This is a genomic window from Yeosuana aromativorans, from assembly GCF_014646655.1.
In the GTDB taxonomy this organism is placed as follows: Bacteria; Bacteroidota; Bacteroidia; order Flavobacteriales; family Flavobacteriaceae; genus Yeosuana; species Yeosuana aromativorans.
The window spans coordinates 62390-120060 of sequence record NZ_BMNR01000008.1; the positions used below are offsets into that span (position 1 = coordinate 62390).

Sequence of the window (57671 nt, forward strand, 5' to 3'; positions counted from 1 at the left end):
ATTTATTGAAGATTAAAGTTGTTATCTTTGCAAACTATGGAAGGGCAATTAAAACGAATCAATAAATATTTAAGCGAAATAGGCTATTGTTCGCGCAGGGAAGCTGACAAGCTGATTGAAGCTGGTCGCGTAACCATTAATGGTGTTGTGCCAGAAATGGGCACAAAAATAACGCAAGACGATGTGGTTGCCGTTGACGGGAGACCTGTTATTGACAACAAAGAAGCCTTTGTTTACCTAGCTTTTAATAAACCCATTGGCATTGTTTGTACCACCGATACATCTGTTGAAAAAGACAATATCATCGATTTTATAAACTATCCAAAACGTATTTTCCCTATTGGAAGATTAGACAAACCCAGTGAAGGCTTGATTCTTTTAACGGATGATGGCGATATTGTGAACAAAATTTTGAGAGCCAGCAACAACCACGAAAAAGAATATATAGTAACAGTTGATAAACCCATTTCCCAAACCTTTATAGAGCGAATGTCTGGTGGTATTCCCTTGGCCGATTTAAACCGAACGACCAAAAAATGCAAGGTCGAAAAGTTAAGCACGTACGAGTTCAAAATCATCTTAACACAAGGTTTAAACAGGCAAATACGTCGTATGTGCGAATATTTGAATTATGAGGTTCAGACTTTAAAACGGGTAAGGATCATGAACATAAAACTTGATGTGCCTGCTGGAGAGTACCGTGAGTTAACCAAAGAGGAATTAAAGGAACTGCATGTTTTGATAGAAGATTCTACTAAAACATATAGCAAATCCATTACAAAACAAAGAAATAACAGAAACTTATAAAATATGGCAACCATTTCTCCTTTTCATTTAGCCATCCCAGTTCATAATCTAAAAGAATGCAGAACGTTTTATCGTGATGTTTTAGGTTGTGAAGAAGGGCGAAGCAGTGATCATTGGGTTGATTTTAATTTCTTTGGTCATCAATTGGTCATTCATTATAAGCCCAAATCAAACGACACATTGCATACAAATCCAGTGGATGGTAAAGATGTTCCTGTACCGCATTTTGGGATTGTATTACCTTGGAATGATTTTCAAACTTTTGCAGAGCATTTAAAAGAAAAAAAGATTCAATTTGTCATTGAACCTTATATTCGGTTTGCCGGTCAAGTTGGTGAGCAAGCCACCATGTTTTTTTATGATCCCGCAGGAAATGCTTTAGAGTTTAAAGCCTTTAAAGATTTGTCTCAATTATTCGCAAAATAGTATTAAAAAAAGATTATAACATTCAATGGGAATTGTGGTGTTATCATATATAATCCTATAACATAAATTCTTGGGAGAGCTTTATCTTAGCCTCATAATTCAAAAAATCATGATACGAGTATTAGCAATAATTTTAACTGTTGGTGGGATGGTGGCCTTAATTTTAGGTGTTCTAGGCATTTTTGGCAATAATATGGTAGTCCTAAGCCCTTGGGCATTAACCATTTTAGGAGGTGTTTTTTTTATTTCTGGGGTATCAATGCTAAAATACAGAAAAGATGTTCCTCCTTCAGCAGAATAAAATCATAAAAACCTGAAAAACTTATTAAAGCAAGTGCTGTTTTCTGGCCAATAAGGTATTTTTTAGCAGCATAGCCCTGGTCATAGGCCCCACGCCACCAGGAACAGGCGTAATATAACTCGCTTTTTTACTAACACTTTCAAAATCAACATCTCCAGCCAATCTATATCCTCGTTTTTTAGTTTCATCTGGAACACGGGTAATACCAACATCGATAATAACAACGCCATCTTTTACCATATCTCCGGTCAAAAACTCTGAAATACCAATAGCGGCTACAATAATATCAGCGGTTTTTGTTATGTCGGCTAGATTTTTTGTGCGGCTGTGCACCACTGTCACAGTTGCATCCCCAGCTTTGCGTTTCTGGCTCATTAAGATACTCATGGGGCGACCAACAATATGGCTTCTTCCCATTACAACCACATGCTTTCCAGAAGTTTCAACATGATAACGCTCAAGTAACTCTATAATTCCAAAAGGGGTTGCCGATATAAATGTTGGTAACCCTAAAGTCATTTTACCAACATTGGTTGGATGAAACCCATCCACATCCTTGTCTGGATTGATAGCCATTAAAATCTTTTGTTCATCAATATGTTTGGGCAACGGCAATTGCACAATAAAACCGTCAATATCATCATTGGTATTAAGGTCGTGAATGATATCCATTAATTTTTCTTCAGATGTATCTTCGGGTAAATCAATTAATGTGGAACCAAAGCCAACCATTTCACAATCTTTTACTTTTGAATTTACATAGGTCATACTGGCACCATCAGTCCCTACCAAAACAGCTGCTAAATGAGGAACTTTCTCGCCATTGTCCTTCATTTTTTGAACCTCAATAGCAATTTCACTCTTGATATCCTTACTTACTTGTAAACCATCTAATAGAATCATAGTTGAATTTTATTTAAAATAAAAAACATGAGGTATTATCTCATGTTCTTCATCATTTGCATCATTTTTTTACCGCCTCCACCTTGCATCATTTTCATCATTTTGCTCATTTGGTTAAATTGTTTGAGCAACTGATTGACTTGTTGCACGGACGTTCCAGCGCCTTTTCCTATACGTTTTTTTCTACTGGCATCAATAATGGATGGATTGGTTCGCTCTTTTGGGGTCATTGAGTGTATGATGGCTTCAATACTTTTAAAGGCGTCGTCATCAATATCAACATCTTTCAGCATTTTCCCGGCACCAGGAATCATACCCATCAAGTCTTTCATGTTCCCCATTTTCTTGATTTGCTGAATCTGTTTTAAGAAATCATCAAACCCAAACTGGTTCTTGGCTATTTTCTTTTGAAGTTTTCTGGCCTCAACCTCATCAAACTGCTCTTGGGCACGCTCCACCAAGGACACCACATCACCCATTCCCAAAATACGGTCGGCCATACGAGAGGGATGAAACACATCAATAGCTTCCATCTTTTCACCCGTACCAATAAACTTGATTGGCTTATCAACCACCGATTTAATTGAAATAGCGGCTCCACCTCGTGTATCACCATCCAACTTGGTAAGGATAACCCCGTCAAAATTCAATACATCATTAAAAGCTTTAGCCGTATTAACGGCATCCTGACCGGTCATGGAATCGACCACAAACAAGGTTTCTTGTGGTTGAATGGCTTTATGGATATTTGATATTTCGGTCATCATGACTTCATCAACTGCCAAACGACCTGCAGTATCAATAATCACCACATTAAACCCGTTGGCTTTGGCATGGGCTATACCCGCTTTTGCAATAGCTACAGGATCTGTATTTCCTTTATCACTAAAAACCTCAACATTTATTTGCTCACCTACAACATGTAACTGATCAATTGCAGCAGGACGATAGACATCACAGGCTACCAATAGCGGTTTTTTTGTTTTTTTGTTTTTTAGATAATTGGCCAGTTTACCGGAAAATGTTGTTTTACCAGAACCTTGCAAACCAGACATTAAAATCACACTTGGCGTGCCAGACAGATTGATTCCCTCGGCATCTCCACCCATAAGCTGAGTCAATTCGTCCTTAACTATTTTAACCATTAACTGACCTGGTTGTAAGGTTGTCAACACATTTTGACCCAAAGCCTTTTCCTTGACTTTATTTGTAAACTCCTTGGCTATTTTAAAATTAACATCGGCATCCAACAAAGCACGTCTCACTTCCTTTAAAGTTTCAGCAACATTGACCTCTGTAATGCTTCCATGCCCCTTTAGAACGTGTAACGCCTTATCTAACTTCTCGCTTAAATTATTAAACATAATTCCTTTTCAAATTTTAAGATGGGCAAATTTAAGGATTTGATGTGTATTATTGAAGCCTCAATCTATAAAAAAACAGGAATAATAAAAGGCTGTCAAAACATATTGTTTGACAGCCTTTATAAAGGAAACTTAAATAACTAACCTAACCAACCGAATATAAAAAAGCTTCCCTTTTTCTTTATTTAACTTCTAAGACCAACACGCGCTCTACAGTGCCTGTTGAACTAAAATCTTTCAATTCAATTCTGGTTTGTGAGATTGAGGTGATTTTCCATCTATGGTTTATCACTTGAAACGGTGGTTCTATTCCAAAATTCAATCCTAAAAACAAACCTTCGTTTCTGTAGGCTAGCCAAGATCCATCAATTAAACCATTATTGGGATCTGTTACAGCAACAGCACCACTTTCAAGGAAATTTATGGAGTACATGAAATAGTTGTCGGTTTTGTCAACATCACCTTCAGTATACAAAGCCACTTGCCAATTTGATGAAATCATGACATCATTAATATAATTTATATCATTATCACCATCTGGGCAGAATCGCTTTAAGACCATAGCGTTATTTATATTCACAAGTTTTATCAAGTCTGCCTCTAAGAATGTAACCAGCCATTCTAATTGTAAATCTGGTCTGCCGTCTATATGAATTTGCAATACAAAACCTATATTGGCTTCAAGAACTTCCCATGTACCGGTTACTAGTTGACCTTTCACTCGTAATTTTACAACGCCATCATTTTCAAATTTCAAAGGTGTTCCAATGTAGTCACTTTCCTTATCGGTTCCCAGAATGTTCAAACGTTCTACTCGCCAGAAACATTCTTTTAAATAGTTCTCAATTCGTGTCTTGGTTTGATCAAAAACGATATCGCAGTTTTTAGCCAAGATGATTTTATTGCCGCCTTCGGCCCACAATTTTATTCTTCCATGTTCAATATCATATACATACCATTCCAGTGAAAAGTCCACCAAACTGTCAAATTCCAATTTTATTAAAGCGCCATTATCAGTAAGTCTGGTTGTCCATTTTCCTGTTAGCACATCGCCACTTCTAGCACGCACTTTAACCACTCCATCTTCTTTGAATGACATCACAAATTCACGGTACTGATCTGTTAAATTCACGGCGTTTCTATCAAAATCATGGACTACCCACGGACAGGTTACCAACAAAGAATTTAATCGGTCTAAGGTAAAATCATGGTCATGGAAATTATTGTTATCATCTTCATTACAACTATCTTTAGCATCATTAATGGTGTTCTGTAATTCCAGATTATTATGCACTACGACAGTAGAACCGTCGGCCAATTCCATGGTCACAGGGAAATCCAGACTAGCAAACACTTCGCCTTGTTTAACTCGGTGAATAAATCTAAATAACTGCCTGTCGTTTTCAATGGTTACATTGTTAATAACCTGGAAATCGGTATTGTAAACAGAAAACGATATTGGATATTGAAAATCAATACATTCTATATCATCATCAGGTTGATTTTCTCCTTGGCATTCGGCAGCAAGGTTTTGTAGAGCATCTCGGTTCTCAACAACAATTTCAGTATGGTCTGCCAATACAATTGTAATAGGAAAGATAATCTGTAGACTGTCTTGATCGTCTTCAAATTCATCAAAAATGGCCTTAATAACTTGATAATCTTCTTCAGAATCAATCGTGATCTCAAGGCCATTGGCAATGACGGTTACGGGTAATTCAACTGACATACAGCTGGCCCTGTCAATGATGTTGTCTTTTGAACCATCCATTTTAGAGGTTGAACTTATCAATGTTGTCAATTCAGAATTGGCAACCAATGCTTCAGCCTCATTAGGATTTGTAACTTCAACAACTTCTTTTTGACAAGACGTAAACATGATAAGGGCAAAAAGAGGTAGTAATAGAAACGTAAGTTTAGTTTTCATAATTAGTAATTTTGGGTTAAACATAGCATTTTTATTATAAAACATCTTAAAACCAAAAATTCCTACCCTATGTTTCCTTTTTTTATATTTTAGTGCAAACAATCACCTGTTATAATGGGGAAACAATTACATGACCATATTTGTGAAGAGCATATTTTTTCTTCCATATTTAAAAAACACTCCAAAGATTTACATAACTTTTTATACTATAAGTTTGGAGACTTGTTAAACCCTAAAGACAAAGTACAAGAGGCCTTTATTAAACTATGGGAAAACTGCTCAAAAATAACACCAGATAAAGCCAAGAGTTTTTTGTTTACCGCGGCCAACAATTTAATGCTAAATGAAGTAGCCCATCAAAAAGTGGTTTTAAAACACCAACAGACCAAACCCAAAACATATACCAATGAAAGTCCTGAGTTTTTAATGCAAGAAGATGAGTATATGCAAAAACTGCAAACAGCGCTTTCAAATTTAACCGAAGCGCAACGTGTTGCTTTTATGATGAACCGGGTTGAAGGCAAACGCTTTAAGGAAATTGCTGAAATTTTAAATATTTCAACTAAAGCCGTAGAAAAACGGATTTATGGTGCCTTGGAAAAATTGCGTCAAGATATTAAAGAACTTTAACGATTGACGATTTAAAATTATATTCAAAAACCTGAAACTTGAAACCAGGAACTTGAAATTTTAAATTTTTATTTCTGAAGGGTAGGAAAAAATAAGTATTAACTGTTATATAGTTGTATAAGATATCATGGAAAAAGAATTGTTAATATCAAAATGGTTAAATAACGATCTAAACGATCAAGAACTTGAAGCGTTTAAAGCGATTGAAGATTACGATGATTTAGTCAAGTTGTCCAATGGCGTTCAAGCCTTTAAAGCAGAGGACTATAATACATCTGAAGAACTGGAACGCGCTTTAAAAACTATTCAAAAAACCAAGAAAAAACCAACACATTGGTTTAAACCAGCTATGCAAGTAGCTGCCATTCTTGCCATTTGTTTTAGCTTATACTACTACACCACAACATTAGATACCACAATCACAACCGACGTGGCCCAAAAAACAACTATAGAACTACCTGATGCATCAACGGTTTCGCTCAATGCCAAAAGCTATTTGGCATACAACGAAAAATCGTGGAGCCATGAGCGCGATGTAGAACTGGATGGCGAAGCCTTTTTTAAGGTTGCGAAAGGCTCTACATTTAAGGTAAAAACCAAAACTGGCACCGTAACCGTATTTGGCACCCAGTTTAATGTAAAACAAAGAAATCATTATTTTGAAGTTATTTGCTACGAAGGCATCGTTGGCGTTACCTATAACTCCCAACTTACAACATTAAAGGCTGGCGACAGCTTTTTGATTATTGATGGGAAATTAATTGCTAAGGAAAAAGAAAATCGCACAACGCCTTCGTGGTTAAATAACGTAAGTCAGTTTGAAAGCCTGCCATACAAAGAGGTTTTAGCTGAGTTTGAAAGACAATATGATGTCACTTTTAACGTTCAAAATATTGACACCAATCAATTGTTCACTGGTAGTTTTGCCCATAATAATTTTAATTTGGCCTTAAAAGCAATTACTTTACCTTTACATGTGACCTATAGTAAAACCAATCATACTATAACACTCAAGCGTGACTAGAAAAGGGTTTCTTTCTCTTATTATTTTATTGTTTTTTTTGAATATGTTGTGCTTAAACGCTCAAACTGTTCAAAAAGACAAGCTACCGCTTACTGATGTTTTAAAAGCCATTGAAGCAACATACAACATCAGTTTTTCTTATGCCGATGCTACCGTGAAAAACAAAAGCGTGACTGTACCAAAAGATAACCTGACTTTAAAAGAGACCTTAAATTATCTGAAAGCAGAAACCGGTTTGGATTTTCAAATGTTAGACGACCATTTTGTGGTCATTAGAGAGTTTGAGCACACGGATGAGTTTATAATACCACAACGTCTTGAAGAAGTTGTTGTGACCAATTATCTGACAAAAGGTATCACACAACTCAATGACGGGACCACAACCATAAAACCAGAGACCTTTGGAATTTTACCAGGACTTATAGAGCCTGATGTGTTGCAAACCATCCAAGCGCTTCCCGGAATTTACAGTGTTGATGAAACCGTGTCCAATATCAATGTGAGAGGTGGCACCCATGACCAAAACCTGTTTTTGTGGGACGGTATTAAAATGTATCAATCCGGACATTTTTTTGGGTTGATTTCGGCCTTTAATCCGTACACCACAAAACAAGTCAATATTTCAAAAAACGGAACACGGGCCAAATATGGCGACGGCATTTCCAGCGTGATTGATATGCAACTCTCAAACACTGTTGACAATGAATTTAAAGCCGGAGCCGGATTTAATTTGATTAATGCGGATGTGTATGCAAAAATACCGCTTTCAAAAAAGACAGAACTGCAAGTGTCCACCAGACGTTCCATTACCGATCTGGTTGTTACGCCAACCTATGACCAATATTTCAAACGCATTTTTCAGGATTCAGATTTAACCAATAACCAAAATGGTTCCTATTCCATTTCTAAAAATGAAGATTTTTATTTTTATGATATCACGGCCAAATTTTTATACGATATCACACCAACAGATAGAATTCGGGTTCATTTTTTAAACGTCAACAACGACCTAAACTATGATGAGCAATCTACTGTGAATGATAACAATGAAGCACTGAACAGCAAACTCTCACAACAAAATTTAGCCACGGGAATCACCTACACCAAAGATTGGAATACCCGTCTGTCAACCACAGCGCAAATATATGTGACCAATTATAATTTAGATGCCACTAACTTTGATGTTATCAACAATCAGCGATTGATTCAAGAAAACAAAGTCACTGATAATTCTGCTAAAATTGATGTGAATTTCAAAGCCAATCACAATATAAAATTTAATGGTGGCTATCAATTTTCTGAAGTTGGCGTGAGCAATCTTGAAGACGTCAATAATCCTGTTTTTAGAAGTTATATCAAAGAAGTCATTCGCAGTCATGCCGTATATGCCGAAACATCTTTACTGTCAAACAACGCCAAAACCAATTTAAAATTTGGCACACGCATTAATTACCACCAAAAATTCAATCTGTTTTTAGTTGAACCTAGACTAAGTTTCAGCCAACGCTTTTTAAACGATTTCAGATTTGAGGTCTTGGGCGAATTTAAAAGCCAAACCACTTCTCAAATCATAGACTTACAGAACGATTTTCTGGGGATAGAAAAACGCCGATGGATTTTGTCCAACAATGATGATATTCCCATCATCAAAAGCAAGCAAATTTCTACGGGCATCCATTATAACAAAAACCAACTCTTAATCAGTGCCGAAGCCTATATTAAAAAAGTGGATGGCATAACTACCAGAAGTCAAGGATTTCAAAACCAATACCAGTTTGTAAATGCCATTGGCAGCTACCAAATACAAGGTGTTGATTTTTTGGTAAACAAGCAATTCAATGATTTGATAAGCACCTGGTTAAGTTATTCCTATAGCAAAAACAATTACACCTTTCAAGATTTAAATAACGGAGAGCCATTCCCCAATAACACCGATATCAGACATGCACTTACTGTAGCCGGCACTTATACATACAACCAATTTAAAATCGCTTTGGGATTAAACTGGCACACCGGAAAACCCACTACGCAACCTATTGCTGGCAATGAATCTACTGACGGCGAAATTAATTATGAGGCTCCAAACAGCAGCAACTTAAAAGATTATTTACGGGCCGACTGTTCAGCGACCTATGATTTTGATTTCTCTGCAAAAACGCACGCTACTGTTGGTGCTTCCGTTTGGAATGTCACCAACAAAAAAAATGTCATCAATTCGTATTACACCATAGACGACGATAATATGGTATCTAAGGTTGAAAACCAATCGCTTGGTATTACCCCTAATGTAAGTTTTAGGTTGCAGTTTTGAGCTAATATCCTTATATTTATGGTATTAGCAAAAATTATTAACCAACCATTAGTAATATGAAAACGTATTTTACTACTTACAAACCCATTAAACATGTAGCTTTTTTTATTGTTATTTTGATGATTTCAACGGTATTTCAATCCTGTAAATCTGATAAAAAGAAAAAAACTACTGAAGATGCTGAAACGAAAAAGGAACAAGTCATTGATGTCCTTACGGAAAACATGGAATTTCAAATGCCTGATACCATTCCATCAGGATGGGTGACATTTCGTTATAAAAATGCGTCACCACAAACCCATTTCATGCTAATTGACGACTACCCAGACGGCAAAACTTTAGATACTATAAAAGCTCGTGTATTGCCTCCTTTTGATGCTGGCATGAAACTGATCACTGAAGGCAATCCCGAAGAAGGGTTTGCTGAGTTTGGAAACCTACCAAAATGGTTTAACGACGTTAAATTTGTAGGAGGTACTGGCTTAATCTCTCCAAACCATGTTGCTGTGACCACCATGAAAATAAAACCCGGCTATTACCCCGTTGAATGTTATGTAAAAATGAGCAATGGTGTGTTCCACGGTTCTATGGGTATGGTAAAAGAACTTATTGTTTCAGATACCGACTCTGGAAACAAAGAACCTAAAGCCGATATTGCCATTACCATTTCAAGTACGGATGGTATTGTTTTTAACGATTCCATTCAATCTGGAGCACATACTTTTTCAGTGTTTTACAAAGACCAAATTGTTCACGAAAACTTTGTTGGGCATGATGTCAACCTTGCCAAACTGGATGATACAGCCAATTTGGACGATCTTAATAATTGGATGGATTGGTCCAATCCAAAGGGTCTGATTGACCCTGCACCACAAGGCGTTACTTTTTTAGGTGGTGTTAACAATATGCTGGCAGGTGATACGGGTTATTTTACTGCAACTCTAACACCAGGCAAATATGTTTTAATATCTGAAGTACCAAACCCGGCCAGCAAAAATATGATGAAAACATTTGTGGTTTCTGAATGATGCAGGGAAATTTTAACTAACTTCGTTTACTAGTACTGAACTTGTTTTAGTAACGTTTGGTATAAAAACATTAAAACGATTTTATATTATGATGGTTACCTGCAAATTAAAAAAAGCCAATCTTAAAAAGATTAGCTTTTAAAAAAATAAAAAAAAATTATTGTTAATTATTGACTTTATCGAAAATACTTTCTGACTCATTATAGAATGCAGCGCCTTTCCCTATTTTTTGAGGATCAAAGTTTACCATTCTAATTAATTCGACATATTGAGTTAAATCCAAGGTTCCCAAATCAAGATTTTTAGGATTTACCTTCCAATAAACTTCATTATTTCTTTCATCATATTCCATTAAACTTGTAACACCTGAAATAAGCGGATAGAAAAATCCATAAGAATATTTGTAATCAGACAACTCATTAGTAGTATAATATGGCACCTTGCTTTTCTTTTTGTTATCAACAGCAGAAATTCTACCAAATTTACCTGGAGCAGCTTTGTGATAGAGTGTTGGAAATTCCAAATACATTCTATCAAAAAAATGTAAAATCCCTTTTGTCAAATTAAGTGCACTTTTTACAGCTTCATTTTTCAATATATATTTCCCTTTAACTTCTTCAGAAATCTCACTATGGGACATCACCTCGTTAAAGAAATCTACACATTTACTTTTCTGTGAATAAACACTAATTTTATTTAAAGATTTTATATCATCAGGTAAAAGTCCTTTTTCTTTAAGAAATATAAATGAAAGAGATGCTAAACTAATCACATCTTCCGACTTGATCTGACCAGAACCACCAGTTTTCCAAATAATATCAAATTCTTCATCTAATATTTCTTTTAAATAATCATAGTAACCAACTTGATTTCCTTTTGCAGTTTCTTTTAATTGGACATTATTATTACGCGCGGAACAAATTTCAGATATAAAATCATAAAACTCTAATAAGGCCCCCTCTTCTGCTGTTGGAGTAATAATTTCTACAGGAATTGAAAACTTAAAGTCCTCAACGTTTTCATTGAATCTCTTTTCGATTTCATCATAGTTTTCTTCCCAGAATTGCTTACACTCATCCCATTTTTTTAACCTTACATCAAATAACTTCTCGATTATATATATTGCAATGGCAAATGTATTATGTCCACCATCCATTATACCTTCATAATCCAAATTATCTAATGAAATTCTTAATCTATTTCTTTCAAGTACTTCACAATTTTCAGTAGCAATTAATATTCCTTTAGATTTAAACCAAAAAAGTTCAGGACTTGTTTCGAGTGTTTCGTGAATACTTTTTGTAATTTTATTTACAGTAGCTATTCTTGGATTTACTTTGTTATCAGCAAATTTTAATAATTTAATAAAATTACTTGGAGAAATACTTGAAACAAATTTTTGAATTTTGACTTCTTCATTAGAAGTCTGAATACTGTTAGAGTGATCTAACTTTAAAATTAAATTTTTCATTTAAACTTATTTTAATTCTGGAATGAGAAATAATCAATTAAAATAAGTACTACGAAGAAAAGCAATCCTGCTCATTCCATTAACCAAATGACTTTTCAACCATAATACCTCGCATCTATCCAGACACTTGACTGATTTTCCAATCAGTTATCCATTATCCAATGGATTTTGCAATATTACGAAAAAAAACTGAAATAAAAAAGTAGGTAAAAATGTATGATTCATAGCAGTTGAATTCCTTACTTGGAATTCATTGCAATTAGCTATCTTCGTTGTACGGCAGAAAATCCTTGCATATTTTCTGCTTGGTGCGTGTTTAAAATGTTAAGCACCAATCAAAGTCACTAAATTAACTTTTTAACAGCCTCAAAATCCAGTCCGCCATAATTACCAGAACTCATAAGTAACAATGCTTTGTTGTTAAAATCTTGAGAGAACAAAAACTGTTTAAAATCGTCTGGATTGGTGTAAATAATCAAATCATCCCGTTCAAACGCTTGGGCAATTTGCTCATGGGTTACTTGTTCCAATTTTTTAATTTCAACCGCATGTGGTGAGTAAAACACCACGGCTACATCGGCGGCATCCAAAGCACCTTTATATTCCTTTAAAAAATCGGCATTTAAACTGCTATACGTATGCAGTTCTAAACACGCCACTAAAGTTCTATTTTGGTATTGTTCTTTTACGGCCTTAGTTGTAGCGGCCACTTTACTGGGCGAATGGGCAAAATCCTTATAAGCTATGCTGGTTTTACTTTCAGCTATTTTTTCAAGGCGTTTGCTGGCACCTTTAAAGGTGGCAATGGCTTCGTAAAAATCATCTTCATCAATGCCCATGTGTTGGCAAATCCACTTGGCGCCTGCCAGATTGTTTAAATTATGCGCTCCAAAAACTTCTATTGGCAAAGGCCCTTCTGGCGTTTCTAAAAGAGTTTGTCCATTTTCAACAGTGTATTCTGGTGTATGGTAAGGTAATTTTCTAATGGCATTTTCAGAAGCTTCCACAACCCGTTTTACTTCTGGGTCTTCAGCATTGTAGGTAATGCTTCCTCCCTTTACAATAGAATCTACAAATATCCTGAACTGCTCAACATAATTTTCATAAGTTGGAAATACATTGATATGATCCCAGGCAATGCCACTTAACAAAGCAATATTGGGTGTGTACAAATGGAATTTTGGTCGTCTATCAATTGGCGAGCTTAGATATTCATCCCCTTCCAGTACAATAAAATCATTGTCCTCTGTCAGTTTTACCATGACATCAAAACCTTCCAATTGGGCGCCTACCATATAATCTACGTCCCTATCATGATAATGCATGACGTGTAAAATCATGGATGTAATGGTTGTTTTGCCATGGCTACCGCCAATAACCACACGGGTTTTGTATTTGGATTGTTCGTACAAAAATTCTGGATAGCTGTAAATTTTCAAACCTAGTTCCTGGGCTTTTAACAACTCCGGATTATCGGCTTTGGCATGCATGCCCAATACCACCGCATCTAGTTGGTTGTTTATTTTTTCTGGATACCAACCATATGTTTCTGGCAATAATCCTTTGTTTGCTAATCTGGATTTTGAGGGTTCAAAAATCTCATCATCACTTCCGGTTACGTGATATCCTTTATTGTGCAAAGCTATGGCCAAGTTGTGCATGGCACTACCGCCAATGGCTATAAAATGTACATTCATAAACTTATTTTGAACGGTAAAGATACGGATTGCTTTACTATTTTTTATACGGAATCGTGATTTCTGCGTTAGCGATTGAACGATTTGTTTGAGCTCTTTTTTGGGTTTGAAAAAACAAAAAAAGCGAGTAGTGAAAGCGCGACCTGAAAGGTAACGCCCCAATTATTACATGCTTAAAATTTTTTCTTTTTCCTGCACAAATGGCTTTATCTCAGGAAGTTCGGCCAGGGCCAAATCAATGTGTTTTAACGCTTGGTCCTTATTGTTTTTATGCAGGTAAATCTGTGCCAATCGGTAATGCGCCCATGCCTTGGGGACACCATCCCGAGATGAGTAATTTTTGAGATAGGTTTGCAAACAGGCTTCTCCTTTTTGGAGTTCAATATTGTATTCTGCGGCTACCTTGCCTATTTGATAATGTAACGCATTGCGCTGATGTATTTTTTGTGCTTCCTCAATGTTTTGAATGGCTTTTTCTGGTTGGTTTTTGGTTTCGTACAACTTGGTAAGTTTATCAAAACAGGTTAAGGAACCGCCTTCTTTTATGGCTTTTTTATAATAGGTCTCGGCCAAATCTGGCTGGTCATTGTATTCATAAATATAGCCTTTAGATAAATAGCCATCTACTTTTGATAAGTGTTCCAGTTCATTGGCATATTGTAAAGCTTTATCTGTGCTTCCGCCCAAAATACCAGGCAATTGCATGTACAGTTCTACCAAGGCCCAACGGGTTTCAATGTGATTAGGATCTAATTCTGCGGCTGTTAAAAAGGCCTTTTTTACATCGCCAATAATGGATAAGGCTCTAACTTTGTTAACCGTCAATGCTTTCATACCCAAGGCACCACCGTATTTGTAATAATAATTGGCATTGGTTTGATTGGCTTGAACCAACATTTTATATTTTGAAATAGCGGCATCCCATTGTTCTTGATAACCGTAAGCATCGCCCAATAACTCAATGGCTTTTAAATCTTGTGGGTGTTCTTTAAGATAATTGGTTAACAATCTTTCTGCATTTGCATAGTCCTTGTTGTGTAAAAGCTGGTCAACATCGTCCAATTTGGACTGACCCAAACCAATTAATGGAACTATAAGCAGGAATAAGAATTTGTGCATCATTTGGTAACGAAAATACAAAATTAAAAATTCAGCATTACTTTAAAAAATCATTAACTTACCCTAACAAACGAAAACAATTTATCAATTATTACATTTTTGGAACAGCTTTTGAAAGTAACTTTCTACAATTAAATTTCTATGAAGCACAATATATCTCTTTTTATTATATTACTATTTTCGTTCATTGCCCAAGCACAAACCCAAGACTATAATAAGCTTTGGAAAACCGTTGAACAATTTGAAATGGATGGGCTACCAAAATCTGCCTTGAAAATTGTTGACGACATTTCAAAACAGGCTGACAAAGACCATAACACCACGCAACAGATTAAGGCATTGATTTACAAAAGCAAATTCACCTTGATTTTAGAAGAAGATGCTCAGTTAGCCATTATCAACAGATTTAAAACAGCGATTTCCAAAAGCGATTTCCCAAAAAAAAACATTCTTGAAAACATGTTGGCCAACCTATATTGGCAATACTTTCAGCAAAACCGATATACCTTTTATAATCGCACAAAAACCACCGAAAAAGTCGACGCAACGGACTTTAGGACTTGGGACTTGCAAACCTTGTTTTCAGAAATAAATAAACAGTATGAAAACTCGCTACAAAATGAGGTTAAGCTTCAACAAGAGCCTTTGAGTAATTATGATGATATATTGACACTTCAAAAAGATTCCAAATTATACAGACCTACCTTGTTTGATTTTTTAAACCATAATGCTTTAGATTTTTACAAAACCAACGAAACCAGCATTACCAAGCCTGCATACAAATTTGAGATTGATAATCCAGAATTTTTATGTGATGCGTTTACGTTTTCAAAACTGGAATTACAGTCAAAAGATTCCACCTCTTTACAGTTACAAGCTTTAAAAATTTATCAGGATTTAATCCGGTTTCACCTAAAAGATAAAGACCCCATTGCTTTGGCTGATGTTGATATTGAACGTTTAAAGTTTGTTAATCAACATGCTGTTTTCAGCAATAAAGACTCGCTTTTGTTGGAAACATTAAAAGAAGAATCTGAAAAACTAAAACCCCATGACGTTTCAGGATTATATGATTTTGAAATTGCCTCCATCTATTACCAACAAGGCAATCAATACCAGCCAAAGACCAATGAAGCCCATCGTTGGAAAACCAAAGATGCTTATGAGCTTTGTAATCGGGTTATCTCAAAATTCCCAAACAGCAAAGCTGCTGAGAAATGCTCAGTCTTAAAACAGCAGATAGAACAAACGTCTTTACAAATTACCACGGAAGATTTTCTACCCATTCAGCAACACTCACGATTACTTGTGCGCTACAAAAATTTAGATTCGCTTCAATTTAAACTATACAAGCTTAGCAGAAAACAACTGGAAAAACTCAATACTACCTACAAAAAAGAAGATCAATGGAATTTCGTCAAAACCTTGAATATTGACAAAGAATGGAACAGCCCATTACGCAATGAACAGGATTATCAAACGCATACAACTGAAATTTTAGTTCCAAAACTAAATAATGGCACCTACCTAATTTTTGCTTCGCCTAAAAAGGATGACGACACATTTGCGTTTAGCACCATTCAAGTCACCAATTTGGCATTGGTTGAAACAGAGACTACAAATCAAAAAATTCTTCAGGTTATTGACAGAAACAACGGAAACCCTATTGCGAATGCAGAGGTTGAATTAAGCTATAACGAAAACAACAGCAAAAGTCCACAAAGTGACACTTTTTCTACCAATAGCTTAGGCGAAATTACCATAGAGAAAACCAAGGATCGATATCGAAACCTTTCAGTACAAGTTACATACGGCAATGACACCGCTAACTTCGGTAACTATTATGTGAATCGATATTATAAAACGGAACAAGAAGAAACGCAATACAAAGCCTTTTTGTTTACTGACAGAAGTATATACCGGCCGGGCCAAACTGTTTATTTTAAAGCCATCGCCATGAAAACCAAAAATGGCAAGTCGGAAGTCATGGCCAATGAGCCTGTTTACGCTACCCTATATGATGTGAATGAACAAGAAATCAAGGAACTGGAGTTTAAAACCAATGCTTTTGGGTCTATTTCTGGTGAGTTTATTTTGCCAAACAGTGGCTTAAATGGCAATTATCACATTGAATTTGATGGTGATGAAAATGATTTTTTTGTAGACCATTATTTCTCGGTTGAAGAATACAAACGGCCAAAATTTGAGACCAAATTTACTCCAGTTACCGAAACCTACAGGGTAAATGATTCCGTAACCGTTACAGGAACTGCTTTAGCGTATGCTGGTAGTAACATTACCGATGCCAAAGTGGTATATCGTGTACACAGAAAGGTAATCTATCCCGATTGGTATTATTGGTATCGTCCATATTTTAGCAGTGAACCCCAAGAAATCATACATGGCGAAACCACAACCAATGAAAAAGGTGAATTTGAAATCACGTTTAAAGCCATTCCAGACACAAGTGTTGACAAAAGCAGTTTACCCATTTTCAATTACGAAATCACCGCTGATGTCACCGATTTAAATGGCGAAACCCGCAGTGCTACAACCATTGTAAAGGTTGGATATCATGCGCTGATAGCGACTATGAGCATTGACAACAAACTCGATAAATCCCAAAAAGACCACAAAATAAATATTGACACCAAAAACCTCAATGGTGAATTTGTACCTGCAAGCGGTGTTGTTAAAATATTTAAACTAAAAGCACCCAATCAAGTGCTACGAACACGACCTTGGGCTGCACCAGATTATCAAGAATTTTCGGAAGAAGCCTTTAAAAACCTGTTCCCTCATGATGCTTACACCAATGAAGACAATGCAACCAATTGGGAAAAAGGCGATTTGGTTTTTGAAAAACCGTTTGACACCAAAACCTCAAAAGAACTAATTTTAGGGAAGCTGAAAAATTGGCAATCAGGACTGTATCTCATCACATTGGAAAGCAAGGATAAATTTGGTCAATTGGTCAAAGATGAAATCAAAACCACACTTTATAGTGATGATGATAAAACCATAGCAGACCATCAACTATTCAGCATCACGACCGATAAACCAACATACAAAGCTGGTGATGTAGCACTTGTAACATTGGCTTCGGCTGCGAACAACTTGAAAGTGACCCTAAGGGTTGAAAAAGACCATAAGGTTGTAAAAACACAAATCATTCAATTAAACAACAACAAGCAAACCATCTCAATTCCTGTGACGGCCGAAGATGTTGGCGGATTTGTAATTAATTACAGTTTTGCCGCCTTTAATGGTTTTGAATCGGGCTCTGAATCCATTGTTGTTCCGTATCCAAAAACAGAACTGGAAATTGAGACCACAACGTTTAGAGATAAATTACAACCTGGCACCGATGAAACCTGGAGTTTTAAAATTAAAGGACCCCAAGGCGATAAGGTATCGGCCGAATTGTTGGCCAGTATGTACGATGCCTCATTAGACCAGTTTAAACCTCACAACTGGGAGTTTAACCCAATAAACAAACCCGTTTATTACAGTTACAATCAAAGTAATGCCAACAGAAGTTTTGGCACTAAAAATTTTAGGGTTTATAATGAACCTTACCCAAATTTAAGCTATCCAAAACAAAATTATGATGAATTAAATTGGTTTGGTTTTCGTTTCAATTTTAACAAATGGCAATATGATAATTATCTAAAATCCCTAAGATTAGGAACTGAATCTAAATATGATACTTCAATAAAAAAAGGATATATTTCTGGAACAGTATATGACGAAAACGGAGATCCTTTACCTGGGGCAAATGTCATTGTTAAAGGAACAAAAATAGGGGCTACAACAGACTTTGATGGAAATTTTACAATTAAAGCTAATAAAAATGAAAAATTAGTTATCACATTTATTGGTTATATTTCTTTAGAAATCGACTTGAATGGCAAAAATAAAATAAGCGCTTTTTTAATTGAAGATAGTGCTCATTTAGATGAAGTTGTTGTCATGGGGTATGGTGCATCACAAGAAAAAAGATCTTTAAACGCTTCTGTAGCATCTATTCAATATGACTCTGTCGGTGAAGAAATGGAATTAGATAAAGAAGTTTTAGAAAACACTAAAAATGTTGAAAAACCAACCTTCGACAACGTTCAAATCCGAAAAAACCTGCAAGAAACAGCCTTTTTCTTTCCACAATTACAAACCGATACAGATGGTAACGTCAGTTTCAGTTTTACCACACCAGAAGCCTTGACCCAATGGAAATTACAGTTGTTGGCACATACCAAAACCTTGGAAAGCGCTACCAAAACTCTAACAACCGTTACCCAAAAAGAATTGATGGTCATCCCTAATGCGCCTCGCTTTTTACGTCAGGGTGACCAAATTACTATCAGTTCAAAAATTGCCAATCTAACAGATAAACAGTTATCAGGTCAAGCTGTGTTATTGTTAACGGATGCTATTTCAGGAAAAGAAATTGATGCAAAACTTGACAATACAAACAACACAAAACCCTTTACTGTTGATACAAAAGGCAACACGCAAGTCTCTTGGCAATTAACTATTCCTGATGATGTGGATGCTGTTCAATATAAAATCATAGCGAAATCTGACACCTTTAGTGATGGTGAGCAAAATGCTTTGCCTGTTTTAAGCAACCGCATGTTAGTGACCGAAACCTTGCCCATGTGGGTTCGATCCAACGAAACCAGAACATTCACTCTGGACAAACTAAAAACAAATACCTCATCTACACTTAAAAATCATAAGTTAACACTCGAAATAACGTCCAATCCGGCGTGGTATGCCGTACAGGCTCTGCCCTATTTAATGGAATACCCGTACGAATGTAACGAGCAAACGTTTAGCAGATATTACGCGAATGCCTTGGCGAGCCATATTGTCAATTCAAATCCTAGAATTCAGGACGTTTTTAATCAGTGGAAAAGCTCTGGAGATCTTATTTCAAACCTTGAAAAGAATGAGGAATTAAAATCCATTCTCATTCAAGAAACACCTTGGTTACGCGATGCACAAAGTGAAACGGAACAAAAAAAACGTATAGCGCTGTTGTTCGATTTAAACAAAATGAACAATGAATTGCAATCGGCAATACGTAAACTGGAGACTAACCAAATGAGCAATGGCGCTTGGGCATGGTTTAATGGTGGTCGTGAAAACCGATATATCACACAACACATCATTGCCGGTTTTGGGCACTTAAATAAGCTTGGTGTTGACACTTCTGAAAATTCAAAAATGATTGAAAAAGCCATCAATCATTTAGATTCTGAATTTGTAAAGGAATATAAAGACCTTAAAAAACACGATTCTAAAGTTGATTTAACCAAAGACCATTTAAGCTACACGCAATTACATTATTTGTACATGCGAAGCTTCTTTCCTGAGTTTAAAAAATCTAAAGAGGTTGAGGACATCACTAAATATTACCAAACACAAATCCAACACTATTGGTTGAGTCGTTCGCTTTATGCCAAAGGTTTAATGGCCTTGATTTCTGAACGATTTGGTGATAAAAACACTTCAAACAAAATTATAAAATCACTAAAAGAAAATAGCATCACGTCTGATGAAATGGGCATGTACTGGAAAGAAAACACCCGCTCTTGGTATTGGTACCAAGCGCCTATTGAAACCCAAGCCTTGCTGATTGAAGTCTTTTCAGAAATTGAAAATGACACCAAAACCATTGATAATTTAAAAATCTGGTTACTTAAAAACAAGCAAACCAATCAATGGAAAACCACCAAAGCTACTACCGAAGCGGTATATGCCTTATTGCTTCAAGGTAGCGATTGGTTATCAGTAACCGATGCCGTTAATATTGTGGTTGGCAGTAAAAAAATAGACCCTTCTCAATTAGAAAACGTTAAAGTAGAAGCTGGAACAGGATACTTTAAAACCTCATGGAACACTTCATACATAAAACCTGAAATGGCAAATGTTACCCTAACCAAAAAAGGCGATGGTATTGCCTGGGGCGGTTTGTATTGGCAATATTTTGAGGATTTAGATAAGATTACGTCGGCTGAAACACCTTTAAAATTAAAGAAAAAACTGTTCCTTAAAACCAACACCAATATGGGTGAAGAACTTTCAGAAATCACTCCTGGAACCAATTTAAAAGTAGGCGATTTGGTTTGTGTTCGTATTGAATTGCGTAGTGACAGAGCAATGGAATTTATTCACATGAAAGACATGCGAGCTGCGGGATTAGAGCCTATAAATGTTTTGTCACAATACAAATGGCAAGACGGATTGGGCTATTATGAAAGTACGAAGGATGCCAGCACGAATTTCTTTTTTGATTATTTACCAAAAGGCGTCTATGTGTTTGAATATGATTTACGAGTCAACAACGCAGGAAACATGAGCAATGGCATTACAACCATTCAAAGCATGTACGCTCCTGAATTTAGCAGTCATAGTGAAGGCACAAGAATTAATGTGAAGTAAAATTCCTTAACTTTACCAAAAACCTACAGACATTGAAAACCTTAGTTTTGTTATCCCGCATTTTTTTCGCGTTAATGGTTTCTCTATGGTTAGTCGCCAATGTTTCATGTAGTTCACAACAAAACGTGTTGCCAAAACCTATTCCAACGTTAAGCAATCCCAAACTTATCTTTTTGAATTATAAAATTTTAAAAGATAATTCTGATGAAAAAAAAATCAGCTTAATCAACAAAATAAAAACTGATGGCAAACTAAAAACACAACCACTCAATAATTCTGAAAATGGCGTACCTGGTGATCTGCTATGTCTTCAACTAGATAAAAATTCAAGGATTTTAGCTAGACAGGTTATTAAAAATCCACTTGTTAAAACTTTTGAATATATTGGCGATGCGAATACTTTTGAAAAAAAAACCGTAATATTGGATAGCTGTGAATTTTCAATCAGGATGCAATTACACCCAGATACAAAATCTATTTCAATAGAAGAAATTGTAGATATGCACAAAAAAAGCAAACCACTTATAGTGAACAAAATAGAATAAGCATGAAGCAATCTTTATTTCTGATATTATCTATTTTGAACATTCAATTAGCTTTTTCACAGGCTTTTACTGTTGAGTCGATTAAATATTCTGGCGACAATAATAAACGCATTAATTTGGTGATTTTAAGTGAAGGCTATCAAAGCAGTGAGTTTAACAAATTCACTACTGATGCAACCAATTTTATGAATTCCATGTTTTCACAAACACCCTACAGTGAATATGCCAATTATTTTAACGTTTATATCATAAAAGTACCCTCTAATGAAAGTGGTGCTGACCATCCTGGAACAGCAACCGATGTTGTTGAACCCACTTCTCCAATAACAAATGTTGACACGTATTTTAACAGCAGTTATGATACTGGCGGATACCACAGATTGCTTTACAGCTTTAATACTTCAACCATTTCTACCGTGCTTGCAAATAATTTTCAGCTTTATGATATCGCTATTGTTTTAGTAAATTCAAGTGAGTATGGTGGTTCTGGAGGTCAGTTTGCTTTTGCTTCAACCGGCATGAGTGCCAGTGAAATTGCCGTACACGAAATAGGACATTCTTTTGCCAATTTGAAAGACGAATATTTTCAGGGCGATGAATATTTAGCCGAAGGCATTAACTTGACCCAAGAAACCAATCCAAGTTTGGTAAAATGGAAAAATTGGATAGGTGTTAATGGCATTAACATTTATCAGCTTTCAGGCTCAGTAAATGCCAAAACCTGGTACAGACCTCACCAAACTTGTAAAATGCGCTATTTAGGATATCCTTTTTGTTCTGTTTGTACAGAAGGTGTCATTGAAAAAATCCATTCACTTGTTTCTCCAATCGATTCTTACACACCCATATCAAGTAGTATCACAAACCCTAGTTTTCTTATTGATTTTCAACTCAATTTAATAGAAACCATACCCAATACTTTACAAAGCAAGTGGACACTTAATGGAGCTGATTTTGCAAACAATTTAGACCATCTTTCTGTTTTAAAAACCGATTTAAATGCCGGCATCAATAATTTGACTGCTGTGGTAACAGATACCACACCACTATTAAGAATAGATAACCATGAAACCATTCATGCGTATACTGTTAGCTGGACTATTGACAATTCTGCTTTGGGAGTTCATGAGATAAACAGCCAGGTCAATGATATAAAAATCACTGTTTATCCAAATCCAACCCAAGATATTGTGAACTTAAAATTTGATAGTTCTTTAAATACTAACTTGAGAGTTGATATTGTTAGCATGGATGGTAAAAAAATTGCCACTAAAACTATTTCCAGTTCTTATACTTCTAAAATTGACATGCAAAGCTTCAGCAACGGTATTTATATTGCTAAATTTTACTCCAATAACGTATTGATTGCAACCAAGAAGTTGGTCAAAAACTAAAGGGAAAACTATTTACTTGGTGGCATGGTTGGTCGCACCTCAATTTTACTTGGCAAGGTTCTGGGGTTCATTTTAAGCAAATCCAAAACCAATTCACCAATGTCTTCAATCTGAATTTTCCAAGCATCATCTGCATTGGGAGTATGATCATTAAAATACGTGGCGACCGAACCCGGCAAAATGGTACTTACTTTGACATTGTGTTTACGCAAATCCAACATGACGGCTTGCGTAAATCCTGTTACTCCAAACTTACTGGCATTATAAGCAGATCCATTTGCAAAAAAATTGGTTCCCGCTAAACTGGAAATGGTAATAAAATAGCCTTTTGATTGTTTTAAGGCATCCACAGTGGCCTTAATGGAATAAAACACACCTGTAAGATTGGTGTCTATGGTTTCCTGCCATTGCTCAACTGATAAATCCTCAATACTTGCAAAATGTCCTAAACCAGCATTGGCAATCACAATATCCAACTGGTTAAAGTGTTCCAAAATGATTTTAATAGCATTTTGCTGACTTTTATAATCTCTTACATCGGCTTTAATACCAATAGCTTTTGCCCCTTTTGACGCATTGGCATTAAGAGCTCCTGCTGCTTTTTGAGCAGAGGATTCATCCCTGCTGGTAATGGCAACTTGAATGCCTTCACTAAGCAATGCTTGTGCAATTCCATATCCTATCCCTTTTGTGCCTCCTGTAACAAGAGCCACTTTATGTTTTAAATTATTCATGATTTTTATTGCTTTTAAGTAAAACTACAAAATCAAAAAACAATCAGGGAATTTAATATGTTATAATCTTTATAAAATTTAAAACTAGGGTTTTGGCGGATATTGGGACAGCGTTTTATTTACAATAGCCTGTAATTGTGCGGTTCTGTTTTCTGGCGTTGCATTAGGATTGTAACTGGATTCACTCACCGCTTCCCAAAACAATCCCTTCCCTTTTTCATCAACAAAATCAATGATAATTTGACGGTTCACATTGGATTGCCCCAAGGGAATGCCAATGGAAAGACCACCACCAACATTGCGGCCACCACCACCTAAACCAACCCCAACCGTGTTGCGCTGGGCTTCTCTGTACTCACTGCTTTTTATGTCAATGTAGAAATCTGGCGTTTCAGAAAATCTAATTCCCAAAGTTTCCAGTTTGGCGTCCATAGACTCTAAAAACCGTTTAGTATCCAATTCACTTAAACCGGTTTTCATATCACCATAATAGTTATAGGTTTTGTATTTTGAAAAATCCGTTCCTTTTTCATAATCATAGGTCACGCGAATGGGAGCGCAAGAACTCAATATAAGTAGCATTAAAATAACCGGGGATAATACTTTCATGATTGTTTTTATTATAAAAATAATCAAAAAATGTTCCATTAACAGTATTGTTGCATGGAATTTGTGTTAAGGATTGAAATGAAAATCCTTTTTTTGAAATCAAAAAAAGATTGTAATGTAAAGCCTGACGTTTTATTGTATAAAACGGAACACCCAAAAAAGCTAATTGTTCAACATTTTCCACAAGGTGTCTTTCAACTCTGTGATGCCTTGTTGTGCCACTGAGGAGATAAACAGATATGGTATTGGGAGCTCTTTATCCAGTTCTTTCTTGAGCTCTGCTTTAAGTTCATCATCCAATAAATCGCATTTTGAAATGGCAATGATGCGTTCTTTATCAAGCATTTCAGGATTGTAGCGACGAAGCTCATCCAACAGAATATCGTATTGCCTTTTAATGTCGTCTGCATCGGCCGGAATTAAAAACAGTAAAATGGAATTACGTTCAATATGCCGTAGAAAATAGTGCCCAAGTCCTTTTCCTTCAGCAGCGCCTTCAATAATTCCGGGAATGTCTGCCATGACAAATGTTTGAAAATCGCGGTACTCTACAATTCCCAGATTGGGTTTTAAAGTCGTAAATTCATAATCAGCAATTTTTGGCTTGGCAGCCGTAACAACCGATAAAAGCGTGGATTTTCCGGCATTGGGAAATCCTACCAAGCCCACATCGGCCAAGACTTTTAATTCAAGTGTGATGTGTCTTTCTTCTAAAGGTAAACCAGGTTGCGCATAGCGTGGCGTTTGATTGGTAGCCGATCTAAAATGCCAGTTACCCAGTCCGCCTTTTCCTCCCTCTGCAATGATTTTTTCTTCACCATCTTTAGTGATTTCAAAAATAATATCATTGGTCTCGGTATCACGAACCACGGTTCCCAACGGCACATCAACATACACATCTTCTCCATCGGCACCAAAGCTTCTGCTTTTGCTTCCATGTTCTCCATGACCGGCTCTAATATGTTTTTTGAATTTTAAGTGAAGTAATGTCCAAAGGTTTGAATTACCTCGAATAATAACATGGCCACCACGACCGCCATCACCACCATCAGGGCCTCCTTTAGTAATAAATTTTTCGCGATGTAGATGCGCAGAGCCTTTGCCTCCATTACCTGAGGACACAAACATTTTTACATAATCAACAAAATTTCCTTCAGTCATGATTGCGTTTAAAATATTTAAGTTTAAATATAAATTTAAACTCGAAAACGTTTATAAGCTATCTATAACGTTGCTTAAACGTTCTGTGATTTCATCTATACTACCAACACCATCAACCCCAAAATATTTGTTTTGAGCTGAATAATAGTCTTTTAAAACAGCTGTTTTTTTATAATATTCCTTTATTCTATTTCTAATAACAGATTCATTGGCATCATCAGGTCTGCCACTGGTTTTACCACGCTCTAACAACCGTTTTACCAAGATATCATCTTCAACTTCAAGAGCAATCATGGCGCTTATTGCAGAATCTTTGGTATCCATCAATTTATCCAAGGCATCAGCTTGTGCATTGGTACGCGGAAAACCATCAAAAATAAATCCGTTGGCATCAGCATTTTTTTCAACCTCAGCATTTAACATATCTATGGTCACTTGATCTGGAACCAATTCCCCTTTGTCCATATAGGATTTTGCCAACATGCCCAAAGCAGTCTCGTTTTTTATGTTGAACCTAAAAACATCTCCTGTTGAAATATGAATGAGATTGTACTTTTCCTTTAAAAAATTGGCTTGCGTTCCTTTTCCTGCTCCTGGAGGCCCAAATAGCACTAAGTTTGTCATGTGTTGTGTTTCTTTTATCTGATAGACTTCTGGTAAATTTCGTCCCAATCCGTCATAGTCAAGTCCAAATCCAACTATGAATTTATTTGGGATTTCTATACCAACATAATGTAGCTTAAAATCTTTTTTATATGCTGCAGGTTTATAAAACAAGGTGGCTATTTTTAGTGCTTTTACCTGTTCGTTTTTAAAAATCCTATGTATCTCAGCAAGCGTATTACCAGTATCAATGATATCTTCAAGTACAACAACTGTTCGTCCTTTTAAATCTTGTGTCAATCCTATTAAACGTTGAATATCCTCAGTGGATTTAACGCCTTCATAAGAAGCCAATTTAATAAAGGTCACTTCACAGGGGCTTGGATATTTTTTCACAAAATCACTGACCACCATAAAGGAACCATTCAGAACACCCACAAACACAGGAATCTCATAACCTATGTCATTATGGATTTCATGGGCCAGTCGTTCCAAGGCAGTATCTATTTCCTTGGCAGAAATAAACGGTTTAAAATATTTGTCGTGAAGTTTTATCACTGTGTTAAATTTTAAAAGATGCAAAGTTAAGGAATTGATTGCCGATTACCCATTTTTAATTTATGATTTAAACGCATTTTGTTCAATCAAAGTCATTTTTTAATGGTTTCTAGGTGACTTAACTGTATAATTTCCTGTTTTTTTTCAAGCAAACTTTTATTAGCTTACCATTTATAACGCTTAGTCAAATTTATTAATGGGCTTTTCATCTGTTTATATTTATTTGTTTTTTATCGGCCAGATGTAACATCCATATAATCATTCCGCTGTATGACAAAATTTTAGTCATGGATGTTTCATATTAAAATGTATTTTTGCATATCTGTTAATGATTTCATTAAAGACTAATTTCATGGACTATTTTTCTTCAAATTTTAAACTTGGCATCCTGGGAGGCGGACAATTGGGCAAAATGTTGCTGAACGATACTAGGAAATTTGATATTTACACCTGTGTGATGGACGCTAGCAAAGAAGCACCGTGCAACATCGCATGCAATGAATTCCATTTGGGGGATTTAATGGATTATGATGCAGTTTATAAGTTTGGTAAACAGGTAGATGTGCTGACCATTGAAATTGAAAACGTTAATGTAGCTGCTCTGGAAGATCTTGAAAAAGAAGGTATAAAAGTATTTCCATCTTCTAAAACCCTCAGAGCCATTCAAAACAAGGCTACACAAAAATTATTTTATATTGACCACAATTTGCCAACTGCCCCTTTTTCAAGGTTTGCTTATACCTCTGAAATTAAGGAAGCCATTAACCACGGCGGATTGAATCTGCCATTTGTATGGAAAAGCGCTCAATTTGGTTATGATGGCCAAGGTGTTAAAATTGTCAAATCCATGGAAGATTTACAAGGCTTGCCAAATGTTGAGTGTATTACAGAAACATTGGTCCCATTTAAAAATGAATTAGCCGTCATTGTGGCACGGAATGTTTCCGGTGAAACCAAAGCATATCCTGTTGTTGAGATGGAATTCCATCCTGAGGCCAATCAAGTGGAATATGTGATTTGTCCTGCCAGAATCCCTGATGAAGTAGCCAAAAAAGCAAAAGATATTGCCTTGAAAGTATCGGCAGCATACAACCATGTTGGGTTGTTGGCAGTTGAAATGTTTCAAACAAAAGAAGATGATATTTTAATAAACGAAGTAGCGCCAAGACCACATAATTCTGGACACCATACTATTGAATCCAGTTACACATCACAGTTTGAACAACATCTAAGAGCTATTTTAAATTTACCGTTGGGAAGAACCGATAGTAAAGTTGGGGGTATTATGGTCAATTTAGTAGGTGCCGAAGGTTTTACTGGTAATGTTGTATATCAAAATATTGAAGCTATCATGCACATGGACGGTGTAACGCCTCACATTTATGGTAAAAAACAAACCAGACCATTCCGAAAAATGGGACATGTAACCATAGTGAATGAGGATTTAAACAAAGCGCGGCGTATTGCCGAAGAAGTAAAAAATACGATAAAAGTAATCGCAAAATAAAAACGTTATGAGTAAAGTTGGAATAATCATGGGAAGCAAGAGCGACCTTCCTGTTATGCAAGATGCCATTGATATTTTAAAAGGTTTTGATATTGCTGTTGAAGTTGATATTGTTTCTGCTCACAGAACCCCTGAAAAATTATTTGATTATGGCAAACATGCTCATACTAAAGGCTTTTCGGTTATTATAGCTGGTGCTGGTGGTGCAGCTCATTTACCCGGTATGATTGCTTCGCTTTCTCCACTTCCTGTTATAGGCGTTCCCATAAAAAGCAGCAATTCCATTGATGGTTGGGACTCAATACTTTCCATACTTCAAATGCCAGGTGGTGTTCCTGTAGCCACCGTTGCGCTTAATGGTGCCAAAAACGCCGGTATTTTGGCGGCTCAGATTATTGGTTCAAGTGATTCAAGTGTATTGGATAAAATCTTAACTTATAAAGATGGCCTTAAACAAATGGTCATCAAATCGGCTAACGACTTAAAATAAAAAAACCCCGAAAAAATTCGAGGTTTATGGAGATTAATTTGAATTAGTCACTCTTCAAAAATAATATCTGCAAATATATAAAAAATAAATTATGCACGCATAATAGTTTTTAAATTTATAATCCATGATTCAAAATATATTAACAAAACCTTTCAGCACACCTTATGGCACAGCGCCATTTTCCAACATAAAAACCCAAGATTTCCTTCCTGCTTTCAAACAAGCCATACAAGACGCTAAAGATGAAATTGATGCAATAGTCAATAATACGGAGGCACCTTCTTTTGAAAACACCATTGAAGCATTGGATTTTTCCGGCGAACAATTAGATAGGGTTTCCAATATTTTTTTCAACTTAAACTCAGCTGAGACCAATGATGATATTCAAAAAATTGCTCAGGAGGTATCACCATTATTATCAGAGTTCAGTAACGATATTGCTTTAAACGAAGACCTATTCAAACGTGTTAAAGCGGTTTACAATCTTAAGGATTCTTTAGATTTAACAACCGAACAGCAAACGCTGCTTGACAAAAAATACAAAAGTTTTTCCAGAAACGGTGCCAATTTACCTGAAGACAAAAAACAAAAACTTAGAGAAATCGATAAAAAATTAAGTCAGTTGAAGCTTAAATTTGGTGAAAATGTATTGGCCGAAACCAATAAGTTTGAAATGCTGATCACTAATGAAGACGATTTAGCAGGCTTGCCAGAAGGCACTATTGAAGCCGCCAAGCAATTAGCCGAATCAAAAGATAAAGAAGGTTGGTTGTTTACATTGGATTATCCGAGCTATATTCCGTTTATGACTTATGCAGACAACAGGGAACTTCGCAAAAAACTGGCCATTGCATCGGGCAAAAAAGGTTTTCACAATGATGATCTTGACAATCAAGATATTGTTTTGAATATTGCCAAACTTCGTTTTGAACGGGCTCAATTATTAGGCTACAAAACCCATGCTGATTTTGTTTTGGAAGAACGGATGGCCAAAACACCTGAAAAAGTAGCCTCGTTTTTAAACGAATTATTGGAAAAAGCCAAACCAGCAGCACAACAAGAATTTAATGATCTTCAAGCCTTTGCTAAAGAACTGGATGGCATTGACCAATTGGAGAAATGGGATAGCGCCTATTATGCTGAAAAACTCAAACAAAAATTGTTTGATTTAGATGACGAAAAGCTAAAACCTTATTTTAAGCTTGAAAACGTAATCAACGGTGTGTTTTTGGTAGCTCAAAAACTCTATGGATTAGAGTTTGAGGAAATAAACACCATTGACAAATACCATCCAGATGTACTTACATACAAAGTAACTGATGAAAAAGGCCAACTGGTTTCTATATTCTATGCCGATTTTTTCCCTAGGGCAGGTAAACGAAATGGGGCCTGGATGACTTCCTTTAAGCCCCAATCCATCAAAAAAGGTGTCAATGAAAGGCCACATATCTCTATAGTTTGCAACTTCACCAAGCCAACCAAAAGCAAACCCTCATTGTTGACCTTTAACGAAGTGACCACGCTGTTCCATGAATTTGGCCATGCGCTTCACGGAATGTTAGCCAACACCACCTACCCAAGCCTATCGGGCACAAGTGTTTACTGGGATTTTGTTGAATTACCAAGTCAAGTGCTTGAAAACTGGTGTTACGAAAAAGAAGCACTGGAATTATTTGCTACACATTACGAAACTGGAGCGGTTATTCCCATGGATTTAATTGAAAAAATCAAAGCTTCTGCCACATTTCACGAAGGCATGCAAACACTCAGACAGTTGAGTTTTGGATTATTGGACATGAGTTGGCACGGTCAAGATCCAACCACTATTTCTAGTGTAAAAGACCACGAACTTCAAGCATTTGAAAGCACAAAACTATATCCTGATGTAGTAGAAAATTGCATGAGTACCTCGTTCTCGCATATTTTTCAAGGCGGTTATTCTTCTGGATATTACAGTTATAAATGGGCCGAAGTATTGGATGCCGATGCTTTTGAATATTTCAAGGAAGCAGGTATTTTCAACAAAGAAGTCGCCAAAAAATTCAAAGATAATATCTTATCACAAGGTGGAACCGAAGACCCTATGGTGCTTTACAAACGCTTTAGAGGGCACGAACCAAAACCGGAAGCTCTACTGAAACGTGCTGGATTAATAAAAGCTTAATTTCTGCTTTTTTTGTGTTATTTTTGAAAAACTTGTTATAAAAACAGTATGCCAAAACATCTTCTAAACCCTAATAAGTGGATTGACCTTTATGCCGATTACTTATTTAATTACACCATTTCACGTGTCAATGACAAAGAAATGGCCCAGGATTTAGTACAAGACACGTTTTTGGCGGGGTTAAAATCGATGAAAAAATTTAAAGGAGAAGCCAGTGAACGCACGTGGTTGATTTCTATTTTAAAACGAAAAATCATTGATCACTATCGAAAAATAAACTCCAAAAAAGGGAAAGCCGAAGTTAGAATGATCTACAATAATGATGCTGAAAATGAAGGCGATTGGTTGGAAGAACAAGTTGCTGACCCATTTGACAAAACAGCTGAAGATACCATTCAAAATGAAGAACTTGGCGATGCCATATACAACTGCCTATCTAAATTACCCGAAAAACAAGCAGAAGTTTTTAGAATGAAAACTATTGAAGGTTATGAAACCGAGGTAATTTGTAATGAATTAAATATCACTGCGTCTAATCTTTGGGTAATTATACATAGAGCTAGAACCGCTATGGCTGCTTGCCTTGAAGACAATTGGTTTTGATTATGAGCAAAAAAATTAAATTTGGGATTCCCTGTAGTGAAGCAAATCATGTTTGCGACAAAACACAATACAAAGAATCGTCTTTTTGGGAAAAAGTTAAGCTCAATATTCACTTGATATATTGCAGAGCATGTAGACAATACACGAAAAACAATACAAAACTTACCTCTTTAATTAAAAATTCAAAGGTTACTTGTATGGACAAAAAAGACAAGATCAATTTGAAAAAAGATTTTGAGAAGGTTTTGAAAAAATCAGAAATCAATTAATGGCAAGATAAAAAAACAGCCATAAAATTGGTAATCCTTCCACCCAAAACGAGCAATAATATTTTCCCTGTTCTTTTTTAGAAAACATCAAAAACAAAATTAAAATTAGTGTTGTTACTAGTAAGGCCATAACTTCACCCGGCTGTATTTCATTTTTAAAAAATTCTAAAACAAAACAAAGTACACCTAACAATACGCCCATTATTTTAGTGCCCTTAATACCAATTTGCTGAGGAATTGTAGATAGCCTTAAGCTATCATATCGCAAATCCCTTATTTCAAAAGGTAACATTAACATGATTACAAAAACAAACCGCTGTAAGCCGGTTATGATAACATCTTCACCAATAGGATAATTGGCATTTAATAATGGCAAAAAAACCGTTACTCCAGACCATACCAAAGCGATAACATACACTTTTAATCCCGTAATACTCCTTAAGTTATTTTGTTCATCCACAAACAATCTGTTGGGCAAAAAAGGAATGGCATATAAAAACGTTATAAGTCCGAAACCAGCTATGTAGAGCATTGTTTTTTCCTGAAGTTTCAATCCGTAGTAACACATCAAGATAAAGCATACCAGCGAAAACATCTGAATCAATTTCAGCCATGCTGTCAAACTGCGGTGATGAAACTTGGCCATCCCAAAATATTTCACAAAATTATACCCTGTAATAGACGCATAAAAAATAAAATACAGCACATTGGCATCATACGGAAGGTTAAAGTCCTTTAGCGTAATCCAAGACATGGAAAAAACAGCTAAAGCCACATGGATACTGCTGTTTATGTAAAAATTCAATATCTGCTTTAAAATAGTCATAATACAAAAATAACCAAAGTGTTAATAAAGCTGTCCATTGGTTAAAAACTTTCATTTTTATTCTCAAAAAAGGCATTTTAATTATGTAATTTTGCGCATTAATTTTCAATAATTTTTTATGAACACAAACGCTTTTGCATTGCGTCACATAGGACCAAGAGAAAACAATCAAAAACTCATGTTAAAAGCCATCGGAGTAGATTCTTTGGATCAATTAATCTATGAAACCATCCCAGATGACATTCGCTTAAAAAAGCCATTGAATTTGGATGAACCCATGACCGAACATGAATATTTACTTCATATTCATGAGTTATCGAAAAAAAATAAAGCGTATAAAACCTATATAGGATTGGGATACCACCCAACCATAATGCCAGCCGTTATTCAAAGAAATATTCTTGAAAACCCGGGTTGGTACACAGCTTACACACCGTACCAAGCTGAGATTGCACAAGGTCGCCTTGAGGCTTTGTTGAATTTCCAAACCATGATAACCGATTTAACCGGTATGGAAATTGCCAATGCATCCCTTCTGGATGAAAGCACAGCGGCCGCTGAAGCCATGAGCTTATTGTTTGCTGTACGGGAGCGTGAGCAGAAAAAAAATGAAGTCAACAAATTTTTCGTTTCTGATGCCATTTTACCACAAACATTATCTTTACTTCAAACAAGGTCAAATCCTCTAGGCATAGAATTGGTTGTTGGCAATGAAAACAGCTTTGACTTTTCGTCTGATTTTTTTGGGGCTATATTACAATATCCAGGAAAAGACGGACAAATAACCGACATTAAAACCTTTATTTCAAAAGCTAATGAAGCCCAGATAAAAGTAGCCGTTGCAGCCGATATTTTAAGCTTGGTAAAATTAGAAGCTCCTGGCAAATTTGGTGCTGATGTTGTTGTAGGTACCACGCAACGCTTTGGTATACCGATGGGTTATGGCGGCCCCCACGCCGCTTATTTTGCTACCAAAGAAGCTTACAAACGTGATTTGCCCGGACGGATAATTGGTGTCACTAAAGATGCCAATGGCAATAGAGCTTTACGTATGGCTCTTCAGACTAGGGAACAACATATTAAACGCGATAAAGCGACCTCAAACATTTGTACGGCTCAAGTATTATTGGCCGTTATGGCTGGTATGTATGCTGTGTATCACGGCCCTAAAGGCCTGAAATTCATTGCAAATAAAGTACACAATTCTGCTGCAACGCTTGCAAATATTTTAGCAAAATTAGGTTATGACCAAGTAAATACGTCTTATTTTGATACGCTTCAAATTAAAACCAATTCAAAACACATCAAGAAAATCGCCAAGGAAAAAAAGGTGAATTTCTTTTACCCCGATAAAGAAACGGTTACTATTTCAATCAATGAAACCACTTCTGTTAGAGATTTAAATTACATCATTACCGTTTTTGCTGAAGCTGCTAAAAAAGAGACCATTGTCATTTCATCTATTTCGGAATTCAACAATATTTCAGAAAATGCCCAAAGAACGTCTGACTTTTTAACATTGGATGTGTTCAACAAATACCATTCTGAAACTGAACTGATGCGCTATATAAAATCCCTAGAACGTAAAGATTTATCATTGAACCATTCCATGATTTCTTTGGGTTCATGCACCATGAAATTAAATGCTGCTTCAGAAATGCTTCCGTTGAGTTGGTTTAAATGGGGAAATATCCATCCATTTGCACCTTTAAAACAAGCAAAGGGTTACCTTACTGTATTAAAAGAATTAGAAGATCAATTAACCGAAATCACAGGTTTTGCGGCAACCTCTTTACAACCAAACTCAGGAGCACAAGGGGAATATGCTGGATTAATGGTTATTAAAGCCTATCATGAATCGCGAGGTGATGCCCATAGAAACATTTGCTTGATTCCATCATCAGCCCATGGTACCAATCCAGCCAGTGCGGTTATGGCAGGGATGAAAGTGGTTGTGACCAAATCAACAGCTGAAGGCAATATTGATGTGGTGGATTTACGTGAGAAAGCCGAATTACATAAAGATAATTTAGCTTGCTTAATGGTAACCTATCCTTCAACCCATGGCGTTTATGAATCTGCCATAAAAGAAATCACAAAAATCATTCATGATAATGGTGGCCAAGTTTATATGGATGGCGCCAATATGAACGCACAAGTTGGACTAACCAATCCTGGCAACATTGGTGCCGATGTTTGCCACTTGAATTTACACAAAACCTTTGCCATTCCGCATGGTGGTGGTGGACCAGGTGTTGGACCTATTTGCGTGGCAAAACAACTGGTACCCTTTTTACCAGGCAACCCATTGGTAAAAACCGGTGGCGACAAAGCCATAACTGCTATTTCAGCCGCACCCTATGGTTCTGCCTTAGCTTGTTTGATTTCTTATGGATATATCAAGATGTTGGGAGCCGAAGGCTTGACAGAATCTACCAAAATAGCCATTTTAAATGCCAATTACATCAAACATCGTTTACAAGGTAGCTTTGACACCTTGTATTCTGGAGAACGCGGCAGAGCTGCCCATGAAATGATTGTGGATTGCAGACCGTTTAAAGCCAATGGCATTGAAGTGACGGATATTGCCAAACGTCTTATGGATTATGGTTTTCATGCTCCTACCGTTTCATTTCCTGTTGCGGGAACCTTGATGATTGAACCCACTGAAAGTGAAAGCAAAGAAGAAATTGACCGGTTTTGTGACGCTTTAATCTCCATTAAAAAGGAAATTGACCAAGCTTCAAAAGATGACAACAACAACGTATTAAAAAATGCGCCTCATACGTTGGATATGGTAACCGCCGATGAATGGCTATTTCCATATACCCGTGAGACCGCAGCGTTTCCTTTAGACTATGTAAAAGGCAATAAATTTTGGCCTTCTGTAAGACGTGTTGATGATGCTTATGGCGACAGGAATTTAATCTGTACTTGTGCTCCAATTGAAGCCTATATGGAAGCCTAATTTATGGTGATGAACATCGTAAAAAAACAGACAATTAAATTGACCTTTAATTTAAAGTAACTACTTTAGTGTTACAACTAAATTAAAGGCATCATTTTTATTTTATGAATATTAAAATTACCGGTACAGGAAGCTATATTCCTGACACAATAGAAAAGAACGAGGATTTTAATCAACATACATTTTTAAACACAGATGGCACACCCATCAAAAATGAAAATGCCGTTATCATTGAGAAATTCAAAGCTATTACGGGCATTGTTGAACGCCGATATGCCAAAGATGATTTAACGGCTTCTGATCTAGGTTTTTTTGCAGCCGAAAAAGCCATTGCCAATGCCAATATTGACCGCGAGGAACTCGATTATATTATTGTGGCACACAACTTTGGCGATGTCAAACAAAACACCATTCAAAGTGACATTTTACCTTGTTTGGCCTCAAGGGTCAAGCACAGTTTACGCATCAAAAACCCTAAATGTGTAGCTTATGATATCCTGTTTGGTTGTCCTGGTTGGATAGAAGGCGTTATTCAAGCCCAAGCTTTCATAAAAGCAGGCATAGCAAAAAAGTGTTTGGTTATTGGTAACGAAACCTTGTCCAGAGTAGTAGATAAACACGACAGAGATGCCATGATTTATTCGGATGGTGCTGGTGCAACCATTATTGAAGCAACCGATGAAGAAGGTGGTATTTTGGCTCACGAATCTGCTAGTTTCACCTATGATGAAGCGTATTACCTGTTTTTTGGTAATTCAAATAATAAAGATCTGTGCCCCGATACCAGATACATTAAAATGGATGGGCGTAAAATCTATGAATTTGCCCTAAACAATGTCCCCAATGCCATGAAAGCTTGTCTTGACAAAAGCGGAGTAGACATTAAAGACATCAAAAAAATACTCATCCATCAAGCCAATGAAAAAATGGATGAAGCAATCGTGAAACGCTTTTACAAACTCTTCAAAATGGATCCGCCAGAAGGCATTATGCCCATGAGTATTCAAAATTTAGGAAACAGCTCGGTTGCTACAGTGCCTACACTCTTTGATTTAATAACACACAACAAGCTGGAAAACCAAAGCATTGCAAAAGGTGATGTTATCATGTTTGCAAGTGTTGGAGCCGGTATGCATATCAATGCTATAGTTTACAAATATTAATTACATTTGAAACGTTAAACAATTCCTGCTTTTGCAGAAGTTACTATGTACGAAAAAACATTTCCCAATAAGCGTTTTAAACTTACTTTTTCGTTTTTACAAAAACACGTTTCAACCAAAGAAACCATTTTAGATTTGGGTGTTGAAAATCCGTTTTCAAAAATCATGGTATCAAAAGGATATGAAGTTGAAAATACCAAAGGGGAAGATTTAGATATAGACACATCTGCTATTAAAAATTCCAATGCTGACGTGGTTACCGCTTTTGAGATTTTTGAGCATCTTCTATCCCCATTCACTGTATTACAAGCTATAACAGGTAATAAACTAGTAGCCAGTGTTCCGCTTAGATTATGGTTTTCATCAGCATACAGAAGCAAAACCGATATGCGCGATAGACATTACCATGAGTTTGAAGATTGGCAATTTGATTGGCTGCTGGAAAAAGCTGGCTGGAAAATTTTGGATAGACAAAAATGGACCAATCCTACAAAAAAAATTGGCATTAGACCTTTATTTCGTTGGTTTACTCCCAGATATTATATAGTTTATGCTGAAAGAGTTTAACTTTGAACTTGAAACTTTTGAACTTTGAATTTTTACATTATCATTCCTGCCCATAACGAGCAAGAGTCCATTGCATTAACATTAGACTCTTTGGTTCGTCAAGCATTACAACCTAAACAAGTTGTTGTTGTTAATGATAATTCTACCGATAACACTCAGGATATTGTTGAAGCTTACACTACTAAATATTCATGGATTCGTTTGGTTAATTCTAAATCTTCCAATGAGCATTTACCTGGTTCTAAAATCATCAATGCCTTTTATAAAGGTCTAGAAAGTATGGATGATGAGTATGATGTCATCTGTAAGTTTGATGCCGATTTAATATTTCCTGAAAATTATTTACATCAACTTGCTTATCATTTTAGTGCCAATGAGCGTTTAGGAATGGCTTCAGGATTTTGCTACATTCAAAAAAACAACAATTGGGTTTTAGAAAATTTAACTAGGAAAGACCATATTCGTGGTGCTTTAAAAGCTTACAGAAAAGCGTGTTTTACTCAAATAGGAAAACTCAAACCATCCATGGGCTGGGACACGGTTGATGAACTGCTGGCAAAATATTATGGCTGGGAACTTTTAACCGATGAAACCCTTCATGTTAAGCACTTAAAACCAACGGGAATTAGCTACAACAAAGCTTCAAAGTACATGCAAGGCGAGGCCATGTACAAAATGCGTTATGGGTTTATAATCACTTTAATTTCTGCCTTAAAACTTGCTTACAAAAAACATAGCTTGTCTTTGTTTAGAGATTATATGGCAGGATATTTTAGAGCCAAAAAAAATAAAATAGCTTTTTTAGTAACCGATGAAGAAGGCAAATTTATCAGGGATTTGCGTTGGAGAGGAATGCTTAAAAACCTAAAGGGATGATATCCTTAAACATGTTGAGGATAACACAACTACTATCACTTAAAACTCCAGTTTTTGCAATTGCTTGAGGCTTCCAACTTGGTTTCAACAGCATTATCCAATTGCGAAAAAAAATCAATACCAGTGAGTTTCTCGATAGAATCAACAGGTACTACAAACTTTTGCAATGGTTTGTTTGAATTTTCATGGAGCATTAAAAAAGCAATCATCTTGATGTTGCCATGGTCATTATCCAAAATGATTTTATAAAATTGATTTGGTACGGCAACGTGCTCTTCTCCTATGGTTTTTAAGCCTTTTGTTAAAACACCCCCTGTCACCACAAAAACACCGTTATATTTGCTTGCCCAATAGCGCACCTTCTGTTCTAGACTATTCCAAATACCAGCGTTAAAGTCATGCTCTTGAGGTGTGATATTGCTGGTTAAAAACGTTTCATTGAAAGCAACAATATCATATTCTCTATCTCCAGCTGGGCATAAATGTCCGCGATCATATCCTGAATTTTTATAGTTTCGCCAACTGGCAGCACCCGTCTTTACAGCCTTGTCAATTTCAAAATACGGTCTCTCAAAATTATTGTTGGATAACTGGTTTTTTTTCAATTCATAAGCCACCCATTCGGCCTGTTCATAAGGTTCATTGTATGACAATGAGTACCCTTGGTGATGCACAATTTGCCCAGTTGTACTGGTTGGTAAAAAGTACTCATTCGTGTTTTGCTTTACTTCTTTTCCTTTATCAACAACCTGTTTTTGTTCTTCCTGTTTTAAAAAATACTCATACCCATAAACTCCTAAAACAATGAGAATGGCCACAATGGAATATAGGTTTCTTTTACTCAAACTATTCAAAAATAAATTCTAAAGGTTGCCCAATATTTCCACTAGGATAACTAATGTTTAACAAAGCAGACATGGTTGGAGCAATATCGGTAATCTCGGTTTTCTGTAAGGTTTGACCATGCCTTATACCTTTTCCAAAGAACAATAATGGTACGTGCGTATCATACTCAAACGAAGACCCATGGGTAGATCCTGTTTTACCATAAGAAATAACCGCTGGATCCAGAACATAAATAACATCACCCGAACGCTTTTGGTTAAATCCGTTTTGAATCAATCTTTCTATTCCCGTAGAAAAGGAAGTATTGATCATTGCTGTTGCCGTGTAGGCCTTATCAACAAAATCATATCCAATAATTTCATTGATAATAGCTTCTTGCACATCATCCAGATCTAAATCCAGCTTTTGTATCTTTTCTCTGTTTAAAAATATTTGATTGTTGCTCACACTCTCAATCAAATCTGAAGCGCCATAAGAAGCTTCCATAAAATCATTTATTCTCTTGATAAAAACACTGGTATTAAAATATCCCGCAGGAATTTTTACACTTTCCAAATAGGCTGGCACATTAACTGCTGCGTGGTCTGCCGTTAAAAAAACCGTGTATTCACCCTTGCCTACCTTATCATCCAACGCTTTAAGTAGTCGTTCAATTTCTAAATCCAATCGCAAATAAACATCTTCGATTTCTTTTGAATTAACGCCAAAATTGTGACCAATATAATCCGTGCAAGAATAACTTACAGTCAACACATCTGTAATATCATCGGTTCCCAAATCTTCTCCTTGAAGCGCTTCAATAGTAAAGTCTGTTGTAAGGCTATTTCCATAAGGCGTTGATTTCAAAATATCATACCCACCATTTTGACTTTTAAGTGTTTGCAAATCGTAAGGAAACGTTGCTGTTTCCTTTCCTTTAAACCCTCCTTCAAAAGTGTTTAAATCGCTACCGCTTTCGGTGTATGTTGAAATATCATATAAGGTATTCCATTCCTTTAAATATGAATCCACAATGTGCTTTTTATTAAAATCAATAACCCATTTTGGAAGTTGCGTCATATAAAACGTACTTGAAATCCAGTTGCCCTCATTTTTACCCTGAAACCAATAAGCGGCATTGGCTGTGTGGCCTGCGGGCAAAATGGACGCTCTATCCTTAATTGAAATACCGATTGTTTTTCCTCGCATTTGGGTAAATAGTCTGTTTTCGTCACCAAAGGTTGTGGTTTTCATTCGTTGTGGAGACATTTGGCCTGCACTACTGGAAGTTCCAACAGATTGGACGGAATCATCCTCGGCACAATACACACTCTTTTTTAATTTCTTATCAAACCAATCATTAGCTATTATCCCATGATATTTGGGTGTTGTGCCGGTATATATTGACGTATGACCAGGCCCAGTGTATGTTGGAATATAATTAAAATGATTGTTCTTGCAATTAAACCCTTCATTCATGAGACGCTTAAAACCACCTTCCCCATACTTGTTGTAAAAACGCGTTAAATAGTCGTAGCGCATTTGATCTACAACTATGCCGACAACCAGTTTAGGGCGTTCATTTGAATAATTAGTACCATTAGTTGAGCTGCTTGGCATACTCGATTGGGCTAGACAAAAGCCACTAAAAATAACACATGCAATTAGGGAGACAATCTGCTTCATTTTAACGTTTAAATTTTATTTTTCAAAAATAATGCTTTTAAAACGTCTTAATTTAAATTTAAGGTTAAATACCTGCAACTTTTTTTTACTTTAGCACTAACAAATTTTAATATGACATACCTTCATTATATAGGCACTTATTTTTTAATGATTGTTGAGATGTTCAGGAAACCTACCAAATGGTCGGTTATGAAACAACTCATTTTAAAGGACATTGACGATTTAATTATTGGTTCATTAGGTATTGTAGCCTTTATTTCCTTTTTTGTTGGCGGTGTTGTTACCATACAAACAGCCTTAAACATAAGCAACCCTTTAATTCCAAAGTATTTGGTGGGCTTTGCAACCAGGCAATCCGTTATCCTAGAATTTGCTCCTACGTTTATTTCCATAATCATGGCCGGTAAAGTTGGATCTTTTATCACCTCCAGTATTGGAACCATGCGTGTTACTGAACAAATTGATGCATTGGAGGTCATGGGGATTAATTCCTTGAACTATTTAGTATTCCCAAAGTTTGTGTCGCTTATGCTGTATCCTTTTGTTATTTCCATAGCTATGTTTTTAGGTATTCTTGGCGGTATGGCGGCTTGTGTGTATGGCGGATTTAGTTCACTTGAAGATTATATTATTGGGATTCAAACAGACTTTATTCCATTTCATATCATTTATGCTTTCATTAAAACCGTTGTATTTGCCTTTGTTTTAGCAACCATTCCGTCTTATCACGGGTATTATATGAAAGGTGGTGCGCTGGAGGTTGGCAAAGCCAGTACAACAGCTTTTGTTTGGACTGCTGTAGTGATTATTCTACTGAATTATTTTTTAACCGATATGTTATTAAGCTAATGATAGAAGTTAAAAACTTACATAAATCATTTTCAGGAGTTGAAGTGTTAAAAGGTATCAGCACGTCTTTTGAGAAGGGTAAAACCAATTTGATTATTGGTCAAAGTGGTTCCGGAAAAACGGTTTTCATAAAATGTTTGCTAGGTTTATTTAATTATGAAGAGGGCAGTATATCTTATGACGGGAAGATATTTTCAAAATTAACTGAAGACCAAAAGCGCAATTTGCGTTCTGAGATCGGCATGGTTTTTCAGGGAGGCGCCTTATTTGATTCCATGACCATTGCCGAAAATGTCATGTTTCCATTGAAAATGTTTACCAAGCAAAGCAAGAGCGAAATGGAAGACCGTGTTGATTTTGTACTGAAACGCGTTAATCTAGTCGATGCCCATAACAAAATGCCAAGTGAAGCTTCTGGTGGGATGCAAAAACGTGTAGCTATTGCAAGAGCCATTGTTAACAATCCAAAATACTTGTTTTGTGATGAACCCAACTCTGGGCTTGACCCCAAAACATCCATTATTATTGATAATTTAATTCAAGAAATCACAGTAGAATACAATATCACTACCGTTATCAATTCGCACGACATGAACTCGGTGATGGAAATTGGCGAAAAGATTGTCTTCCTAAAAGATGGCTTAAAAGAATGGGAAGGCTCTAAAGACACCATCTTTAAAACTGACAACACAGCTGTTACCAATTTTGTATATTCTTCAGAGCTGATGAAAAAAGTGCGTCAGATGTATATTGAAGAGAAACAGTAATCAACCTTTAAAATCTTTTAAGGTGCTTGATTCTCTGTTACAGTTTTATTAAACCTATGATTAATAAGCCCCATTGCCATATATAAAATAGGGGAAATTAATATCTCTTGAATACTACCGGCAAATATCCTTAGATTTAAACTTATTTCTGAAATAAACCAGTCAAAAAAACCTAAGGAAAGTAAGATAAACAACCCCGAAATATGGATGATATGCCAAAGCAACGACATCCATTTGTCGCTTAATCTTCCAAGATGAAAAGTTCCAATAAGATAAACAGCTATTGTAGTTAAAAATTTAATAACATGTCCCATTTTCATTGGTAATTTTAAACTCTTATTTTCTAAAAAATAAATATAATAAGCAGAATAAATAACAATAATTAAAATAAGCCCAATTATGAAGCGAATCTTATCTGATTTGTACAGATTCATTTTTTAAATTGATTTTGCGACTAAAATAAACCCAAATTAAAAAGGTAGCGGTATAAACAATCATTTTAAATAAATAATGATGGGCAAATTGAAAATAAGCATGAAAGTATTCTCTTAAATAAATCAATCCCACACATCTTAGAATGTTAACAATATCAAGCAATATCAAACCGAGAATAATATACTTTATCTTTCTCCAAAATTTTGAAGGCATGCACACAATAAAACCAATATACAGCACCATTAATTCCAAACCATTACAAGCATCAGCAATATGTAATACTCTGCTATTATTATGATATATGGCTGAACTTTTATTTTCTAACTTTTCCCCCGCTAAAGTTTCATGATAAATCTCTTCTTTAGCCGTAAACCCTGACATTGGGCTTAAATAGTTTAAAACAATTGTGGAGGAAACACCTACATGATTAGTTAAAAAAGTATTTATAGCATTGGAATCTAATAGAAATACACCATAAATAATTTCCCAAACAATAAAAAACAATAAGGCTTTTCCTAGAAAAAGCCTTATTGGTAACGGAATTTCATTTTTTAATGAATCAAATTTCATCATTTTTATGGCCACGTAATTTTTTAATCCCAAACGCAGCAGCACCAATGACAAGGATACTCAGTCCACCATCTAGTGGAATTGAATCCCCTCCGTGGTTATCATCTCCATCATGATTATCATGATGCCCGTCACAATTTGTTCTTCCACAAATTGAGCACCTGTGATTAGTGTTATCTCCCCAACCCCAACTATTGAATAAATTACTCCACCAATTTCCAAAAGTTAATGAAGTTGCAGCATGTGTGTTTGTTGAAAAGGTTAAAGCAATTACTATAATTGCCGCCTTGATTGTTTTAGAAAAAGTATTGATCCCCATAATCTTGTATTGTTAATAAAGTTACTAATAGCAATACGAATATATTTACAAATCTTGTGACAAAAGATTTTTTTCGACAAAATGCTTATTAAAACTTTTAAGTTTTTTTTAACATGTAATTCATAGGTTAAAAATATCATTTTGTCTACCATAAACAATTGGTTATTTATGGATTATAATACATATCAATTAATCCTCTTAACCACCAACGTATCTAAATTCAATTTAACCTTAAGCCATTTTTTTAATTTTTCACTATCCTGAAGTCGTGATTTTTCAGTGGACAAGGAATCTACCCATTTTATGGTAAATTCAGGGATGGTATCTGTTTTAGAGAAATTAGTATTGATTACATTGGCAAAGGAAAACTGGTCCAAGTTTTCATAATTAATCTTAACCTCTTTAATCAATTCTTCAAACGGAATGTAATGGGCTTCTAGTTTTGAAAGCTGCTTTACTTTTCCTTCAAGAAAAATTATTTTTTGGGTTTGAGACAGTAAATCCAATGAATCGCGAGATCTCAACTCTTGCATGTACCTAAAATTATCCAAATTTCTGGATTTGTTTTGGTTGAACACCAACTCCGTATTTTCTAATGCGCTATAATCACTCATGCGCTTTTTAAGAAGTTCAATAGTTGTGTCTGGAATTTCGTCAAGACCAAACGTGTTTAGTTCTATGGAATGTGTTTTGTTATCTGTATAATCATAAATGGCATTCTTTTTTATGTATTCAAAATGTGGTAAAATTGATAATTCATTGTTCACAAATGCTTTTGCATCTCTCATAAAATTGCTTTCTTGAAGAACATTTATAAAAGTCCATACAGCAGGAACCATTACAACAATGGCCAACAAGGACGCCAACCTACCAATACGTTTGCGCTTAGCCGAATTAACATATTTCAACATGGGGAAACGCAATACTTTTAATACTAAAAAAGTTGCCAATGCTATAAAAATGGTATTGATGGTAAATAAATACATAGCTCCTCCAAAGTATTGCCAATTGCCTTTTGCCAATCCATAACCTGCGGTACACAATGGTGGCATTAAGGCCGTGGCTATGGCAACTCCAAAAATAACGGATGCAATTGTTCCGCGTTTTGTTTTGGCTATAATTAATGCCAACCCGCCAAAAAAGGCAATCAGCACATCACGAATATCTGGCTTTACACGACCTAAGAGCTCTGACGTATCTTCACTTAACGGAAACAAATAAAAAAAGAGAAAAGCTGTCAATAAACTCAAGACTATCATGGTTCCAAGATTTATCAAGGATCGTTTTAAGGTATCAATATCATTGATGGCAATTGATAAACCAACCCCAAGAATTGGCCCCATAAGCGGCGAAATCAACATAGCGCCAATTACAACGGCTGTAGAATTGGCATTTAAGCCAATAGATGCCACAAAGATGGAACAAACCAAAATCCAAGCGGTGGCACCTTTAAAAGGAATATCGTTTTTTATGGCTTCAATGGTGGCATCCCTGTCGGTATCCTCACGGAAATCCAATAATTCCTTTAAAAATTTGCTTATTTTGATAAACAAACCTTGAGCATCTTTTTTAATCTCTTCCTTAGATTGCTCAACAGCTGATTCCTTTTTGGTTTCTTCCTCGGAAAAATTGGATTTATGTTCTTCCATTTATGTCATATTAGCTATACAAACACGAATATATAAAATAAATAAATGCTTTCTGTTAATTTTAAAACTTGGAAATAACAAGCAATATATTATCCGTACTGTTCCCCAAATGTGTTTTTAACTTTTTGAAGCACTTTTTTTATGTCTTGTTCTTTTGACTTGGGATAAATAAGCAACACATCTTCCTTGTCAACAATTATATAATCGTTCAATCCATCAACAACTACAATTTTATCTTTTTTGGAGCGTATCATATTGCCTGATGCATCCTCTGTTAAAGTTCTTGAATTCACCACTGCATTTCCACTAGCATCCTTATCCAGTTTATCATACAAACTGCCCCAAGTGCCAAGATCATTCCAATCAAATTCTGCTGCAATCACATATACATTTTTAGAAGTTTCCATGATGGCATAATCCACCGAAATATTTTCGGCCTTTGGATAATTTTCTTGAATAAAATCATATTCTTTATCTGTATTGTAAACAGATATTCCATTTTTGAACAGTTCATAAAGCTTTGGTTGATTGTTCTGAAAAGCCTCAACCACACTTTTTACACTCCACATAAAAATACCGGCATTCCAAAGAAAATTTCCCTTCTCAATAAACTCTTTTGCAGTTTCATAATCTGGTTTTTCCCTAAATTGATTTACTGCTTTTATATCAATTGCAGATGTTTTATCAAATTCAATATAACCGTACCCTGTATTGGGAAATGTTGGCTGAATCCCTAATGTCATAAGCGCATCATTCTGTGAACAAAAATCAAAGGCTTGTTGTACGTTGTTTGTAAAGGCAGTTTCATCTTCTATCCAGTGGTCACTTGGAGCCACAATCATAACAGCATCTGGGTTTTCCTTTTGGATTTTTAACGAGGCATATAAAATACAAGGTGCCGTATTACGCATGGCAGGTTCTAAAACCACTTGTCGCTTTGTAACTGAAGGCAATTGCTCAAAAACCAAATCATTATAACGCTCATTGGTTAAAATAAAAATATTTTCTTGCGGAATTAACTTGGCAAGTCTATGAAATGTTTTTTGAATGAGTGTATCACCAGTTCCCAGCATATCATGGAACTGTTTGGGGAATTCTTGTGTACTTACTGGCCAAAACCGGGAGCCAACACCTCCGGCCATTAATATGGCATAATAATTCTTATTCATATGATAATATCTGTTGTTTTTAAATGGGCACATGGAACATCCAAATTATCATTCTGCACTGTGCTTAAAAAATTAATCATGGATGTTTCATAATGTTATGTTACTAATTCTACTTCTGCATTTGGATTAAAAAGGTACAACTTTCCTGTTTTAATCTCAATGCACTCATAACGCTTTACACGTTTTTGGGATTTTTTAAAGATTTTTCCATTGTACAGTTTAAAGGAACTGCCCAAGGGCAATTCAAAAACATAGGTTTTGCCATTAGGTTTGTCAAACTGCTTTAAAGCCAAGGCCAACTGCGCATCAGAATCGCTTGATGCTTTAGGGTTTTTAAAATGTGTTGCTAAAAGCGGCAACAAATCATGCGGAAACATATCAGGGTTTAAAAATGGCAACATCAAGTGCTGAAAGGTTCGTTTCCATTCCAAACCATGTGGTTTTATTAATCTACTATAAGATCTGTATGCCTCAAAATGAGCAATTTCATGAATGAGTGTGATTAAAAACCGATATGGGTTTAAATTGGAATTAACCGTAATTTGATGGGTGCCATTGGGCAACCTCATGTAATCGCCGTGGCGCGTTTTACGTTCGTTTTTAACTTTAACCACCAAATGGTCATGTTCCAAAAGTTTTAAAACCCGATCCATGGCCTGAGGAGGAATATATCCCTGAAGTGTGTTTTGCATATCACAAAAATACAGGAAATATTGAAAGTAAAAACAATTGATTTTATAAGATTTTTCTTAAATTGCAATCAAATCCAATTTGATCAATTTGAAAATGAATAAGTTTTTAACAGTCCTTTTAATAATAATATCCACCATTAATTGCCACTCACAAATTGCTTTTGAAAGCGGTTATTATATTAATAATTCCAACGACAAAATAGAATGTCTCATAAAAAATATGGATTGGAAAAACAATCCAACCGAATTTGAATATAAGAAAACAGAAAATGGTGAAACTCAAAAGTTAACGATTGAATCAGTCAAAGAATTCAGTATATACAACAATTCAAAATATATAAGAAAAAATATAAATATTGACAGATCTAGTAGTCAAATCAACAATTTGAGCAATAACAAAAATCCAACGTTTAAAGAGGAACAACTTTTTTTGAAGGTCCTGGTCCAAGGCAAAGCTAACTTATATCTATTTGAGGACAGCAATTTGAAAAGATATTTTTACAATATAGATAATTCTGATATTGAACAGCTTGTTTACAAAAACTACCTAACTCCCGATTTTAAATTAGGAAAAAACAATCAATTTAAACAACAATTATGGGCCAATTTAAAATGCCATGATATTAAACTAAATGATATTGAACATTTAGAATATAACAAAAATAGCTTAATCCATTTTTTTAATAAATACAACAAATGCAATAACTCAGACTTCATCAATTATGGAGAAAAACAAAAAAGAGATTTATTCAATTTAACTTTAAGGCCTCGTTTTGACAATTCATCGTTGTCCATTCAAAATTCTAGTTCTAATTCCAGAGACACCAATTTTGGCAGTAAATCAACTTTTGGTCTTGGAATTGAGATAGAATATATTTTACCTTTTAATGGAAACAAATTGGCTATTTTGATTGAGCCAACTTATCAAAATTTTAAATCAAATAAAACTACCGAGGTAAATAATGTATCTGGGGGAAAATTAATATCTGAAGTAAATTATAGCTCAATAGAACTTCCTTTGAGTATGAGATATTATTTTTTTCTAAACGACAATTCAAAAATTTTTATAAATGCCTCTGTTATACCAGATTTTACGATGAACTCTTCAATAAAGTTCTCTAGAAATGATGGATCAGTATTAAATACTCTAGAAATCAAATCCAGACCAAATTATGCCATAGGGATTGGATACAAACAAAATGACAAATTTAGTTTAGAAATAAGATGTCAAACAAGCAGAGAAATTCTAAGGGACTATCTGACTTGGAGTTCAAATTATAACAAAACATTATCAATTATACTTGGTTACTCTCTATTCTAAAAAACAATGCTTATGTACTGAATGTCAATAAAAAAATAAGATTTCATCCCTATAAATCAAAAAAACTTTGACTAACTTGTCTCATAGACATAAATATTGAACAAAAAAATCATAACATAGCTAAAAGCTTACTCATATCATCAAAAGTGTCATTACACAATCCTCTCAATTCGTTGTTATAATCATGTGCCGTAAACCCAAAAACATCAAAACCTCCGTTGATAGCGCCTTGAACGCCTAGCAAACTATCTTCAATAACGATACATTCATGCGGTAGAAATCCCATGGTTTTTGCTGCCCATAAAAATACATCGGGTTCTGGTTTAAACTTCTGAATGGTATAGCAACTAAACAGTTTGCCCTCAAAATAAGGTAGCAAACCAACCAAGTCTAAATTAAACCGCATCTTGGATTCCATACCACTTGATGCCACACAAAACGGCATTTGCAACTGTTTGATAACTTGTGTAACGCCTTCAATGGGTTTTAGGTGCTTTTCAAATTCATCTAAACTACGTTGTCTGTATTCTGCTTCAAAGGACTCTGGAATAGGCTGTTTTACAAATTTCGAAATAATTTCCTTACAGTCTTTAAAATGACTGCCTTTAAAATGCTTCATGGCAAAACTTAAATCAATATCGGCTCCAAGATTATTAGCCATATCCACTAAAATTTGATTGCCAATGGGTTCACTATCCACCAATACCCCGTCACAATCAAAAATAACACATTTGTATTTGCTCATAAATCAAGGCGTAGAATTAGATACCTGCAACAATTTACCATTATAGTATTGGTGTCCTTTTAATGAAAAATCAAAAATATAGTTTGCCATTTCCAATGCCGTGGTTGGTGCTTGATAGCCCGGAAAGGCTTCTTGCAGCATCTCGGTCTGCACAGCTCCAAGGGCCAATACATTAAAACTTGGGCCGGTTTCTTTGTACTCTTCTGCCAACAATTCTGTTAATGTTATCACTGCACCTTTACTGGAACTGTAGGCCGACAATCCCGGAAATTTCATACTTCCCTGAACACCGCCCATAGAGCTAATGGTCACTACATGACTTTCTTTTTTCATAAATGGCAAAACAATTCTGGTCATTTCAGCCACTCCAAACACATTGGTTTTATAGACATTTTGAAAATCATTCATTGTTGTTTCTGAAAAAGGCTTGTTCAACAAAGCTCCTGCATTGTTTATCAAAACATCTACTTGCTTCCAATGGTTTTTAATAAAATCTTCAAGCTTCAAATAATCGTTGCCATTGTTCAAATCAAAAGGAAATGTTCTGACATTTGATAATTTAAGAGCATTGACCGGTTTGTCATTCCGCGAAAGCGCTAACACTTTGTGGCCTGCTTTGGCAAATAACTGTACCAATTCAAACCCAATGCCTCTACTGGTTCCTGTAATAATTACATGTTTACTCATTGTTCATTTGTATTTCCTTGGTTTGGGTATTGCTCATTTTTTCAATGGCTGGAACCAGTTTGTTTATAAGGTCTGCCATAAATTCATAATCCATTTGATTGGCTTCATCCTTGACATGGTGGTAGTAATTATAGTTGGTAAAATCAAATGTAGATATGGTTTGACAAGGTTTATTGAATTCCTTATAAAAAGAATAGTTATCTGAACGATAAAACAATTGATACTCTTCAGCCTTGGGCAATAATCCTACCAAGTTTAAATTGGTATACTCATTGATTTTACTAGCCATATTTGACAAATCAAACCCAGTTATGTATGCTTGATAATCTTTGTCTACCATTGGAACACCTATCATTTCAAATTCAATCATGGTATACAAATTCAGTCCTTCAGATTTTAACTTTTTAGCTAAATGCTTAGAACCCAATAAGCCCATTTCTTCACCAGAAAACAAAGCAAACATGATGCTTCTTTTATTGTTCTTTTTTAAAGCAAAATAATCTGCCATGACCATAACGGCACATGTTCCAGAGGCATCGTCATTAGCACCATTGGCAATGGAATCATTCTCAACTTTTTTACCAAAACCAATGTGGTCGTAATGCGCCCCAAGTATAACAACTTCATCTTTTAAAACGGGATCATTTCCTTCTATAAAACCAATTATATTGTAACCCGTAACTTCTTTCACCCTAAAGCTATCTCTATAAGTTTTAAAATAGGGTTTGATGTGATTCTTTTTAAATCGGTCTTCAATGTAGTGGGCTGCCTTTTCAATTCCTGGTGTTCCAGTATTGCGCCCCTGTAACTCATCTGATGCCAAATAAGTCAAATCCTTCTTTATAGAATCACTTGTTATTTTTAAATCCTTTGTACCTGATTGACCCAAAGGCTTACAGCTAAAAACAAGAACTAAACTCAAATAGAACACTAATTTCCTCATCTCAATTTTTTAAAGTTTAAAGATAAAAAAATCCTATACCAACACACTATTTTAAACGCATTTAACAGACTACTTAAAACAATTTTAATCTATTGTAAAATATATTATAAATCACTAACTTTCCTGAAAACCAACCAGCTATGCCAATATACATGGATCGTCATAATGTTTCAGATGCTGTGACTGCAGAAATTATTGCACAAATCCATCAAGAAGATTTGAAAATTGAGCATAATTATGGCTGTAGAGGCATGACCTATTGGTTTGATGAAGAACGAAAAACCGCCTTTTGTTTGATTGAAGCGCCAAACGAAAAAGCCATTAAGGATATGCACAAGGCAGCACATGGTGACGTACCCCATAGAATTATAGAAGTAGACAAAACGATTGTAGAATCGTTTTTAGGTCGTATTGAAGACCCTGAAAAGTCTCAGGACACTGACTTAAATATTATAAATGACCCTGCTTTTAGGCTTTTAATGGTTATTGAAACCAGTAATTATTTAGATAGGCTTGAAGCTAATCAATATACCATCTTCACACAAAAGTTCCACAATAATGTATCAAAGCGTTTACAGCAGTTTAACGGTAACATTGTAAAAAAGGATAACAATAATTATTTGGTCTCGTTTAAATCGGTGACTGATGCCGTATTGTGTGCGCAAAAAATCCAGTTTCAATTTAAATATGTTACTCCAAAATTTGATCCTTCAAGTCGCAAGTTAAAAATAGCGTTAAGTTCTGGAACACCTGTGACCAATAAAGACAATCTTTTTGAAGATGCCATTACTTTGGCAAGCCATATGTGCGATGTCATTCAAGACCCCTTTGCTATTACATCTGAGGTAAATGCGCTTTACGAAAGTGAAAATAGGCACGCCACTATTGACAAAGAATTGGTACGAGTGTTATCTGTATCTGATGAAAAATTTCTAATCCATTTAATGGATTATACTGAAAAGGTATGGAACAATCCTGATTTTAATGTGAGTGATTTTAGCAAAGCTTTAGGTTATAGCAAATCACAGTTGAACCGAAAATTAAAAAAACTCACAGGCCAATCTCCCAATGCGTTCATAAAAGAATTCAGATTACATAAAGCATTGCAATTATTGCGCAAACAGCATGGAAATATCTCGGAAATAGCTTATGAAACGGGTTTCAATAGCGCTACTTATTTCTCAAAATGTTTTTTGGATAAATATCACATCTTACCTTCAAAGTATATTCAGCAGCATATAATTTAAACGCTTTATCCAATCAAAATGATTCAAAATTGCGCTTTTTTGAATTGAATTTAGGGATCACTTCGTATTTAGATTGATACATTTGAGTTCAACCAAAAAATAAATAACAATGAGTACATCCCTTTTTGAAAGACTAGGTGGTGCAAAGGGTATCTCAATGATTGTTGATGATACCGTAGAAAACCACATGAACAATCCAAACATTAACGCCAGATTTCTTCCTTACAAGGATTTACCTGAACAAATGGATTTGGTAAAAAAACACACTGTAGATTTTTTTAGTGCCGGTAGTGGCGGTCCTGTTGTTTACTCAGGAAGAGATATGGTAACCACACACAAAGGCATGAATATTAGTCATGCTGAATACATGCATACCATAGATGACATTTTTATGGCCTTAGATAAAAATGCCATTGATGAGGACACTAAAAAGGATGTTCTATACATTTTATGGTCACTAAAAACCATGATTATTGCACAATAAACCAATTTTAACTTAATTTTTTTTTAACCATGCCAAAATACGTCATAGAAAGAGACATTCCCGGGGCAGGAAAATTATCCCAGGAACAATTAAAAGGAATTTCGCAAACTTCTTGCAAAGTGTTGCAAAACCTTGGCCCAGAAATCAATTGGGTTCATAGCTATGTTACCCAAGATAAGATTTACTGTGTATACATAGCTCCCAATAAAGAGATGATTATGGAACACGCCAAGCAAGGTGGGTTCCCTGCTAATTCTGTTAACGAGGTATCAACAATCATAGACCCAACAACTTCAGAATAATCAATAAAAACCATAGTTTAATTTAAATCAACCAATTATGAAAACTTTAAAATCATTATTAATCTTAGCAATTGCTATTTCGAGTTTTAGCGTGTTAGGACAAGAAAAATCAGCCAGTAGTCTTTTAACAGACGAATTGAAAACAAAAGATGAAAACATGTATGTTATTGAACGAGTAATTCCGGGAGCGGGAAATTTATCTGCTGAAGAATTACAGGCCATTTCTCAAACTTCCTGTGGGGTTTTAGACCAAATGGGCTCCGATAACATTAAATGGTTACATAGTTATGTCACTGGAGATAAAATTTATTGTGTGTATATGGCAAAAAGTGAGGATTTGGTAAGAGAACACGCCCAAAAAGGTGGTTTTCCAGCAAATTCTGTAGCCGCTGTAAAAACAATCATAGATCCTACTACTGCCAATAACAAATAAGCATGCAATATGCTTTCACACAGATAAAAAACCTGCTTCAAATAAAGAAGCAGGTTTTTTTATTTAATATGCGATTATTATTATACCAACATGGTAACAGGATTTTCAATATATCCTTTTAAGGTTTGAAGGAATTGTGCTCCAGTAGCACCATCCACTGTTCTATGGTCACATGCCAAACACAATTTCATGGTGTTACCCACAACAATTTTTCCGTTTTTAACCACTGGCTTTTGAACAATGTTACCTACTGATAAGATAGCCGAATTAGGCTGATTGATGATAGATGTAAAACTTTCAATACCAAACATACCTAAATTGGAAACCGTAAAGGTACTGCCTTCCATTTCTTGTGGCGTTAACTTTTTGTTTCTGGCGCGTCCTGCAAAATCTTTAACAGCAGCCCCAATTTGTGGTAAACTTTGCTCATTGGCAAACTTAACCACAGGCACCACCAAGCCATCTTCAACAGCTACTGCAACACCTATATGAACATGATTGTTCAAACGCATTTTATCAGCAAACCATTGTGAGTTCACCTGCGGATGTTGTTTTAATGCCAAGGCACAGGCCTTAACAACCATATCATTATATGAGATTTTTGTATCTGGAATCGTGTTGAATTGCTCACGGAACGCAATGGCATTATCCATATCAAATTCCACATTTAAATAATAATGCGGAGCCGTGAATTTAGATTCTGACAAACGTTTGGCAATCACTTTGCGCATTTGTGAGTTTGGTTTCTCATCAAAGTCTTCTTGACCAGATGGCACAAACTTACCACTAGCAGCAACTGAAGAGGTGGCGGCAGCAGGTGTGAAGTTTTCTACATCACGTTTTACAATTCTTCCGTTTTCTCCTGTACCTTTTACTTGCTGTAAATCAATACCTTTTTCTTCGGCCATTTTTTTAGCCAACGGCGATACAAATAATCTTCCATTAGAAGCTGTTTGTACTGGTTGTGAAGCAACAGGTTTTTCGGCTTGTTTTGGAGCTTCTTTCTTGGGCGCTTCTTCAACTTTAGCTGGTTCTTGTTCTTTTGAAGAACTTGAATCGGCTTTAAAATTTTTGGCAATATTGGAAACATCTGTTCCTTCAGGCCCAATAATGGCTAAAAGCGAATCTATTTTTGCTGACTCACCTTCGTTAATACCTATATGTAAAAGCGTTCCTGATTGAAATGACTCAAACTCCATAGTGGCTTTATCAGTTTCAATCTCAGCTAAGATATCACCTTCACTTACTTTGTCCCCAACTTTTTTAACCCATGTGGCAACCGTACCTTCTTCCATAGTATCACTCAAACGTGGCATGGTAACTACAGTTACACCTTCTGGAATATCAACATCATTTGAAATTTCAGAAGCAGGTTCTTCCTTGGTTGTTTGTGCTGGTTTTTTATCTTCAGCTTTTGGTGCTTCAGGTGTAGAATTTAACAAATCTGAAATATCTTCTCCTTCTTCTCCAATAATGGCCAATAAAGAATCCACTTTGGTTGTTTCTCCTTCTTGTACCCCAATATGAAGTAAGGTTCCTTCATGAAATGATTCAAACTCCATTGTGGCTTTATCGGTTTCAATTTCTGCTAAAATATCACCTTCTTTTACTTTGTCTCCAACTTTTTTCAACCAAGTAGCAACCGTACCTTCTTCCATGGTATCGCTTAAACGAGGCATGTTTATAATTTCTGCCATAGCTTATAATTTATGTTGTAAAAATGGATAATTCTCTTGCTCATAGACCACATCATACATGACGTTTTTATCAGGAAATGGTGATTCTTCTGCAAATTTTTCACATTCTGCAACTAAATCCTTTACGCGCTTATCGATAACTTTTAAGTCATCTTCTGTTGCGTATTTTTTATCTAATATAATTTTTTTGACTTGTGTAATAGGGTCTATCTTTTTGTATTCCTCAACCTCATCCTTTGTTCTGTAATGTTGCGCATCACTCATGGAATGTCCTCTGTAACGATATGTCTTTAGTTCTAAAAACGTTGGGCCGTCACCTCTACGAGCTCTTTGAATGGCTTCATCAAAAGCTTCGGCAACTTTTACAGGGTTCATACCATCTACAGGTCCACATGGCATTTCATAACCTTTACCTAGTTTCCAAATATCTGTGTGATTAGCTGTTCTAGCAACCGATGTTCCCATAGCATAACCATTATTTTCACAAACAAAAACAACAGGCAATTTCCATAACATGGCCAAATTAAAGGTTTCATGTAAAGACCCTTGGCGAGCAGCGCCATCACCAAAACAACATAAGGTTACCGCATCACTTCCATGATACTTATCCCCAAAAGCCATACCTGCCCCTAAAGGAATTTGGCCTCCCACTATACCATGACCACCATAAAAACGGTGCTCTTTGGAAAAGATATGCATAGAACCTCCCAAACCTTGAGATGTTCCTGTTGCTTTTCCGTATAGTTCTGCCATTACGCGTCTTGGATCCACGCCCATTCCTATTGGCTGTACGTGGTTTCTATAGGCCGTAATCATTTTATCTTTTGTCAAATCCATGGCATGCAAGGCGCCTGCCAATACGGCTTCTTGGCCATTGTACAGGTGCAGAAACCCTCTTACTTTTTGTTGGATATAAACCGCTGCTAGTTTGTCTTCAAACTTTCTCCAAAATAGCATGTCTTCATACCATTTAAGGTATGTGTCTTTAGTGATTTTTTGCATCGACTAATATTGTTTTAATTAAGCGAGCCACAAAAGTAATACATTGTAGGCTATTGCAAAAACCTAAATTAATTAAAGTGTGGAAAAATATCAAAAAAAAGCTATTAAGAAATTACGCTGTTTATTTCATACTTTTTTTTAACAAATTGTGGCTTTTTAAAAATGTAAGCTAATAAAAATATCAAATTCCAAAAGAAACTACAACATGGTTTTATCAAAAACCAGTGGTAATAAATTTGCCAATGAACCTGATTTTGCAATTTTACCAGTTTCGCCCATAAAATAAATCTCAATGGGTGTGTGTTGCTTTATTTCATACTCAGCAATAGCTTGTCTACAAGAGCCACATGGTGGAACTGGTGTTGTTGTTTGATTGTTTTTTGAACCTGCCGTAATAGCCATTTTAAGTATGGTTGCGTTTGGGTATTGAGAGCTCGCATAAAAAATAGCGGTTCGTTCAGCACACAACCCAGCGGGATAGGAAGCGTTTTCTTGATTATTACCAGTAATGATTTTATTGTTATCCAATAACAAAGCCGCCCCTACATAAAATTCTGAATACGGTGCATAGGCCTGTTTTCTGGCTTCTATGGCTTTTTCCATTAACATGGCCACATCTGATGGCAATTCGTCTAAACTATCATATAAGTATAGCGTAGATTCTATTTTTATTTCCTTCATATAGTATTTCCTTCCATAAAGTTAAGAAACTATTTTATACAAAAAAACTATTGCCCTAAGTATATAGGACAATAGTTTTTCTTTAAATTTCATTATGTATTAATATTCGTTATACTCGCCAGCGCCAATATTAAAGGTCAATGAAAAACGCAAGGTGTTTTCCAAAGGACTTTGGATTTTAGAGGCTGAAAACAGATAGGATAAATCTATGTTAATAACGTTATATTTAAAACCAGCTCCCAAAGCCAAAAATTTTCTGGCTCCCTTTATTTCACTTTCATTGAAGTAACCCATTCTAAAGGCAAACGAATCTTCATACGTATATTCTGCACCCAAAGCCCAGGTAAATTCTTTTAACTCTTCACTAAATCCGCCCGGAGCATCACCAAATGACTGAAAAACCCCTGACAAGAAGTCAACATTTGGGTCTTGACCTTTATATATGACCCCATTGGTGTCTGAAATTTGATTTCCCAGGTCGTCAACACCTTCATCATATTTGTTATTACCGTTGTTATCTGTATATTCATATTCGGTTCCATAAATTGGTGGTGTTGGCACCAATAGTTTAGCAACTTCAGCTGTAACGGCCAATTTATTATAATTATCAAAAATAAAATCAAACCCAGCTCCTAATCTTAAATTGGTAGGTTGGAAATTTTCTTGACCACCTTCA

52 protein-coding genes (2 of these 52 running past the window's edge) are annotated in these 57671 nt (G+C 35.6%); 26 read left to right on the top strand and 26 right to left on the bottom strand.

Features of this window, described 5'->3' with window-relative positions; translation table 11 throughout:
- The 4 genes from IEW94_RS15025 to IEW94_RS15040 all read left to right on the top strand — a co-directional run.
- Window positions 1-16, top strand: the final stretch of a protein-coding gene (locus IEW94_RS15025) for an alpha/beta hydrolase (RefSeq protein ID WP_188654564.1). Its footprint begins 812 nt before the window's first position; 16 of the gene's 828 nt are visible here — the last part of the coding sequence; its start codon lies beyond the left edge, outside the window; the stop codon is at window positions 14-16.
- A gap of 20 nt (window positions 17-36) precedes the next feature.
- Window positions 37-807, top strand: coding sequence for a 23S rRNA pseudouridine(2604) synthase RluF (rluF, locus tag IEW94_RS15030; RefSeq protein ID WP_188654566.1), 771 nt, complete (start codon window positions 37-39; stop codon window positions 805-807).
- A 3-nt stretch (window positions 808-810) separates the two neighbouring features.
- A complete protein-coding gene (locus tag IEW94_RS15035; RefSeq protein ID WP_188654568.1) occupies window positions 811-1233 on the top strand; it encodes a VOC family protein in 423 nt (140 codons plus the stop codon).
- A gap of 109 nt (window positions 1234-1342) precedes the next feature.
- A complete protein-coding gene (locus tag IEW94_RS15040) occupies window positions 1343-1534 on the top strand; it encodes a hypothetical protein (RefSeq protein WP_188654570.1) in 192 nt (63 codons plus the stop codon).
- A 24-nt stretch (window positions 1535-1558) separates the two neighbouring features.
- Here the strand turns inward: IEW94_RS15040 and IEW94_RS15045 are convergent, their stop codons facing one another.
- The 3 genes from IEW94_RS15045 to IEW94_RS15055 form a co-directional block, all read right to left on the bottom strand.
- Window positions 1559-2437: a bifunctional 5,10-methylenetetrahydrofolate dehydrogenase/5,10-methenyltetrahydrofolate cyclohydrolase gene (locus tag IEW94_RS15045; protein ID WP_188654572.1), complete on the bottom strand. Its 879-nt coding sequence runs from the start codon at window positions 2435-2437 to the stop codon at window positions 1559-1561.
- 35 nt (window positions 2438-2472) lie between these two features.
- Window positions 2473-3801 carry a signal recognition particle protein gene (gene ffh / locus IEW94_RS15050; protein ID WP_188654573.1) on the bottom strand — a complete coding sequence of 443 codons (1329 nt, stop codon included), beginning with the start codon at window positions 3799-3801 and terminating at the stop codon, window positions 2473-2475.
- Between the two features lie 181 nt (window positions 3802-3982).
- The gene (locus IEW94_RS15055; protein WP_188654575.1) at window positions 3983-5728 is read right to left on the bottom strand and encodes a hypothetical protein; all 1746 of its coding nucleotides are present in this window, start codon (window positions 5726-5728) and stop codon (window positions 3983-3985) included.
- A 114-nt stretch (window positions 5729-5842) separates the two neighbouring features.
- Here IEW94_RS15055 and IEW94_RS15060 point away from each other — a divergent pair, with 114 nt between their 5' ends.
- From IEW94_RS15060 to IEW94_RS15075, 4 genes are all read left to right on the top strand, one after another.
- Window positions 5843-6358, top strand: a complete 516-nt coding sequence (locus IEW94_RS15060; RefSeq protein WP_188654577.1) for an RNA polymerase sigma factor — start codon at window positions 5843-5845, stop codon at window positions 6356-6358.
- Window positions 6359-6485: 127 nt separating this feature from the next.
- Window positions 6486-7382, top strand: a complete 897-nt coding sequence (locus tag IEW94_RS15065; protein ID WP_188654579.1) for a FecR family protein — start codon at window positions 6486-6488, stop codon at window positions 7380-7382.
- 43 nt (window positions 7383-7425) lie between these two features.
- A complete protein-coding gene (locus IEW94_RS15070) occupies window positions 7426-9693 on the top strand; it encodes a TonB-dependent receptor plug domain-containing protein (RefSeq protein ID WP_229669541.1) in 2268 nt (755 codons plus the stop codon).
- A gap of 56 nt (window positions 9694-9749) precedes the next feature.
- Entirely contained in the window at window positions 9750-10721 is a 972-nt protein-coding gene (locus IEW94_RS15075) for a hypothetical protein (protein ID WP_229669542.1), read from the top strand.
- Window positions 10722-10884: 163 nt separating this feature from the next.
- On the opposite strand, the gene IEW94_RS15080 is transcribed toward IEW94_RS15075, so the two are convergent.
- From IEW94_RS15080 to IEW94_RS15090, 3 genes are all read right to left on the bottom strand, one after another.
- Window positions 10885-12192 (bottom strand): AIPR family protein, encoded by a 1308-nt coding sequence (locus tag IEW94_RS15080; protein ID WP_188654581.1) that lies wholly within the window; start codon window positions 12190-12192, stop codon window positions 10885-10887.
- 344 nt (window positions 12193-12536) lie between these two features.
- Complete coding sequence (locus tag IEW94_RS15085; RefSeq protein ID WP_188654583.1) at window positions 12537-13889, bottom strand: UDP-N-acetylmuramate--L-alanine ligase; 1353 nt, start codon at window positions 13887-13889, stop codon at window positions 12537-12539.
- A 165-nt stretch (window positions 13890-14054) separates the two neighbouring features.
- Window positions 14055-15011 carry a tetratricopeptide repeat protein gene (locus tag IEW94_RS15090; RefSeq protein WP_308423703.1) on the bottom strand — a complete coding sequence of 319 codons (957 nt, stop codon included), beginning with the start codon at window positions 15009-15011 and terminating at the stop codon, window positions 14055-14057.
- 138 nt (window positions 15012-15149) lie between these two features.
- Here IEW94_RS15090 and IEW94_RS15095 point away from each other — a divergent pair, with 138 nt between their 5' ends.
- The 3 genes from IEW94_RS15095 (at window position 15150) to IEW94_RS15105 (ending at window position 23394) form a co-directional block, all read left to right on the top strand.
- Complete coding sequence (locus IEW94_RS15095; protein ID WP_188654587.1) at window positions 15150-21455, top strand: alpha-2-macroglobulin family protein; 6306 nt, start codon at window positions 15150-15152, stop codon at window positions 21453-21455.
- Between the two features lie 173 nt (window positions 21456-21628).
- Window positions 21629-22000 carry a hypothetical protein gene (locus tag IEW94_RS15100; protein WP_194446403.1) on the top strand — a complete coding sequence of 124 codons (372 nt, stop codon included), beginning with the start codon at window positions 21629-21631 and terminating at the stop codon, window positions 21998-22000.
- A gap of 2 nt (window positions 22001-22002) precedes the next feature.
- A complete protein-coding gene (locus IEW94_RS15105) occupies window positions 22003-23394 on the top strand; it encodes a T9SS type A sorting domain-containing protein (RefSeq protein ID WP_188654597.1) in 1392 nt (463 codons plus the stop codon).
- An 8-nt stretch (window positions 23395-23402) separates the two neighbouring features.
- Here IEW94_RS15105 and IEW94_RS15110 read toward each other — a convergent pair whose 3' ends face one another.
- The 4 genes from IEW94_RS15110 to IEW94_RS15125 all read right to left on the bottom strand — a co-directional run bounded on the left by IEW94_RS15110 (window position 23403) and on the right by IEW94_RS15125 (window position 27059).
- Complete coding sequence (locus IEW94_RS15110; RefSeq protein ID WP_188654599.1) at window positions 23403-24128, bottom strand: SDR family oxidoreductase; 726 nt, start codon at window positions 24126-24128, stop codon at window positions 23403-23405.
- An 84-nt stretch (window positions 24129-24212) separates the two neighbouring features.
- The gene (locus IEW94_RS15115; protein ID WP_188654601.1) at window positions 24213-24737 is read right to left on the bottom strand and encodes a DUF4136 domain-containing protein; all 525 of its coding nucleotides are present in this window, start codon (window positions 24735-24737) and stop codon (window positions 24213-24215) included.
- Between the two features lie 162 nt (window positions 24738-24899).
- On the bottom strand, window positions 24900-25898 hold the full coding sequence (obgE, locus tag IEW94_RS15120; protein ID WP_188654603.1) for a GTPase ObgE: 999 nt from the start codon (window positions 25896-25898) through the stop codon (window positions 24900-24902).
- A gap of 51 nt (window positions 25899-25949) precedes the next feature.
- Window positions 25950-27059 carry an adenylate kinase gene (locus IEW94_RS15125; RefSeq protein ID WP_188654605.1) on the bottom strand — a complete coding sequence of 370 codons (1110 nt, stop codon included), beginning with the start codon at window positions 27057-27059 and terminating at the stop codon, window positions 25950-25952.
- Between the two features lie 352 nt (window positions 27060-27411).
- Here IEW94_RS15125 and IEW94_RS15130 point away from each other — a divergent pair, with 352 nt between their 5' ends.
- The 4 genes from IEW94_RS15130 (at window position 27412) to IEW94_RS15145 (ending at window position 31823) form a co-directional block, all read left to right on the top strand.
- Entirely contained in the window at window positions 27412-28566 is a 1155-nt protein-coding gene (locus IEW94_RS15130) for a 5-(carboxyamino)imidazole ribonucleotide synthase (protein ID WP_188654607.1), read from the top strand.
- Window positions 28567-28573: 7 nt separating this feature from the next.
- Window positions 28574-29056 (top strand): 5-(carboxyamino)imidazole ribonucleotide mutase, encoded by a 483-nt coding sequence (gene purE / locus IEW94_RS15135; protein WP_188654609.1) that lies wholly within the window; start codon window positions 28574-28576, stop codon window positions 29054-29056.
- A gap of 124 nt (window positions 29057-29180) precedes the next feature.
- Window positions 29181-31220, top strand: coding sequence for a M3 family metallopeptidase (locus IEW94_RS15140; protein ID WP_188654611.1), 2040 nt, complete (start codon window positions 29181-29183; stop codon window positions 31218-31220).
- A 48-nt stretch (window positions 31221-31268) separates the two neighbouring features.
- Complete coding sequence (locus tag IEW94_RS15145; protein ID WP_188654613.1) at window positions 31269-31823, top strand: sigma-70 family RNA polymerase sigma factor; 555 nt, start codon at window positions 31269-31271, stop codon at window positions 31821-31823.
- A 261-nt stretch (window positions 31824-32084) separates the two neighbouring features.
- On the opposite strand, the gene IEW94_RS15150 is transcribed toward IEW94_RS15145, so the two are convergent.
- Complete coding sequence (locus IEW94_RS15150) at window positions 32085-32918, bottom strand: UbiA prenyltransferase family protein (protein ID WP_188654615.1); 834 nt, start codon at window positions 32916-32918, stop codon at window positions 32085-32087.
- 118 nt (window positions 32919-33036) lie between these two features.
- Between IEW94_RS15150 and gcvP the strand changes: the two genes are divergently transcribed.
- The 4 genes from gcvP to IEW94_RS15170 all read left to right on the top strand — a co-directional run bounded on the left by gcvP (window position 33037) and on the right by IEW94_RS15170 (window position 38492).
- Window positions 33037-35886 (top strand): aminomethyl-transferring glycine dehydrogenase, encoded by a 2850-nt coding sequence (gene gcvP, locus IEW94_RS15155; RefSeq protein ID WP_188654617.1) that lies wholly within the window; start codon window positions 33037-33039, stop codon window positions 35884-35886.
- 104 nt (window positions 35887-35990) lie between these two features.
- Window positions 35991-37049 (top strand): 3-oxoacyl-ACP synthase III family protein, encoded by a 1059-nt coding sequence (locus IEW94_RS15160; RefSeq protein WP_188654619.1) that lies wholly within the window; start codon window positions 35991-35993, stop codon window positions 37047-37049.
- Between the two features lie 45 nt (window positions 37050-37094).
- Window positions 37095-37616, top strand: a complete 522-nt coding sequence (locus IEW94_RS15165; RefSeq protein WP_188654621.1) for a class I SAM-dependent methyltransferase — start codon at window positions 37095-37097, stop codon at window positions 37614-37616.
- A gap of 24 nt (window positions 37617-37640) precedes the next feature.
- Entirely contained in the window at window positions 37641-38492 is an 852-nt protein-coding gene (locus tag IEW94_RS15170) for a glycosyltransferase family 2 protein (protein WP_188654623.1), read from the top strand.
- Window positions 38493-38527: 35 nt separating this feature from the next.
- Here IEW94_RS15170 and IEW94_RS15175 read toward each other — a convergent pair whose 3' ends face one another.
- Both IEW94_RS15175 and pafA read right to left on the bottom strand, forming a co-directional pair.
- Complete coding sequence (locus tag IEW94_RS15175; protein ID WP_188654625.1) at window positions 38528-39337, bottom strand: DNA/RNA non-specific endonuclease; 810 nt, start codon at window positions 39335-39337, stop codon at window positions 38528-38530.
- Between the two features lies 1 nt (window position 39338).
- The gene (gene pafA, locus IEW94_RS15180) at window positions 39339-41003 is read right to left on the bottom strand and encodes an alkaline phosphatase PafA (protein WP_188654628.1); all 1665 of its coding nucleotides are present in this window, start codon (window positions 41001-41003) and stop codon (window positions 39339-39341) included.
- Window positions 41004-41114: 111 nt separating this feature from the next.
- On the opposite strand from pafA, the gene IEW94_RS15185 reads away from it, so the two are divergent.
- A complete protein-coding gene (locus IEW94_RS15185; protein ID WP_188654630.1) occupies window positions 41115-41852 on the top strand; it encodes an MlaE family ABC transporter permease in 738 nt (245 codons plus the stop codon).
- Window positions 41852-42619 carry an ABC transporter ATP-binding protein gene (locus IEW94_RS15190; RefSeq protein WP_188654632.1) on the top strand — a complete coding sequence of 256 codons (768 nt, stop codon included), beginning with the start codon at window positions 41852-41854 and terminating at the stop codon, window positions 42617-42619. The genes IEW94_RS15185 and IEW94_RS15190 overlap by 1 nt, the downstream gene beginning before the upstream one ends.
- A gap of 17 nt (window positions 42620-42636) precedes the next feature.
- Here the strand turns inward: IEW94_RS15190 and IEW94_RS15195 are convergent, their stop codons facing one another.
- The 6 genes from IEW94_RS15195 to IEW94_RS15220 form a co-directional block, all read right to left on the bottom strand.
- Entirely contained in the window at window positions 42637-43053 is a 417-nt protein-coding gene (locus IEW94_RS15195; RefSeq protein WP_188654634.1) for a hypothetical protein, read from the bottom strand.
- Window positions 43031-43624 carry an exosortase/archaeosortase family protein gene (locus tag IEW94_RS15200; protein WP_188654636.1) on the bottom strand — a complete coding sequence of 198 codons (594 nt, stop codon included), beginning with the start codon at window positions 43622-43624 and terminating at the stop codon, window positions 43031-43033. Before IEW94_RS15200 ends, IEW94_RS15195 begins: the two co-directional genes overlap by 23 nt.
- Window positions 43614-43943 (bottom strand): PID-CTERM protein-sorting domain-containing protein, encoded by a 330-nt coding sequence (locus tag IEW94_RS15205; protein WP_188654637.1) that lies wholly within the window; start codon window positions 43941-43943, stop codon window positions 43614-43616. Before IEW94_RS15205 ends, IEW94_RS15200 begins: the two co-directional genes overlap by 11 nt.
- Before the next feature lie 185 nt (window positions 43944-44128).
- Window positions 44129-45592 (bottom strand): DUF389 domain-containing protein, encoded by a 1464-nt coding sequence (locus IEW94_RS15210; RefSeq protein ID WP_188654639.1) that lies wholly within the window; start codon window positions 45590-45592, stop codon window positions 44129-44131.
- Window positions 45593-45681: 89 nt separating this feature from the next.
- Window positions 45682-46761, bottom strand: coding sequence for a mannose-1-phosphate guanylyltransferase (locus tag IEW94_RS15215; RefSeq protein WP_188654641.1), 1080 nt, complete (start codon window positions 46759-46761; stop codon window positions 45682-45684).
- A gap of 95 nt (window positions 46762-46856) precedes the next feature.
- Window positions 46857-47453 carry an ImmA/IrrE family metallo-endopeptidase gene (locus tag IEW94_RS15220; protein WP_188654644.1) on the bottom strand — a complete coding sequence of 199 codons (597 nt, stop codon included), beginning with the start codon at window positions 47451-47453 and terminating at the stop codon, window positions 46857-46859.
- Window positions 47454-47547: 94 nt separating this feature from the next.
- Between IEW94_RS15220 and IEW94_RS15225 the strand changes: the two genes are divergently transcribed.
- A complete protein-coding gene (locus IEW94_RS15225; protein ID WP_188654646.1) occupies window positions 47548-48774 on the top strand; it encodes a porin family protein in 1227 nt (408 codons plus the stop codon).
- Window positions 48775-48883: 109 nt separating this feature from the next.
- On the opposite strand, the gene IEW94_RS15230 is transcribed toward IEW94_RS15225, so the two are convergent.
- The 3 genes from IEW94_RS15230 to IEW94_RS15240 are packed head-to-tail and all read right to left on the bottom strand — an operon-like array spanning window position 48884 to window position 51149.
- Window positions 48884-49519: an HAD family hydrolase gene (locus IEW94_RS15230; RefSeq protein WP_188654648.1), complete on the bottom strand. Its 636-nt coding sequence runs from the start codon at window positions 49517-49519 to the stop codon at window positions 48884-48886.
- 3 nt (window positions 49520-49522) lie between these two features.
- The gene (locus tag IEW94_RS15235) at window positions 49523-50206 is read right to left on the bottom strand and encodes an SDR family NAD(P)-dependent oxidoreductase (protein ID WP_188654650.1); all 684 of its coding nucleotides are present in this window, start codon (window positions 50204-50206) and stop codon (window positions 49523-49525) included.
- Complete coding sequence (locus IEW94_RS15240) at window positions 50199-51149, bottom strand: M28 family peptidase (protein ID WP_188654652.1); 951 nt, start codon at window positions 51147-51149, stop codon at window positions 50199-50201. The genes IEW94_RS15235 and IEW94_RS15240 overlap by 8 nt, the downstream gene beginning before the upstream one ends.
- Window positions 51150-51289: 140 nt before the next feature.
- Here IEW94_RS15240 and IEW94_RS15245 point away from each other — a divergent pair, with 140 nt between their 5' ends.
- The 4 genes from IEW94_RS15245 (at window position 51290) to IEW94_RS15260 (ending at window position 53615) form a co-directional block, all read left to right on the top strand.
- Window positions 51290-52396: a nickel-binding protein gene (locus tag IEW94_RS15245; protein WP_188654654.1), complete on the top strand. Its 1107-nt coding sequence runs from the start codon at window positions 51290-51292 to the stop codon at window positions 52394-52396.
- Between the two features lie 109 nt (window positions 52397-52505).
- On the top strand, window positions 52506-52880 hold the full coding sequence (locus IEW94_RS15250; protein ID WP_188654656.1) for a group I truncated hemoglobin: 375 nt from the start codon (window positions 52506-52508) through the stop codon (window positions 52878-52880).
- A gap of 29 nt (window positions 52881-52909) precedes the next feature.
- Window positions 52910-53182: a DUF4242 domain-containing protein gene (locus IEW94_RS15255; protein ID WP_188654658.1), complete on the top strand. Its 273-nt coding sequence runs from the start codon at window positions 52910-52912 to the stop codon at window positions 53180-53182.
- A 37-nt stretch (window positions 53183-53219) separates the two neighbouring features.
- Entirely contained in the window at window positions 53220-53615 is a 396-nt protein-coding gene (locus tag IEW94_RS15260) for a DUF4242 domain-containing protein (protein WP_229669544.1), read from the top strand.
- 80 nt (window positions 53616-53695) lie between these two features.
- Here the strand turns inward: IEW94_RS15260 and IEW94_RS15265 are convergent, their stop codons facing one another.
- The 4 genes from IEW94_RS15265 to porV form a co-directional block, all read right to left on the bottom strand.
- Window positions 53696-55312, bottom strand: a complete 1617-nt coding sequence (locus IEW94_RS15265) for a pyruvate dehydrogenase complex dihydrolipoamide acetyltransferase (RefSeq protein WP_188654659.1) — start codon at window positions 55310-55312, stop codon at window positions 53696-53698.
- A gap of 3 nt (window positions 55313-55315) precedes the next feature.
- Window positions 55316-56314 (bottom strand): pyruvate dehydrogenase (acetyl-transferring) E1 component subunit alpha, encoded by a 999-nt coding sequence (gene pdhA / locus IEW94_RS15270; RefSeq protein ID WP_188654661.1) that lies wholly within the window; start codon window positions 56312-56314, stop codon window positions 55316-55318.
- A gap of 198 nt (window positions 56315-56512) precedes the next feature.
- Complete coding sequence (gene cdd / locus IEW94_RS15275) at window positions 56513-56995, bottom strand: cytidine deaminase (RefSeq protein ID WP_188654663.1); 483 nt, start codon at window positions 56993-56995, stop codon at window positions 56513-56515.
- A 99-nt stretch (window positions 56996-57094) separates the two neighbouring features.
- Window positions 57095-57671: the 3' end of a type IX secretion system outer membrane channel protein PorV gene (porV, locus tag IEW94_RS15280; RefSeq protein WP_188654666.1), read on the bottom strand. Its footprint extends 671 nt past the window's final position; 577 of the gene's 1248 nt are visible here — the last part of the coding sequence; the start codon falls outside the window, past its right edge; the stop codon is at window positions 57095-57097.

Coding starts and splice junctions, on each gene's coding strand:
- rluF (WP_188654566.1), top strand. CDS start 37: ATGGAAGGGCAATTAAAACGAATCAATAAATATTTAAGCGAAATAGGC.
- IEW94_RS15035 (WP_188654568.1), top strand. CDS start 811: ATGGCAACCATTTCTCCTTTTCATTTAGCCATCCCAGTTCATAATCTA.
- IEW94_RS15040 (WP_188654570.1), top strand. CDS start 1,343: ATGATACGAGTATTAGCAATAATTTTAACTGTTGGTGGGATGGTGGCC.
- IEW94_RS15045 (WP_188654572.1), bottom strand. CDS start 2,437: ATGATTCTATTAGATGGTTTACAAGTAAGTAAGGATATCAAGAGTGAA.
- ffh (WP_188654573.1), bottom strand. CDS start 3,801: ATGTTTAATAATTTAAGCGAGAAGTTAGATAAGGCGTTACACGTTCTA.
- IEW94_RS15055 (WP_188654575.1), bottom strand. CDS start 5,728: ATGAAAACTAAACTTACGTTTCTATTACTACCTCTTTTTGCCCTTATC.
- IEW94_RS15060 (WP_188654577.1), top strand. CDS start 5,843: ATGGGGAAACAATTACATGACCATATTTGTGAAGAGCATATTTTTTCT.
- IEW94_RS15065 (WP_188654579.1), top strand. CDS start 6,486: ATGGAAAAAGAATTGTTAATATCAAAATGGTTAAATAACGATCTAAAC.
- IEW94_RS15070 (WP_229669541.1), top strand. CDS start 7,426: ATGTTGTGCTTAAACGCTCAAACTGTTCAAAAAGACAAGCTACCGCTT.
- IEW94_RS15075 (WP_229669542.1), top strand. CDS start 9,750: ATGAAAACGTATTTTACTACTTACAAACCCATTAAACATGTAGCTTTT.
- IEW94_RS15080 (WP_188654581.1), bottom strand. CDS start 12,192: ATGAAAAATTTAATTTTAAAGTTAGATCACTCTAACAGTATTCAGACT.
- IEW94_RS15085 (WP_188654583.1), bottom strand. CDS start 13,889: ATGAATGTACATTTTATAGCCATTGGCGGTAGTGCCATGCACAACTTG.
- IEW94_RS15090 (WP_308423703.1), bottom strand. CDS start 15,011: ATGATGCACAAATTCTTATTCCTGCTTATAGTTCCATTAATTGGTTTG.
- IEW94_RS15095 (WP_188654587.1), top strand. CDS start 15,150: ATGAAGCACAATATATCTCTTTTTATTATATTACTATTTTCGTTCATT.
- IEW94_RS15105 (WP_188654597.1), top strand. CDS start 22,003: ATGAAGCAATCTTTATTTCTGATATTATCTATTTTGAACATTCAATTA.
- IEW94_RS15110 (WP_188654599.1), bottom strand. CDS start 24,128: ATGAATAATTTAAAACATAAAGTGGCTCTTGTTACAGGAGGCACAAAA.
- IEW94_RS15115 (WP_188654601.1), bottom strand. CDS start 24,737: ATGAAAGTATTATCCCCGGTTATTTTAATGCTACTTATATTGAGTTCT.
- obgE (WP_188654603.1), bottom strand. CDS start 25,898: ATGACTGAAGGAAATTTTGTTGATTATGTAAAAATGTTTGTGTCCTCA.
- IEW94_RS15130 (WP_188654607.1), top strand. CDS start 27,412: ATGGACTATTTTTCTTCAAATTTTAAACTTGGCATCCTGGGAGGCGGA.
- purE (WP_188654609.1), top strand. CDS start 28,574: ATGAGTAAAGTTGGAATAATCATGGGAAGCAAGAGCGACCTTCCTGTT.
- IEW94_RS15140 (WP_188654611.1), top strand. CDS start 29,181: ATGATTCAAAATATATTAACAAAACCTTTCAGCACACCTTATGGCACA.
- IEW94_RS15145 (WP_188654613.1), top strand. CDS start 31,269: ATGCCAAAACATCTTCTAAACCCTAATAAGTGGATTGACCTTTATGCC.
- IEW94_RS15150 (WP_188654615.1), bottom strand. CDS start 32,918: ATGACTATTTTAAAGCAGATATTGAATTTTTACATAAACAGCAGTATC.
- gcvP (WP_188654617.1), top strand. CDS start 33,037: ATGAACACAAACGCTTTTGCATTGCGTCACATAGGACCAAGAGAAAAC.
- IEW94_RS15160 (WP_188654619.1), top strand. CDS start 35,991: ATGAATATTAAAATTACCGGTACAGGAAGCTATATTCCTGACACAATA.
- IEW94_RS15165 (WP_188654621.1), top strand. CDS start 37,095: ATGTACGAAAAAACATTTCCCAATAAGCGTTTTAAACTTACTTTTTCG.
- pafA (WP_188654628.1), bottom strand. CDS start 41,003: ATGAAGCAGATTGTCTCCCTAATTGCATGTGTTATTTTTAGTGGCTTT.
- IEW94_RS15185 (WP_188654630.1), top strand. CDS start 41,115: ATGACATACCTTCATTATATAGGCACTTATTTTTTAATGATTGTTGAG.
- IEW94_RS15190 (WP_188654632.1), top strand. CDS start 41,852: ATGATAGAAGTTAAAAACTTACATAAATCATTTTCAGGAGTTGAAGTG.
- IEW94_RS15195 (WP_188654634.1), bottom strand. CDS start 43,053: ATGAATCTGTACAAATCAGATAAGATTCGCTTCATAATTGGGCTTATT.
- IEW94_RS15200 (WP_188654636.1), bottom strand. CDS start 43,624: ATGAAATTTGATTCATTAAAAAATGAAATTCCGTTACCAATAAGGCTT.
- IEW94_RS15205 (WP_188654637.1), bottom strand. CDS start 43,943: ATGGGGATCAATACTTTTTCTAAAACAATCAAGGCGGCAATTATAGTA.
- IEW94_RS15210 (WP_188654639.1), bottom strand. CDS start 45,592: ATGGAAGAACATAAATCCAATTTTTCCGAGGAAGAAACCAAAAAGGAA.
- IEW94_RS15215 (WP_188654641.1), bottom strand. CDS start 46,761: ATGAATAAGAATTATTATGCCATATTAATGGCCGGAGGTGTTGGCTCC.
- IEW94_RS15220 (WP_188654644.1), bottom strand. CDS start 47,453: ATGCAAAACACACTTCAGGGATATATTCCTCCTCAGGCCATGGATCGG.
- IEW94_RS15225 (WP_188654646.1), top strand. CDS start 47,548: ATGAATAAGTTTTTAACAGTCCTTTTAATAATAATATCCACCATTAAT.
- IEW94_RS15230 (WP_188654648.1), bottom strand. CDS start 49,519: ATGAGCAAATACAAATGTGTTATTTTTGATTGTGACGGGGTATTGGTG.
- IEW94_RS15235 (WP_188654650.1), bottom strand. CDS start 50,206: ATGAGTAAACATGTAATTATTACAGGAACCAGTAGAGGCATTGGGTTT.
- IEW94_RS15240 (WP_188654652.1), bottom strand. CDS start 51,149: ATGAGGAAATTAGTGTTCTATTTGAGTTTAGTTCTTGTTTTTAGCTGT.
- IEW94_RS15245 (WP_188654654.1), top strand. CDS start 51,290: ATGCCAATATACATGGATCGTCATAATGTTTCAGATGCTGTGACTGCA.
- IEW94_RS15250 (WP_188654656.1), top strand. CDS start 52,506: ATGAGTACATCCCTTTTTGAAAGACTAGGTGGTGCAAAGGGTATCTCA.
- IEW94_RS15255 (WP_188654658.1), top strand. CDS start 52,910: ATGCCAAAATACGTCATAGAAAGAGACATTCCCGGGGCAGGAAAATTA.
- IEW94_RS15260 (WP_229669544.1), top strand. CDS start 53,220: ATGAAAACTTTAAAATCATTATTAATCTTAGCAATTGCTATTTCGAGT.
- IEW94_RS15265 (WP_188654659.1), bottom strand. CDS start 55,312: ATGGCAGAAATTATAAACATGCCTCGTTTAAGCGATACCATGGAAGAA.
- pdhA (WP_188654661.1), bottom strand. CDS start 56,314: ATGCAAAAAATCACTAAAGACACATACCTTAAATGGTATGAAGACATG.
- cdd (WP_188654663.1), bottom strand. CDS start 56,995: ATGAAGGAAATAAAAATAGAATCTACGCTATACTTATATGATAGTTTA.